This window comes from Paenirhizobium naphthalenivorans, assembly GCF_007992095.1.
GTDB classification, from domain to species: Bacteria; Pseudomonadota; Alphaproteobacteria; order Rhizobiales; family Rhizobiaceae; genus Allorhizobium; species Allorhizobium naphthalenivorans.
Genome location: NZ_BJZP01000014.1, coordinates 56,058 through 112,902, shown reverse-complemented (window position 1 = coordinate 112,902; position 56,845 = coordinate 56,058). Strand labels below are relative to the sequence as shown.

Here is a 56,845-nt window from a genome sequence, read left to right as displayed (position 1 = left end):
ATTCCGTCGGCATGGTGCAGGTGCAATTCGAGGTGGGCGAGTCGAAGGAAGAATCCCTCGTCAAGCTCTATGATCGTGTCCTCGCCAGCCGGTCCAGCCTGCCCACCGATGCAGGCACGCCAGTCGTCCGTTCGATCGACGCCGACGACGTTCCGATCCTTGCCGTCACGCTGGCCTCGGCGAACTACGACGACTATGCATTGAAACGGGTCGCGGAACGGATGGCCGAGCGCCTGCGCAGCGCCGAGAACGTTTCGGTCGTCGGCATCAAGGGCGGGCGTGACAGGGAAATCGCCATTGAGCTCGATCCGGATCGCCTTCAGGCCTTCGGCGTGACGCTGAGCCAGGCCTATGCTGCCTTCGAGGCGAGCAACCTGTCGGTTCCGCTTCAACCGACCGTCCGCGACGGCAAGGTCGAGGCCATCAAGCTCTCTGCATCCTTCACTTCGGCCGAGGATGTCCGCAACCAGATCCTCGCTGTACACGAGGGCCGGCCGGTCTATGTCCGCGACGTGGCGACCGTCACGGACGGCCCGGAGACGGAGATTACGCAGTTCAGCCGTTTTTCCTTTGGGCCGGGCGACCCGCGTTTCGCCAGCCCGGATTCGTCCGACATGCCGGCGGTGACCGTCGCCATTGCGAAGAAGAAGGGGGCCAATGCCGTCGTCGTCGCGAATGCGGTCATCGACCGCGTCGAGGAGATGCAGGCCTCCTTCGTGCCGAAGGACGTTCAGGTCGTCGTCACCCGCGACGACGGGGAGAAGGCCAACGATGCCGTGAACCTTTTGATCGAGCATCTCGCCATCGCGCTGGTGACCGTGGCGATCGTGCTGGTCTTCTTCCTCGGCTGGCGTGAGGCGCTGATCGTCACGGTCACCGTGCCGCTGATCTTTTCGATCACGCTGGCGGCCGATCTGCTCGGCGGCGTCACCATCAACCGCGTGACGCTGTTCGCGCTTATTCTGTCGCTGGGCCTGCTCGTGGACGCCGCGATTGTCGTCATCGAGAACATTCACCGCCACTACGGGTCGAAGCGGTCGCGGATGGCCAAGGAAAAGATGACGGTCCTCGCCACCAACGAGATCGGCAACGCCACCAACCTTGCGACCTTCGCCGTCATGCTGGTGTTCAGCGCGCTTTTCCTCGTCTCCGGCATGGCGGGCGACTATTTCTACCCAATCGCCTACAATGTGCCGATCGCCATGCTGGCATCCATCATTGTCGCCTATATCGTCACGCCCTGGGCGGCCAATTGCTGGCTGAGCCGCCATGCCGTGCAGGAGGCCGACGAGCATGAGCAGGAAGTCTCGCACAGCGAGCCCGGCCGGCTGGAAAAGCTCTATCTCCGCCTGATCGCGCCGCTGCAGGAGCATCGTGCCGCCCGCATCGGCTTTGCCGTGCTGATCGCCCTCCTGATGACGGGATCGGTGATGCAGGGCGCCTGGCAGTTCGTGCGCCCGTCGGGCGTGGGCGGCCCGGTTTCGTGGGCGGGCGTCAATATCGGCTTCCTGCCCAAGGACAACAAGAACACCTTCAACATCGTCGTCGCGATGCCCGAGACGACGCCTGTCGAGGAGACCGACAAGTTCGTGCGCGAGATCGGTGCGCTGCTCTCTCAGGACAGGAACGTCGTCAACTACCAGAGCTGGATAGGGCAGGCGGGGGTCGCCGACTTCAACGGCCTGTTCAAGGGAACCACCGAACGCGAAGGCAATCCGGTCGCCGAGATCCGCGTCAACCTGACTGACAAGCACGACCGCAAGGAAAGCTCCATCGACATCGTTCGCGAGCTGCGTCCCAAGGTCGATGAAATCCGCAAGCGCTATCCCGGCGCGGAAGCGGCGCTTGTCGAGGATCCGCCTGGCCCGCCGCTGCGCGCCACAGTACTGGCCGAACTCTACGGTCCAGAACCGGACGGCTTGCGGCAACTGTCCGCGAAAGTCCGCAAGGCCTTCGAGGTGACCTACGACATGGTCGATCTTTCCGATACGGAACCGGAAGATATCCCCGAACACCGGATCGTGCCGGACAAGGAGAAGGCAGCCCTTTCGAAGGTCTCGACCGCACAGATCTCCCAGGCCCTCGCCATCATCTATGGCGGAAACGAACTGAGCCGCGCGCACCTCGCTGACGAGAGGAATCCCGTCCCCGTCAGGGTCTACGTGCCGCGCCGCTACGCGGTGGACCCGGAGCGCCTTGACCGCGTCTTCGTCGACAATACCGACGGCAAGCCTGTCCCTCTGGCGGAATTGGTCAGAGTCGTACCGGCGAACGCAGACAGGCCGATCCAGCACCGCGACAACGAAAGGGTGAGTTTTGTCGGCGGTGAATTGTCGGACTCCGTACCTCTTTATGCGGTCCTCGACCTGCAGAGGCGTCTGGATGCCATTATTGCTCCCGATGGCAAGCCGCTCAGGACCGGCAATCTCGGGTTCCACGAAGATGCCCCCGATACGATCGGCGGCTACCAGTTGCTCTGGGGCGGCGAGATGCGCATGACCCTCGATATTTATCGCGACATGGGTATCGCGCTTGGCGGCGCGCTGCTGCTCGTCTACCTCCTGCTGGTCGCCTACTATCGCTCCTTCATGATCCCGGTGATCGCCATGTCCTCAGTGCCGCTCGGCGTGATTGGCATCTTTCCGGGGCACTGGATTGTTGGCGCGGACTTCTCCGCCACCTCGATGGTCGGCATCATCGCGCTTTCCGGTGTCGTGATCCGCAATTCGTTGCTGATCATCGACTTCATCCAGGACAACCGCAAACACGGCATGCCGCTCGACGTCGCCGTGCGTCAGGCAGGGGCCGTCCGCCTGCGGCCGATCCTGCTCACCACGTTCGCCATCATCCTCGGCTCGGCGATCATGATCACCGATCCGGTCTTTGGCGGTCTTGCGATCTCGCTGATCTTCGGCACTGTCGTCTCCACGGCGTTCACCGTATTCGTCGTGCCGATCCTTTACGAACTCGATGCCAAGCGACGCATTCAACGCGCCGGATAAGAGAGAGACAGGCCCGTTGTGAAAGCTGTATGCCGATAGCTGTCCAGAAGCCATAATCGTGAACAAAGCCTGCTGCCGATCGTTTCATATGCATGCCGGAGAAGGCCTGTCGGCTCGAAGCTGGGATTTTGGCTAAGTTGAAGAACGTCGACGTGGGACCCGTTTCCGGATCACCCGACTGGGGAATTTCCCGGGGGTGACACTCACGGCGGACCGGATGCGCCGGAGGCATTCATGAGCGATATCGGCGGCTTGTTGACGATATCGCTGTGAGGGCGAAACTCGTTGACCGGCCCCCGGTTTCTGCCGAGGCGATGTTGGCGGGCGAGAAATGGCAAAAGGTTAGCTGGCGCCGGGGCACTAATGAGACCTGTGCGCGGATAATCATAGACGTATGGAATCATTGATGATTCAATGCCTTTGTCGATTGATGGAGGTTGCGATGAGCCGTCGTCGTATTGGTCAGGAAGCGTTTGAGTTCGCGCCGGATCGCAAGAACGCTTCGACATTGGATGCGCTTTCGAAGGTGATCGATTGGGCGCTGGCAGATCGGCGTCTTGCGATGATTTCAAGTGCTGCCAAGGGCGAACCCGCTTGGCCGCCACTCGCCCTGTTCAAGGCGATGCTGCTCGCGGTCTGGTACGACCTTTCAGATGTGAAGCTGTCCGAAGCGCTTGATGACAGAAGTTCATTTCGGCGGTTCTGCGGGTTCTCCAGATCGGAGCCGACGCCGGAACGTACGACCTTTGTGCGGTTTCGAAAGGCGCTGGTCGCCCAAGGCCTAGACAAAGTCCTATTTGATGAGATCACAGCACAACTGAAAGCCAAGGCGATCAAGGTGAAGACCGGGACGTTGGTCGATGCGACCATTATTGCCTCAGCCAGTGAAGACGACGCCGACGGTCATTGGGTCAAACATCGCGGAAGAACGGCGGTTCACGGTTACAAGGCGCATGTTGGCGCCGATGCTGATACGGCGCGCGTGGAAGAAATCGCAGTGACACCGGCCAATATCAATGATGGACGCGCCGGCCCTGATGCGCTTCCCGACAATCCCGGTGACGTCTATGCCGATAGCGCCTATCGCGGCGATCACTTCGGCCAGGCGGTGCGAGCCAAAGGTGGAACCCCGCGCATCGTTGCCACCGGAATGTGGGTCCGTGATGAAGCCGAGATACGCGCCCGCCTCGAAGCCTATAACCAGCCGATCCACCGCATCCGTGGGCGGATCGAAAAGATATTCGGAACGTGGAAACGATCCTATGGATTGCGCCGGATGCGCTGGAGAGGCATAGCAAAAGCTGCCTTGCAAATCCGAATGACGGCCATCGCCTACAACATGAAGCGATGCCTCAACATCGTGGCGGTCGCCCACTGAAGTGCTCAAGCGCATGCGACTAACAGGTGAGAATGGCAGGCGGCCTGAAAATCACCTATCGAGCACCGAACAAACGTCCTGATGGATCGGAAAATTCAACCAATTCAACGAGAAAAATAGCCCGCGCACAGGTCTCATAAAGGCCGGCTGACATGTATCTTCGCAGCCCGCCGTGTCCGGGTTGCGGATGGCCATAAGCACCGGATGCTCGACAATCGTGTGCAATTCATGTCTGGCGACGAAGTCTGGCTCGTCGGCGAGCGGCGGTCGACCGGAGAGCAAAAATATTATGTGTCGAACCTGCCGACCGATACCACCCTCAAAACGCTCGCCGCCACGATCAAAGCGAGATGGGTCTGCGAGCAGGCACACCAGCAACTCAAGGAGGAGCTTGGGCTCGACCACTTCGAAGGCAGGTCCTGGACGGGGTTACATCGACATGCCTTGATGACGATGATCGCCTATGCCTTTCTCCAATCCCGCCGCCTCAAGGCCGCGGGACGGAAAAAAAAGACTCACAGGTCCGCCGCCACAACCGAGCATGCCGGCCCTCAGGAAAGCGATACTCGACATCTTCGCACGGCCACCGCCGCTACGATGCCCCCACTGTGAGATGCTCATCACAGAACCTCCCAAGCCAAACGTGCCAAAGTAGTGCTAGTTTCCTCCATACCTCAAGAGAGGAGTTGCCATATAGGCTAGCCGCCCACTCACTCACCCAGCTACAATGCCAAGATTCCACTCTTTGGAAGAGACACGTACTCGACCAAGAGATCCTTTGCGTCGATCTGGTCGCCGGTCTTGACCAGCACTTCGGCGATCGTGCCGTCGCGGTCGGCATGGAGCGCCGTTTCCATCTTCATCGCCTCGATCGAAACCAGCACGTCACCCGCCTTGACGGCCTGCCCGGCGGCGATCGCCACGGTCGAAATGACGCCCGGCATCGGCGCGCCGACATGGGCGGCGTTCGAGGGATCGGCCTTGCGGCGTGCGGCGCTGCCGGCGGCGCCGTGGGCGCGATCCGGCACCTTGATGCGGCGCGGCTGGCCGTTCAGCTCGAAGAACACGGTCACCATGCCCTTGTCGTCGGTCGCTCCCATCGCCTGGTTGACGATCACCAGCGTCTTGCCCTTTTCCAGATCGACGAACAGCTCTTCGCCGGCCGGCAGGCCGTAGAAGTAGTAGGGCGTCGGAAGCACCGAGACCGGACCATAGGTCTCGGCGGCCAGCGCGTAGTCGGTGAACACCTTCGGATACATGAGGTAGGAGGCGAGTTCGAAATCGCTGACCTCGCGGCCAATCTTCTCTTCGATCGCCTTGCGCTCGGCATCGAGGTCGGTGTCCTCGAGCAGAGAGCCGGGGCGGACCGTATAGGCCGGCTCGCCCTTCAGCGCCTTCTTCTGCAGCCCCTCGGGCCAGCCGATCGGCGGCTGTCCGAGATCGCCGCGCAGCATGGAGACGACCGATTCCGGGAAGGACACGTCCTTGGCCGGATCGACCACGTCCTCGACCGTCAGATCCTGGCTGACCATCATCAGCGCCATGTCGCCGACCACCTTGGACGAAGGCGTGACCTTGACGATGTCGCCGAACATCTGGTTGGCGTCGGCATAAGCCTGGGCCACCTCGTGCCAGCGGGTCTCAAGCCCGAGCGAACGTGCCTGTTCCTTGAGGTTGGTGAACTGGCCGCCCGGCATTTCATGCAGGTAGCCTTCCGAAGCCGGACCCTTGAGGTCGCTCTCGAAGGCGGCGTACTGGTTGCGCACGGCTTCCCAGTAGAAGGAGAGCCGGCGGATCCAGTGCGGATCGAGGCCCGGATCGCGCTCGGAGCCGCGCAGCGCCTCGACGATCGATCCGAGACAGGGTTGCGAGGTATTGCCCGACAGGCTGTCCATCGCCGCATCGACCGCATCGACGCCAGCCTCGACGGCGGCCAGCACGGTTGCCGCCGAGATGCCGGACGTGTCGTGGGTGTGGAAGTGGATCGGCAGGCTGGTTGCCTCGCGCAGCGCCTTGAACAGGATCTTGGCCGCGGCAGGTTTCAAAAGGCCGGCCATGTCCTTGACGGCAATGATGTGGGCGCCGGCCTTTTCAAGCTCGGCGGCCAGCGACGTGTAGTATTTCAGATCATACTTCGGCCGGGCAGCATTGAGGATGTCGCCGGTATAGCAGATCGCCGCCTCGCAGAGCTTGTTTTCCTCCGCCACCGCGTCCATCGAGACGCGCATGTTCTCCACCCAGTTGAGGCAGTCGAACACGCGGAACAGGTCGATGCCGCCGGCCGCGGCCTGGCGAACGAAATACTTCACGACATTGTCGGAATAGTTCTTGTAACCGACTCCGTTTGCGCCGCGCAGCAGCATCTGCAAAAGCAGGTTCGGCGCACCCTCGCGGATCAGCGCGAGACGCTCCCACGGATCTTCGGTGAGGAAGCGCATGGAGACGTCGAAAGTGGCGCCGCCCCAGCATTCGAGCGACAGCAGGTTGGGCAGCGCCCGGGCATAGGCGCCGGCAGCACGCGCGATGTCATGGGTGCGCATGCGGGTCGCCAGCAGCGACTGGTGGCCGTCGCGCATCGTCGTGTCGGTCACCAGAACCCGCGTCTCTGCGCGCATCCATTCGGCGAACTTCACCGGCCCGAGGCGGTCGAGGAGCTGCTTGGTGCCGTCGACGATCGGTGCGTCGATGTAAGGGACGACGGGCTCAGCGGCATCTTCCGGCGGACGCGGGCGGCCCTTGGCTTCCGGATGACCATTGACGGTGACGTCGGCGAGATAGGTCAGAAGCTTGGTCGCGCGGTCCTGGCGCTTGACCTGGGCAAACAGTTCCGGCGTCGAATCGATGAAGCGCGTCGTGTAGCTGTTGTCGCGGAACTGCGGGTGGCCGATGATCGCTTCGAGGAAGGTGAGGTTGGTGGCCACACCGCGGATGCGGAACTCGCGCAGCGCCCGGTCCATGCGCTGGATCGCCTCCTGCGGCGTCGGGGCCCAGCCAGTGACCTTCTCGAGCAGCGGATCGTAGTAGCGGGTGATGACCGCACCGGAATAGGCCGTGCCGCCATCGAGACGGATGCCGAAGCCGGTCGCGCCGCGATAGGCGGTAATGCGGCCATAGTCGGGGATGAAGTTCTGTTCCGGGTCTTCGGTGGTGATGCGGCACTGGAGGGCATGGCCGTTGAGGCGGATATCTTCCTGCTTCGGAACGCCCGATTCCGGCGTGCCGATGGCATGGCCGTCGAGGATGTGAATCTGCGCCTTGACGATGTCGATGCCGGTCACGACCTCGGTCACCGTATGTTCGACCTGGATGCGCGGATTGACCTCGATGAAGTAGAACTTGCCGGTATCGGCATCCATCAGGTACTCGACCGTGCCGGCGCCGACATAGTTTGTCGCCTTGGCGATCTTCAGCGAGTAGGAGGCGAGTTCCTGCCGCTGGGCGTCAGTCAGGTAGGGGGCCGGCGCACGTTCGACGACCTTCTGGTTGCGGCGCTGGATCGAGCAGTCACGCTCGAACAGGTGCACGACATTGCCATGCGTGTCGCCGAGGATCTGGCTTTCGACGTGGCGGGCGCGCTCGACCAGTTTTTCCAGATAGACTTCGTCCTTGCCGAAGGCGGCCATGGCTTCGCGCTTGGCCTCGGTCACTTCGCGGGCGAGGTCCTTGGGGTCGCGGATGGCGCGCATGCCGCGTCCACCGCCGCCCCAGGAGGCCTTCAGCATCACCGGATAACCGATCTCCTCGGCCATGCGCGCCACTTCCGCCATGTCGTCCGGCAGCGGGGTGGTGGCGGGCACCACCGGAACGCCGACCGAAATGGCCAGATTTCGTGCCGCGACCTTGTTGCCGAGCTGACGCATGGTGTCGGCCCGCGGGCCGATGAAGGTAATGCCGGCAGCGTCACAGGCATCGACGAATTCGGGGCTTTCGGAAAGCAGGCCGTAGCCCGGATGGATCGCATCAGCACCCGAGAGTTTTGCGACCCTGATGATTTCGTCGATCGATAGATAGCTTTCGATCGGTCCAAGTTCGCGCGCCAGATGCGGCCCGCGACCGACCTGATAGCTCTCGTCGGCCTTGAAACGGTGCAGGGAGAGCTTGTCTTCCTCTGCCCAGACTGCAACCGTTTTCAATCCCAGCTCGTTAGCCGCGCGAAAGACGCGGATGGCTATTTCGGATCGGTTCGCAACGAGAATCTTGGATATTGGCATTTCGATCGCCCCACTTCAAAGAGTAAATCAATAGTCGTCGCGAATTAAGCTACTTCTGATGATAGCAGTCTCGTTGGAATACGCACACCAACCAGTACATATTGTATCCACGCCATCAACAGAGCTTCGTCTAACACGAAACTACAGCTTACATATTTAGCAGGAAGGAGAGGTCTGGACGGCGTCCATGCACCATTAGCGGCCTTCTGGCTCTTCGGACACGGAACCTAGTGGGGTAAGGCCATACCCTGCCTCGCAACACCGAGGCAGGGTCGAGGGAAGTCAGGCCAGCCCTTCTTCCTTGAGTGCTTGCTGAACAGCAGGGCGGCTGCCGATCCGCTGCAGATATTCGCCAAGCTTTGGCCACGGCGACATGTCCATCTTGAGGAAATTGCACCAGCCAAGCAACGTGAAGAAATAGGCATCTGCAACCGTGAAGCTATTGCCGACCAGATAGCCGGAGCTACCTATGCGATTCTCAGCCGCAGTCAAACGACTGGCGATGAGTTTCTCAAAAAGGGGCCGCGCTTCGGCCGGCAGGTCAGGACGGAACAGCGGCCCCATGGACTTGTGAACCTCGGTTGCGAGAAAGTTCAGCGTCTCGAGCATTTTCCATCGCCCCGAGCTGGATACATCGCCAAGCTTCCCATCAGCCTTGTCTGCGATATATTGCAAAACCACGGCGGCTTCAGAAATCATAGTGTCGCCATCAACAATGGTCGGCACCAGCCCGAGAGGGTTGATTTTGGTGTAGTCCCCACCATCGACCGTGTTACCGGCAGGGTTCATCTCAACCATCCGGCAGTTTATCGGCAGGCCAGCTTCGAGACTAGCAATATGGGCGGCCAGCGAACAGGCAGCTGGGATATAGTATAGTTCCATCATTGAAGCGCTCCAATTAGAGAGGACGTCGTATACTTAGCTCCGAAAACGTACACTAGAAGCGCCATATCAACCCGGTACCGACCAACAGTGGATTGAGCGTTGCCTTTGCGTCAGCTGCCGGACCACCTGCGCCTAGCGTTCCGCCAACGTCGGTTTCAAGCCAGATTTTCTTGACATCGACGTAAAGCCCCAATCGATCGTTAATCATGGTCTCGAAGCCGGCTTGCAGCACCACACCCCAAGCATTGTCGGCGCTGAAATTCGCGACATCGCGCCCCTTCTCGTCCAGAACGATCGTATAGTTGATGCCTGCGCCAATATACGGTTCGAACTTCGGCATTCCGGTCGGAATTCGATATTGGAGCGCCAGTATGGCCGGAGCATAGGTCAAATCCCCAAGATAGGCACCGGAAAGGGCGCCTGAACCACGTATCTCGGCGGTCGGAGGAATACCGAATGTGAAGGTGGTGGAAAACTGTTCATTCAAGCGATAGCCGATGTCGAAGCTCATTGAATAATTGTCGTCAACTGACACATCAGCTCCTGGAACCGGCGCGCCCGATACCGATAGGTCCACACCAGGGCTGAAGAAAATTCCAACCGGGCCTCCGCGAACGTACCATCCGTTATGGTCGGCTTCCTGCGCAAGGGCGGGGATGCCGACCGCAATTGAAAGACAAAGTCCCGTGATCATTCCGATTTGGCGCATTTGTTTCCTCCCAGTTGTGCCAAGTCTTTTTTAATTGTGGTCGTCGGACTGCGTTTCGCCCTACAAAAGCTTCCGAAGGTCGGGGGCAGTCGTCAAGGCATCATCGGTCACCATATAGCCTTTCGACATGAGGCGGCGAACGATCGCCATGTCGCGTGGCACACCAAAGCATATGGCCCCGACGAGTCGTCCGTCGGCCACCGAGAACCGCGTGAACGCTTTGCCCTCCCCCTTCCGCAGCAGGACGGTGCCGCCCTCTGGCTGGACATCGCCGATCATCTGGATGTTGAGGTCGTATTGGTCGGACCAGAACCACGTGTTGACGGCATAAGGCACATCCTTGCCCAGCATGTTTCGCGCAGCCGCAGCGGCCTGATCCTGCGCATTTGCCCAGGATTCCATGCGGACCGGACGGCCGTCGCCGAGGCGCAGCGCTGCCACGTCGCCAGCAGCGAAAATTCTCGGGTCAGAAGTGCGCAGGAATTCGTCCACAACGACGCCATTAGCGGTTTCAAGCCCGGCGTCGCGGGCAAGCGCGTCATTGGCGATCGCGCCGACCCCGACGACGACCATGTCCACGGACAGCGTTTCGCCATTCGAGAGGGTAACGGTCTCGATCCGGTCCCGCCCGCCGACGCTTTCGATCGAGGTATTCAGATGAACAACCGTGCCGTGGTCCCTGTGTACTTCTGCCAGCACGGCGCCGACGTCCTTGGGCAAGCTGCGGCCGCAGAGACGGTCGGCGAGTTCGACGACCGTTGCTTGCATCCCCATCTTGCGCGCGGTCGCGGCAACTTCCAGGCCGATCCAACCAGCGCCAATCGACAGAACACGCTTTCCGGGGCCCATGGCTGCCCGCAAGGACGCCGCATCATCGAGGCTTCGCAGGTAGAAAACATTGCTCTTGCCTGCGAACGCTCCATCGAGCGTGCGGGCGCGGCTGCCAGTGGCGATCAGTAGACGGTCATAGGGCAGCCTCTCGCCGGATGAGAGCTTCACCATCCGCGTATCGCGCTCGATGGCCTCGGCGCGCTGACCGAGCCGGACATCTATGTTCTGGCTACGCGCAGCCTCATCGCTCAGCAAGCAGGTGCTGTTCGCGTCGGCCACCCCCTGAAGCACGGCCTTTGACAAGGGAGGTCTCTCGTACGGGTAATACCGCTCTTCCGACAGGATCGTGATCCCGCCCTTGAATCCTTGTTCCCGCAATGTCCTGGCTGCTGATGCGGCAGCCTGGCCGCCGCCGATGATTATCACCTGCTCCATGTCGAGCCTCCCCCCTCGCACAATTGTCGGTCGACGCGGATGTGTTCCGCGTCGACGGCCTTCTTCCCCAGTTCAGGAACCGACCTTGAAGCTTTCGGGGAACGGCACCCCCCACGAGCTGAAGATGCCCGGCTGGTCCGCCCGCCAGATGAAGGGAGGAGCCTTCCGATCCACGCAGCGTGGCATCTCGCCAGACAACTCGTAACGGTTGCCGTCAGGCGTGAAGAAATAGGAATAGAGGTTCGAGCCGACGCCATGGCGCCCTGGTCCTGCCTCGGTCATGACCCCGCCGCGGGCGACCTGGTCGAGCATGAGCTTCATGAACTCCATGTTCGGGATCATCCACGCAAGGTGGTCGAGCGTTTCGTGCGGCGCGCCGGCAAACATCGCCACATCATGATGGAAGTCACCGACATGGAGCCAGGAAGCCAACCGCCCTTGACCGCCGGGGAATTCCACGATGTCGGAGGCATGGAAATCGACGTGCTTGGTGAGGAACTCGATCGTCGTCGTCGCATCAGGCCCGACGCGCAGAGTGATGTGATCGAGGTCGACCGGCGCTAGCGCGCCCAGCCGGTTGCAAACACGCGAGGCGGGGCTGTAATAGTGTTTCCGTGCCTTGGAATCCAACAGTGCGATCTGCATCTTTTGCTTCTGCGGCGGCAGGTCGAATTCGATGATTTTTTCCACCCCCGGATCGGGTGCGGTCATCTCGCGCACCTGCACTCCGGCATCGGACACGCGCTTCTTGTAGTGCTTGAGGTCTTCTTCGTCATCCGCCGCAATGGCAAAGCTGATGACGCCAGTCCCGCCTTCGGTAACGGCAACGTCGAAAGTCCCGTCGGTGCCGCACGTCAGATACACGACGCCGTCTTGCCGGGCGATTTCCTCCAGCCCGAGAACTTCGGTGTGAAAGCGCACCGATTCGTCGAGGTTCTTGACGCGCAGCCGCGCGTGGGAAAGTTTTTGAAGAGCCATGTTGTTCCTCCCTCCGGACAGATCCGGTTAAGTTTGAAGCCCCGTCTGGAGCGCTTTTTCCATGAAGGTAAGGCGATCGTTGCCCCACCACATTTCATCCCCCACGATCATCGTGGGCATGCCGAAAACACCCGCTTCGTGCGCGGCCTGCGTTCCGGCCTCGTAGCGGTCTGCCGCTTCCGAGGATGCCACCCAGGCCGCCAAGGCCTCGGCGCTCCATCCGAACTGCCGAGCAAGCTCGGCCAGAAGCGCCGCGTCGGCCGGGTCGGCGCCCTCGCCCCACACGCGCGCCCAAGCAGCCTTTATGAAGGCCTCTGCTGCGTCGTGGTCTGCCGCAAAGAGGAACGCCTTGTTCAGGGTCTCGGACGCCAGCGATTTAGGAAAGACCAGAGGCACATCATAAAGGGTGGCCCAGCGATCAAGGTCCTTGCGCAGGTAGCGGATCTTCAGCGGAATGCTGACATTGGCCGGCCCGGTGTTGCCGGCCAAGAGTTTCAGCCGGGGAAGGTTCGCCACGTGCGGACGAAACTCCAGCCCGTATTTCCGGCAGAGTCCCGGCACTTTCTGGAAGGCCAGATAAGCAAAGGGGCTCATGAAGTCGAAATAGAAATCCAGCGCGCGAGCGGTCATTTCGCTCCCTCGGCCGCAAGTTCGGCGGCTAGTTTCGCCCATTGTCGACCAGATTCACGCGCACCCTCAAGATAGGCTTCGGGGACCAGGGAATAGGGCGCGCGGCAGGGCCCGGCCGTCATCCAGCCGGCCGCATCCATCCGCGCCTTTTCGATGCCGATGTTGTAAACTGAGAAGTCCTTGAACGAGCCGTTCGGGAACAGCGTGCGATAGGTCATGCCGATCCGGTCGGTCAGCGCCTTCGCGCTAGTCCAGTCGCCGGTTTTCCGGGCCTTGGCCACTAGGTCGCGCAGCTGAATCGCAGGGGCCGGACCGCAGACCGCACCACTGGTCCAGAATGCCGTGCACGCCTCGGGGTCGAGTCGTGCGGCGGCATAGTAATCAACGTCAAGCGGCATCAGCCTTATCCTGCGCTTGGTCAGGTTCAGGTCGGCATAAAGCGCGGCCGTATTGATGTACTTGGCCGAGACGACCTGCGGGATCTCGGAGATCTGCGCCCAGAAAGCACGGGGAAACTCGAACTTGAATGCCTCCGGGTTGGCATAGGCGCAGATCGCCACATCCGGGCAGGCCGCCGCCACATCGCGGAAGAACTGCACCGCGGTCGACACATCGGGCTGGACCCACATGGGCAGGCCCAGCATGACGCCATCGACACCGATCTCGCGTGCTGCGCGGGTCATGCGGATCGTGTCCCGCGTGTTAAGGGCGGTCGTGCCACCGAAGACCGGAATACGGCCGCGCACCGTCTCGACCAGAGTGCGCATGAATGCTTCTTTCTCTTCCCAAGTCGTGGTTGCGGCCTCGCCCAGCGTGCCAAGCGACAGGATGCCGTCGACGCCCGCCGCGACCAATGCCTCCGCAGCGCGCGCGGCTTCGTCTAGGTCGACGGTGTCGACGGCGTTCGGATCGGATGCACCTGGCTTCGACGGTGTGGGCATGATCGCCCAACAACCGGTAACGTCATCCACAGTAAGCAATTCGCGTTTCATCAAGGGTCTTCCTTTGCAAGGGCGCATAGGTTGCACCGACTGCGGTCGCAGTCAGCGGCAGGCTTGCTTCTCAGAGCGGTATCGCGTTGCCGCGGTCTTCCCGCCAGAGTCCAAGCTTTTCCTGGCAAACGCGATCGGAGTATGAGAACAGCACCGCGTCGCCATCGGCCTCATGCGTAACGGTCTTCCAGCTTGGCACCACAAAGACGTCCTTCGGCCCCCATTCATAGGTCTTGCCGGCAATGATGCTGCGCCCCGTGCCTTCGGTTACGACGAACACGGTGGCATCGGTCGAACGGTACCGATGAGTCTTGAACCCCTTCGGCAGAAGCTGAAGACAGGGCGAGATCGTCGGCATCGCCCAGCCGCCATCCACCGGATTGATGTAGCGCATCTTGATGCCGTGGCAGGGATCGATCTCTCCCTGCTTTTCCAGATGAGCCAGCGCCTCGCGCGAACGCTCATACGGATAATTGAAGATCGGCGAGGCAAGCCGCGTCCGTTCATAATCGACCGGCAGCATGTTTGCGCCAAAACGCCAGCTGCTGTCCTCCGTCTGGCGGGTGATCGGCTGCCGATCGTCGTGATGCTCTTCGGCAAAGGAAGCGTCGAAGACCGAGACTATCGGGATATCCAGCCCGTCGAGCCAGATCATCGGCTCACCCGACTCGTTACCGTGGTCGTGCCATGCGCCCGGGGGGGTGATCACGAAATCGCCGAACTGCATGATCGTGCGCTCACCATCGACCGAGGTCTGGGCGCCCGCGCCATCCATCACGAAGCGCAGCGCCGACTGGCTGTGGCGGTGGGCCGGGGCGACCTCGCCCGGCATGACGACCTGGAGGCCGGCATATAGCGAAGTCGTGATTCGGGATTGCCCGCGCAGGCCGGGATTTTCCAGCACGAGAACGCGCCGCTCCGCCTCCTCGGCTGTGATAAGCCCGCCAGCTTCGAGCAAATAGGACTTCGCCTCATCGAAATGCCACAGATGCGACATGCAGGCGCTGCGAGGTTCTGGCGTAATGATGTCAGAAAGCACCGTCCAGAGCGCGGTATATGAAGAGTTGTTGATCTTGTCGTAGAACCTCTTCCGTTCCGGCGATTCAGCCGGCTTCTCGATCAGCGACATTGGTGTCCTCCACTATGTGCCCTGCAATCAGGCGGGCGTGCATTCCGATTTGTTAGAATTGGAACTCGGGAGTGGTCACGGTGAGACCATCCAGTTCCGGCGTTAATTTGATCTGACAGGCCAAGCGGCTGCTCTCATGACGGTTGGCCGCGAATTCCAGCATATTGGATTCCGATTCGCCGATGGGCGGAAGACGAGACAGCCAGTCGGCATCTACATAGACCTGGCAAGTGGCGCAGGCGCATGCCCCGCCACAATCGGCGTCGATCCCCGGAATACCAGACAGAGACGCAGCCTCCATCAGGGACCGCCCCTCAACCGACGAAACCTCGCGTCGCTCGCCGGACGCATCGACAAAAACAAGATTGATAACCATCAGGACTCCTCTCCCACCGAACTCGCTTCGACTGAAGTCGTCGTAAGACTTGCACACCTGGCGCTCAGGCTCCTCCGCCGCCCAGGTCACTTCTGCTTTTTAAGTTGCTGCCAATACCACCGGTCAATCCACTTATCAAGCATGCATACTATCTTCTAGCATCTCTTCTCGTGGCGCGTCAAGCTGATTGCGGACTGTTCGGTCAGCCATACGTGAGGCTTGCGCGTGGCAGGATTACAAGCTGTCGGTCATTGCGCTGACCAAAGTTTGAAAGCATACTTACGTACATCGTATCGATATTCGCTGGTGTCTGCCGGTGCCGGTCGGCCAAGCCAAAAGAGGACTTTGAAGGATGAAAGACCAGGCTATGCTATACCCACAGGGAACCCTGGAGGTCAGGAAACGCCAAAAGATACTGATTGATCATCCTGCGCATCTGATTCGGCGCACCTACCAGATCTTTCTGTATTGTTTCGATGAAGCCATGGCTGGTCTGAACCTGTCGCCCGTGATGTGGATAATGATCGCCACGTTGCGGAATTTTCCCGGCCTGTCTGTGACTGAACTTGCCCGTCATGCCGTAGTGGACAAGGCCAGCTGCGGCAGGACAGCTACTGCGCTGGAAAAGCGTGGACTGCTGCTCATCACGCAAAGTGAAACCGATGGCAGACAGAAAGTGCTTGAACTGACCCCTACCGGGGAGGCCTTGGTAACCAAAGGTGAAGGACGAATCGAACGGTTACGGTCACTGATTTTGCAACAGCTCGATCCGCAAGAAAAACAGCAGTTTGTGATGCAGTTGGCCAATTATGTTCAAAAGTCCGGCAAACAAACGCGTCCATCTATCCCTGAAACGCTTGGTCCTGAAAGCGATTGAATTGCTGTCAGGAGGTCGGCGGCCGCACCGCAGGTCTATGGTCGGCCGCCCAAAAAGTCAGTTGATCTGAACCTCCATGGAACCGATCTTATCTATCCAAGCGTGAAGCCTGTTTCCTGGCAGGACTTGCCCGACACCCTCGGGCGTGCCGGTGAAGATGACATCGCCGACCTCGAGCGTGTAGAAACGGCTGGCCATCTCAATCAGCTCCGGCACGCTCAGCACCAGATCTCGCGTATTGGCCTTCTGCCGGGTGACGCCATCGACCTGGAGTTCGAAGTCCAGCTGGGACGGATCGGGGATCTCGTCAGCAGTAACCAGCCATGGGCCCAACACCGAATAGCTGTCAACCGACTTGCGCATGCTGCGCTCCTCGGCCCCCCGAACCGTCATATCCAGGCCGATCGCGTAGCCCGCGACATGTTCAAGCGCGTCCTTTGCCGCCACGCGATCAGCCCGGCGGCCAATGATCACCGCAAGTTCGATCTCGTGGTCAGAGCGACGATCGGGGAAGCGCAGCGTTACAGGGTCCGAAGGCCCGATCAGGCTGCTCGTGGCCTTGAGGAAAAGTCCCGTCTCGTGAATGACGCGGATCTGGGCGGCATTGTTCTGGTGAAGTTCCTTCTGTTCGCGCGCTTCCTCTAGGTGCTTGACGTAATTGACCGGCGCCGCCACCAGCTTGCCGGGGTTCGCCACCGGAGACTCGAGGGAGACTTCAGTGATCTTCCTGCGCTCACCGTTGCGCGACGCAGCCGCAAATGCGGGCATCAGCCGGTCGAGAAGCGCAATCATCGGGTCGTGCCGCGGCAGCGGGTAGCGCACTTGCGGCAGCAGATCCAGCGCGTCGGTCACATCAATGACCTCGTCTCCTTCGACAAGCCCGACGCGGCTCTTGTTAAAACGGCAAATCTTCATCCTGGTTTTCCCGATCCGTGATCCCAACATCACTTGCGATGGCTTCTCATGCTCCGGCCGCCACATCGGCATGGCCGGACCCCTCATCCTTTTCCCGTCCGCTTGCCCGCCGGCTTAGGCGAGCTTTACAGGAAACAGTTCCAAACCCCGGAACCGCGTGTTGTGCTGGAAGCGCACCTTGCCGTTCCGCGTCAGCGTCGGCAGTTCCCGGAGCACAGTGGGAATTGCGATCGAGGCTTCGAGCCGCGCCAGCGGCCGCCCCAGACAGACGTGGATTCCGGCACCGAAGCCGACATGGTTGTTCGGCCGGCGGGAGAGGTTCAGCTTGTCGGGGTCGCCGAAGATCCGTTCGTCTCGGTTGGCCGAAGCCTGGCACAGGACGACCTCGGTTCCGGCGGGGAGGGTCCCGTTGCCGCTTTCAAGAACCACCTCCTGCGTCGTGCGCCGACCCTGAAGCTGCAAGGGCGTGATGAAACGGATCAGCTCCTCGAGCGCGGGCGCGATCGGTACCTCGCCGCCCCGCAGTTGCGACAGGCTTTCCGTATCGTCCATCAGAAAGTGGATCGACTGCGAGATGAGGTTCGTCGTGGTCTCATGGCCGCCGTTCAGCGTCACGATACACATGTGCAGGATCTCGTCGTCGCTGACCTCGACACCCTCACGCTGGGCTGCGGCCATCGCGCAGAGGATGCTCTCGGTCGGGTCGATCGTCGGCCGCGACTTGATCTCGTCCAAGAACGGGCGCAGGTAGTTCTTGAATTCGGTGACGGCGTCGTGCCCTTCCGCAATAGCTGTTTCTGATACCTTTGGATTCAGTGGAAACAGGACCTTGCGACCAATGGCTTGGATATGATCCGCATCCGCGACGGGAACGCCGATGATCTTGCAGATCAGCGCCACCGGAATTCGGAAGGCAAAGTCGCGGACGAAGTCGAACTCGCCCATCTTCTTGACCTTCTCGATCTCGCGATCCACCACTTCCTGGGTGAATCTGGAAAGCATCTGGATTGAGTTCTGCGAGAAGAACGGGTTGACGATGTTGCGCAGACGGTCATGATCTGGATTGTCACGGAAAAGCATGGTCGAGGTGTGGTGTTCCAGCAAAGGTCCTTCACCAAAACGCTTGCAGAATTGTTCCCTTTTATTGACGAGGCCACTCACATCCCGCCAGATCTGACGCACGTCGTCATAGCGTGTGAGAAGAACGCTGCCGTCTTCCTGTGTGTGTACCGGATCACCGTCTCGGAGAAGCCGGAAGAATGGGCTCGGGTTGTCGAAATAGTCCTCAGGAGGGTTGAAGAGGTTGAAGGCGCGAGCCTTGTCGGACAGGGCCTCGTCAACTGCGGTGTTCACGGTCATCTATTCCTCCTGATGTTGCGCTTCGACAACGGTAGAGATTGTGGGCTCGTCATCATCTTCGCCACGGTTTCCTTCGGGCTGATGATGTCCTGGCATACGTGGCGCGTTCAAGCAGTGCCGGCGTCTTTGATGGTCTGGCCCATGGTTTAAACCGCGGGCCAGACCCGATCATTCCCTCTGGCCGCCGGTTACAGCGGATACTGCTGGGTTGGCTGTTCGATCGTCAGCCACTTCAGCTCCGTGAATTCCTCGATCACAGCCTGGCTGTCGAAACGACCCCACCCACTTGCCTTGGTCCCACCATAAGGAGCCTGCGCCTCGTTGGCGACGGTGGCGCCGTTAATGTGGACAGAACCGGTCTGGATGCGCATCGCCACATCGAGCGCACGGGTCATGTCGGTACCGAACACGGCGGACGAGAGACCATATTCCGTGTCGTTGGCAACGTGCACCGCCTCGTCTGCGTCCTTCACCCGGATCACTTGCAGGATGGGGCCGAAGGCTTCTTCCGAATAGATGCGCATCTTTGAGGTGACACCGTCAAGCACGGTCGCCGACATCAGCGTGTGGTCGGCGTGACCGCCGGACCTGAGCTCCGCCCCCTTGGCGACTGCGTCGTCAAGAAGTGCGTTTAGCCGGTCTGCGGCACCCTGGCTCACGACCGGGCCAAGTGCGCAGGCGGCCTGGGTGCGCGGGTCGCCGGCCTGAAGCTGGGCAGCGCGTGCCGCAAGCTTCTCTACGAAGGCGTCGGCGATCGGCTCCTCGACGATGACCCGCTCGGTCGACATGCAGATCTGTCCCTGGTAGAGAAAGGCTCCGAAAATCGTCGCGTTCACTGCGCCGTCGATGTCGGCATCGCGCAGCACGACCATCGGCGACTTGTCGCCAAGCTCCAGGATGCACCGCTTGAGATGGCGGCCGCATTTCTCGCCTATGATCCGGCCGACGTTGGTCGAGCCGGTGAAGTTGACGCGGCGCACCGCCGGGTGGGCGATCATGGTCTCGATGACTTCGGGGGCGTCCTTCGGATCGTTGGTCACGAAGTTCAGCGTTCCGGCCGGGAACTCTGCGGCATAGACTGCCTCTGCCACCAGGGCGTGCGTCTTGGGCGAGGTTTCCGAGGCACGGAAAACGACCGTGTTGCCGCACATTAGCGGATAGGCGATGGCGCGCGCCGCCAGCACGATCGGCCCGTTCCACGGCACGATCGAGAGGATTACGCCAACCGGCTGGCGCACGGTCATCGACAGCGTACCCGGCTTGTCCGAGGGAATGGTGCGCCCCTGAATCTGCGTGGTCATTGCTGCGGCTTCGCGGAACACGTTCGCCGCAAGCATCACGTTGAAGCGCGCCCAGAGCTCGCCGGCGCCAACCTCGCCCTTCATGGCGACGACAAAGTCTTCGGTGCGCTTCTCGATCTCGTCGGCGGCGCGCATCAGCAGCACGCGACGCTGGCCCGGACCGGTCTGGGACCAAGTCACGAATGCGCGCTGCGCCGAATCGATCGCCGCAAGCGCATCCTCCGACTTCGCCGCGGCCCCCTGGGTGACGACCTCGCCGGTCACCGGCGAGCGGCGGGCGAAGGTTTCGTTGTCAGTCGCGCCGCGCGCCTCGTTGTCGATATAGAGCAAAGTATCCATTGCGTTTCCTCCTGTTGGTTTGTCGATGCCCGCACCCGGTAGCCATGCCGGGCGCAACAGCCATCAACCGGCTCGGTCCGGTCTAGGACAGTCGGTCATATCAGCCCCGAAGCAGGTTCGATCCGGTAACAGAGTTCGAAACTGCCCCGGCCGATTCAGGCGTTACCGAAGGCTTCGACCAGTTCGGCGCCCATGTTTGCGGACGCGAAGCCACGCATGCCGATACCGCCATCGAAGTTCAGCACGCCGCCGGTTCCCGGCTGGTTGTCCTTGCGGTTTGCGAAGAACACATATGCACCGGCATATTCCCGAGCGTGGAACGCTCGCTCGAGCGGCAGCATCTGCTTCATCAGGTCGTTCAGCGGCAGCTCCGAGAACTTCTGTCCCGCCTGGCCAAGGGCACCGATGCCGGCAAGGTTGCTGCCGCCGATACCGCCAGGGGCGACGCCGTTAACCCGCACATGAGGCGCGAACTCGTGCGCCATCTGCTTGATCATACCGACCACGGCATGTTTCGTCGCGGTGTAGAGAACGCCGCCGCCACCAGGATAGAACGATGCATTCGAGGCGGTGAAGATCATCTGCCCCTTGGATTTGTACAGCTCGGGCAACGCCGCCTTGGCAGCAAGGACGTAACCTTTGACGTTGATCGCGAACATCTCGTCAAAGGCGCTGACGAGTGCATCGTCCGCTGTGGACACCAGCGATTTCGACCAGTCCCAGACGCCGGCATTGCCGACCAGGGTATCAAGTTTGCCAAAAGCCTTCACACATTCAACCACTGCCCGCTTGTTGTCGGCCATCTCGCGCACGTCGCCGGCGATGCCAATGACCTTGCCGCCAAGCGCCCGCGTAACTTCTTCGATGCGTTCGTGCGAACGATCGAAGATTGCGACGTGTGCACCCTCTTCCACGTATCGCTCGACAATGGCCCGACCAAGACCTGACCCGCCGCCCGTCACGAGCGCGACTTGATCCTTGAGTTGCATTGCTTTTCCTCCCTTTGCTTTCGTAATTCTGTATCAGCAGTCGATGTAGATAAAGTCGTTCTCGATTTTTGCTGGGAAGACCTTGAGGGCGTCACAGGCAGGAAGCGCCTTAACTTGACCAGTTCTTACACAGAACTTTGCGAAGTGAAGGCTGCACTCGACGATCCCGTCCTCCAGAAAGCCATCTGCTAGCGACCAGGTGTCGTGCGTGCAGGTATCCTGAACAGCGTGCACCTTGCCGCCCAGCTTGCAGATCAGGATCGGCTCTGCCGCCCCGGCAAATTGTTTCATTTCTCCCTCCGGCAGGTCTGCCGAAGGGAAAGCTTTTGTCCACGCCATTTTTCCCCCTATCAGAAGAAGAAGCTGAGGTTGTTCGACAGGATCGTGCTCTGATCCACCAGAACCTTACGGCTCGCAATCTCGAAACCGGCCTCGCTGTCGACGCGACGCAGCACATCGTGGCGCTCGCAAGCGAACACGTCCAGCTGACGCTCCTGCCGCGTGCGGTAGATCATCATCGCGGAAACGACATTCAGCTCGTTGTCGCTCTCGGGTACGATCATCACGTTGCCGACCAGATACCGCAGACGCGAGGCCGGGTTCTCGGACCAGCCCACATCCGACATGATCTTCTTGATCCGGCCCTTCATCGTGTGCCAGTTGTCGTCAAAATGGGCGAAGCCGTTCTCGTCGGTGTATTCCTGAGCGACTTCGCGCATGATCCTGGTCGAGCGTATCGGCATCCAATAGCGCAGATCCGAAGCGAGAAGGCCGAACCATTCCTCGTAACGGCGATCCGTCAGCAGCTTAGTCTCCCAGTACAGGAATTGTTCGACCTCGTGCTGAAGCTCAAGGGAAACGGTCTTCGGCTTGCGCTCAAAGGCGGTTTTGAAGGTAGTATCGAGCATGGTTTCCTCCCAATGCATTATGGTGCCTGCCGGGCATTCCGGCTGACTATCTGACTAGTCAGCGAACTGTCGCCGCCAGTGGAGCGTTATTCCGCCGCAACCGGAAGCGGCTTGATCTCGCGGATGGAGGGCCAGTCCGGGGCTGTCATGATCTGCGTCCAGTAGCGATACATTCCGCGTGCCGATTCCTCACCATAGGTGTACGCGAAGCTGATCCCAGGAAAGCCCTCGGGATTCTCGGTCGTAATCGTGTGAGAGGCCATCTCGATGTTGAACTTCTGCTGCTGGGCGACGTGCCCCTTCAGCACCTGCTGGATGTCGCACCAGTTCTCGCCATCGTCCTGCTCGAACACGCCACCTGCCGAGAAGGTGCGCGAAACGTTGCGGCTCCATTCTTCCTTGATCTCGGCCGGGGCGGTCTTGTCCACCACGGTGAAGGTCCAGACCTCGATCTCGTTGGGGCCGCGTGGCTGCCACATGCGGACCGTGTTGATTCCTGCCAGGAACGACAGATTCGGGAAAATGTTGCAGTGACACAAGTGTACATCGGTCCGCGACTTGCCCAGGCGGCGCGTCGCTTCCTCATAGGCCGGTCCGGCAGTCAGGTATTCGGTCACTTTCGGCCCGAGGATCGTCATGTAGAACATCGGGTTGCGCAAGAACAGGCCGCAGCCGTGGCCGTTCGACATGTGGACGTTCAGCCCCGTGGTCGGCGGTGCGACCTGCGACAGATCCACGTCGTCCGGCACGCCCGCCATGATGCCGGACAGATGTGAGGTCGTGCCGGCGTGGTAGGCATCCGACGCAAACTGCTCGGCAGCGAACTTCCAGTTGCAGGGGATGACCCACTTCTGGATGCCGGGCACCGCCTCTGTGCCGCCCTCGCAGCGGTCGAGCATGATGTCCATGTAGAATTTGGCCTCGCCCAGATACTCGTCAAGCGATGGAGCTTCAGCATCCCAGTTCGCGAAGATCAGACCCTTGTAGGTGTCGACCCGCGCCTGCTTCGGGCCCCACTCCTTCTTGTTCAGGCAGCCACCGAAGGCTTCCTGCTCCATCGGGACACTGACAAGTTCGCCGCCCTGGTTGTAGGCCCAGCCATGGTAGGTGCAGGTGAACGCCTTCGCATTGCCAGAGTCGGCGCGGCAGATGCGCATACCGCGATGCCGACACTGGTTCAGGAACACGCGAATGCTTCCATCCTTCTGCCGCGACACGACGACAGGATCCTCGCCGATGTAGGCCGTGATGAAGTCACCCGGCTTGGCAATCTGCGACTCATGGCCCATGCAGACCCAGGTGCGGGCGAAGATGCGCTCCAGTTCAAGCTTGTAGAGCGATTCGTCCGTGTAGATCTTCGGATTGTAGACTCCGGCTTTCTCGTCAATCATCCCGAGAATTTCGGCGTCGGAGTATGAGCGCAAAGCGCCCTGCACACTGGCATTCATTTGAACTTCCTCCCGTTGGAACAAAAATTGGCCTGGGACCAAACAGCCCCTCCGCGATCCCCAAGCTCCACAGCTTGTTATCGCATTCTGAAAATCTCGGCAATAAAAAAAAGCATGCTTTCAATTTTCTGAAATCTGGATAACATTCTTTTGCCGGACTGGCAGGGAGGTAAGATCCAGACCAGCGCATCGACAACAAAGGGAGGATGAAAATGAGCAAGCTGTTTTCGGCACGACTTTCGACGGTCGCAATTTTTGCGTGTCTGGTGTCAGGCAATGCTTCTGCGCAGGTTGAGGCGATTGCGACCCCGCCCGCCGGTTCTGTATGGAACACCATGGCGTCGGTCATCGCCGCCGAGGCCCGCAAGGCCGACGGTGGCAGGCTGGTTGTTCAGCCCTATGGCGGCAACAGCCAGATGATGCAGGCCGTCAACGACGCGCTGGCCGAGTATTCGCTGAATGATATCAACGATGTGATCACCGCAGTCGACGGGTCCGGCGAATATTCGGCGCCGATGCCGAACCTGCGGGTCGTGGCCCGGATCAATCCCTTCCCGGTCGGGCTTTTCGTGCGAGCCGACTCGAAAATGATTCGCGTGTCCGACCTCAAGGGTATGCGTGTGCCCTCCGGTTGGGAGGCGTTTCCGCTCAACCGCCCACTGGTGAGCGCGCTGCTCGAGGCCGACGGGATCAGCTATGACGAAGTGGTCGGCGTGCCGATGCCCGAACTCATCCGCGGAGCCGACGCGCTTGTTTCGGGGCAGACGGATGCTGCCTTTTTCGCGGTGGGCGGGCCGAAGGTGGCCGAAGTCGGCGCCTCAGTCGGCGGGGTCCGCTTCCTGGAAGTTGCCTCGGGCGAGGCGGCCTTAGCAGCGGTGCGCAAGCATCGGCCGACCTACTATTTCACGGAAGTCACGCCCGCGCCGGTTCGGGTCGGCGTCGAGAAGCCAATCATGATGCTCACCTGGGACAATGTGCTGGTGGTCGGCGCGCATGTTCCCGACGAACGAGTCAAGGCGCTTCTGGCCGCGCTGTTCGACAGCCGCGACGCGATTATGGCGGCCTATCCGCCCCTCGCCGCGCTGAACCTCGAAACCGCATATGTGGACTACCCCGGTGTGGAATACCATGCGGGTGCCGAGGAATTCTTCGCCGAGCGTGGCGTGGCCAAGACGCCGGCAAACTAACGGGATAGTTGCGGCGGGCGAGACAGACAAAGGCCAGCGCCCTGCCGCGCTCCCGCATCGCGACAACTCGTCCAATGGGAACTCCGAGATGACACAGACAAACCGCTTCCGGCCAATGGCTGCCCGTCCTGTTGTCGTACAGGGGCTGGCAGTCGCTCTGACACTCATCGCCATTGCCTTCGCGCTGGACATGCCCAGCCGTCTCGGCCTTTACATCTACACCGAGCAGGTGCTTGCGGCGGCTCTCGGCGTCGGTCTCGGGCTGGTCTTCCTGATCGAGCGCCGCGGCAGCGACGGCGCCGAGCGGGCGGTTCAGGGACAACTGTTGGACTGGGTGCTGGCCGCGCTTGGATTGGGGACATCTCTGTACGTTTCCTTTCGATACGTCGATCTGATCGGTCGGGCTATGTCGGCTTCGTTCGACGTAGTGGCAATCGCCGCAGTCCTGTTCCTTCTGGTGATCGAGGGTCTGCGCCGGGTCGTCGGCTGGGCGCTGGTGCTGGTGGTGCTTGGCATTGCCGGATACGGGCTGATCGGCCATATGGTGCCCGGTTCCCTGCAAACCCGGCATGTGGCGCCCGAGCAGCTTCTGACTTATGTCGCCTTCGACGCCAATGGCATGCTGGGCCTCACGCTCAACGTGGCCGTAAGTGTCGTGGTCGCATTCGTGCTGTTCGGGCAGATCCTCATGCGAGCGGGCGGCGCCGAGTTCTTCAATGACATTTCCCTCGCGGCACTGGGTCGTCGCCGGGGCGCGGCGGCCAAGATCTCCATTCTCGCATCCGCCCTGTTCGGCACGATATCCGGGGTGGTGGTCTCCAACATCGTGGCGACCGGGGTCGTCACTATTCGGCTGATGACCCGGACGGGCTATCGGCCAACGATGGCCGCGGCGGTGGAAGCCGTGGCATCTACCGGAGGCCAGATCGCTCCTCCGGTCATGGGCGCAGTCGCCTTCCTGATGGCCGATTTCCTTCAGGTTCCGTATGCAGAGATCGCGCTTGCCGCCGTCATCCCCGCCGCGCTCTACTATCTGGCGCTCTATTTCCAGGTCGATCTCGAGGCAGCCGCGTCCGGCATTGCCCCCCTGCTCGATGACGAGATTCCATCCGCGGGTCGAACGCTGCGCCGCGGAGGCATCTTCATCCTGCCGTTCGTTGTCATGGTGGTCGCATTGTTCTGGCTGGGCCAGCGACCGGAAACCGCGGCGCTCTGGGCAACCGGCGCGGCCATGATCTGCGGCGCGGCCTACGGCTATGGCGGTCAACGAATCGCTCTGCGCGCGATCTGGCAATCGCTGGTGGAGACCGGCTTCGCGATGACCGACATCCTGATGATTTCGGCGGCCGCCGGGTTCATCATCGGCGTTCTCAACGTCACCGGCCTGGGCTTTGCCGGCACCTTCGCGCTGGCAGAGATAGGCCAGGGCAACCTCCTGCTTCTTCTGGTTCTGACAGCGGTCGCCAGCCTGGTTCTCGGAATGGGCATGCCGACGGTCGCGGTCTACCTTCTGCTGGCGGTTCTGCTTGCCCCGCCGCTTGTCGAGGCCGGAGTCTCGCCGGTCGCAGCCCATTTCTTCATCTTCTACCTCGGCATGATGTCGATGGTTACGCCCCCGATCGCCATCGGTGCCTTCTTCGCGGCCGCCCTTGCGAAGGCACCGCCGATGCAGACTTCGCTCGTGGCGATGCGGCTGGGCTGGACGGCATATATCGTGCCGTTCCTTTTCGTGGTGTCACCACCGCTTATGATGCAAGGCAGCGCATTGGAGATCGTCACGGCCGCAGGTGCGGCGATGAGCGGGGTCTACGCGATATCTGCCGCGCTCGCCGGCTGGTTTGGCGGACCTATCGAAGGCGTCCGGCGCATGCTTCTAGTGCTGAGCGGCGCGCTGCTGCTGATGCCGCTGCCACTGGGCGGGCTTCCGGTTGCCGCCGCCTACGGGATCGGGCTGGGGATGCTGGCGGTGCTATGGCTCCTGCGCAGGATGTCCGCCACATCGCCACAGTCGGCTCGCCCCGAGCATGAATCTTGAGATGCAACCCTGTGAAAAGGTGAGACCACCGATGAACTACTGCTTCCCACCGCTGCCCATTCCCAGCTTGCCGGTCGCCGGAACCAACGCACGTTTTCCCGTGCGGCGCATCTTCTGCGTCGGACGCAACTATGCAGAACACGCGCGCGAGATGGGCAAAGACCCGGATCGCGATCCGCCCTTCTTCTTCACCAAGCCGGCGGATGCCATCGTCGAGGACGGGCAGACCGTCGCCTATCCGCCCGAAACGAAGAACTTCCACTATGAAGCGGAACTGGTGGTTGCCATCGGCAATGCTGGCTCTGACATTCCCGAGGATCGGGCGCTGGATCATATCTTCGGATATGCTGTCGGGAACGACCTGACGCGGCGCGACCTGCAACTTGCCGCGCGCGAGACGGGTCGGCCCTGGGACTGGGGCAAGGCCTTTGACCGTTCTGCCGTGATCGGCCCGATCTACCCGGTTGCGGAAGTCGGCCATCCCGACCACGGCGCGATCAGACTGACGATCAACGGCACCGTGAGGCAGCACGCGGATCTTGCGGACCTGATTTGGTCGGTGCCCGAGATCGTGTCGATCCTGTCGCACTCGATGGAAATCCGCCCAGGCGACCTGGTGATGACCGGCACGCCCGCAGGCGTGGGAGCAATGCAGGTCGGCGATGTCTGCGTGGTCTCGATCGACGGTCTCGGCCAGATTGTCACGACGATCGGGCCACGGGCATGAGGAGCAACTGAGATGACCATGCGCCTGCACAACTTCTTCCGGTCCTCCACCTCGACGCGCCTGCGGGCCGCGCTGAACCTAAAAGGGCTTGCGACCGAGTATGTTGCCTATGCGCTCCGCAAGGGCGAAACGCGGGCACCCCGCTATCTGGCAATGAATCCCGCCGGTCTCGTGCCGGTGCTGGAACTCGAGGATGGAACGGCGCTCGTGCAATCCCTGGCGATCATCGAATGGCTTGACGAAACCCATGCCGGGCCATCGCTCCTTCCGAAAGATGCCGCTGGACGGGCCAGGGTGCGGGCGCTTTCTTACATGATCGCATGCGAAATCCATCCGCTCAACAACCTGCGGGTGCTCAACCGACTAGCCGAACAGTTCGGCGCCGACGAAGCCGCGCAGAAGCTTTGGTTCGTCCACTGGGTCGAGACCACGTTCGATCCGCTCGAAATCATGCTGGCGCAGGACTGCCACACCGGCACATATTGCCATGGCGACAGGCCCGGTCTTGCCGACTGCTGCCTCTACGCCCAGGTCTGGAACAACCGGCGCTTTGCGATTGATACCAACCGCTGGCCCACGATCAAGCGGATCTTCGACGCTCTCGATGCCCTGCCTGCCTTCCGCGATGCCGCGCCGATGAACCAACCCGATGCAGTGTGACCTCATGACCATAGCACCCGAAGTGACTTCGACCTCTCCTGCTGCCGGCCTGCTGCAGCGCGCCGGGGATCTTTCGCATCTGGAAACATTGCACCAGCGACTTCTTTGGCTCTCCTGCTGGACGATCCACCATGCCAATCACCTGCGCAAAAAGGACGAGCGAGACGTTAAGGTTGGGGGGCACCAGGCGTCGTCGGCATCGATGGCCGCGATCCTGACCGCGCTCTATTTCCATGCCCTGCGTCCCGGGGACCGGGTGGCGGTGAAGCCGCATGCCGGACCGGTCTTCCACGCGATCCAGTATCTTATGGGCAACCAGACCCGCGACAGGCTGGAGAACTTCCGTGGATATGGCGGGGTGCAAAGCTATCCCTCGCGGACCAAGGATATGGACGACGTGGATTTCTCGACCGGCTCGGTCGGGCTCGGGGCCGCCATGCCGATCTTTGCCAGCCTGGTGCAGGACTATCTTCAGGGCCATGGCCGGGCCGCTCCGCTGGGCCGCATGGTGGCGTTGATCGGTGATGCGGAACTGGACGAGGGCAATATCTACGAGGCGCTGCAGGAAGGCTGGAAGCATGATCTGCGCAACGTCTGGTGGGTGATCGACTACAACCGTCAGAGCCTTGATGGCGTGGTGCGCGAGGGGCTTTTCGCGCGGATCGAGGCGAGTTTCGCAGCCTTCGGCTGGCGGGTGGTGCGGCTGAAATACGGGGCCCTGCAACGGGAAGCCTTCGCCGAACCCGGCGGCGAGAAGCTTCGCGGCTGGATCGACGCCTGCCCGAACGCGCTTTATTCGGCGCTGACCTTCCAGGGCGGGGCCGCATGGCGCCGGCGGCTGATGGAGGATCTCGACGACCAGGGTCCGGCCTCGGCGCTGATCGAGTCGCGCAGTGACGCGGAGCTCGCCGCGCTGATGGAAAACCTCGGCGGCCATTGCCTTGCCAGCCTGTGCGAGGCCTTCGACGCCACGACGGGCGAACAGCCGACGGTGTTCTTAGCCTATACAGTCAAGGGCTGGGGCACGCCGCTTGCAGGCCACAAAGACAATCACGCCGGGTTGATGACAGTCGGGCAGATGGCCCAGTTTCAGCAGACGATGGCGATACCCGAAGGCGCCGAATGGGAACCCTTCGCCGCCGTCGCCGACGAGGCCGGACTTCGCAACTTCCTGTCGCGCGTGCCGTTCTTCAGCGAGGGGCGACGCCGCTTTACCGCGCCGCAACTTCCGGTTCCGGCGACGATTGCTCCCACGGACCGGATCCTCTCGACCCAGGCTGGCTTCGGCAAGATCTTGGACGAGATCGCGCGCCTCGGCGGACCGCTGGCGGACAGGATCGTCACCACATCTCCCGATGTCACGGTATCGACCAATCTCGGCGGCTGGGTCAATCGGCGCGGACTTTTCGCGCGGACCACCAAGGCCGACACGTTCCGCGACGAACGCATTCCCTCGACACAAAAATGGGCCTTCACGCCCGGGGGACAGCACATCGAACTTGGCATCGCCGAAATGAATCTGATGCTCTTGCTCGGCGCAGCGGGCCTGTCGCACAGCCTGTTCGGCGAACGGCTGATCCCGATCGGCACGGTCTATGACCCGTTCGTTGCGCGCGGCCTCGATGCGCTGAACTACGCCTGTTATCAGGATTCGCGCTTCATGTTAGTAGGCACACCTTCGGGCATAACGCTTGCCCCCGAAGGCGGCGCACACCAGTCCATCGGCTCTCCGCTGATCGGCATGTCGCAGGACGGTCTCGCCGCATTCGAGCCCGCCTTCCTGGACGAACTTGCCATCATCATGGGCTGGTCCTTCGACTATCTCCAGCGCGACGGCGAACAGGATCCCGATCCGCGCACCGGGCTTGCCGATGCCGCTGGCGGGTCGGTCTATCTTCGGCTCTCCACCCGGCCAGTCGAGCAGCCCTTGCGCCGCCCGAATCCGGGGTTCGCGCAGGGAGTGATCGACGGGGCCTACTGGCTGCGCGAGCCAGGCCCGAATGCCGAGGTGGTGATCGCCTACCAGGGTGTGGTCGCGCCCGAGGCAATCCGGGCGGCAGGGCGCATCGCCGGAGCGCGGCGCGACGTGGGCGTGCTGGCGGTTACTTCGGCCGACCGGCTTCACGCCGGCTGGACGGCAGCACGTCATGCCCCTGACGGCGTGTCGCAGGCCGATCGACTGCTTGCCGGTCTGCCGCCGCACTGCCTGATCGTCACGGTGATCGATGGACATCCGATGACCCTGGGATGGCTTGGCGCCGTACGCGGGCACCGGACCGCACCCCTCGGGGTCGAGCGTTTCGGCCAGACAGGCAGGATCGCCGATCTCTACCGGCACTTCGGCATCGACGCGGACGGCATCGTCGCGGCGGTGGGCCGCCACAGCGCCGGGCGTCCGCTCGGCTGATCGAAGGCCGGCACGCGCTGGAGCCACCATGAAAGACAAGGACCTTTTTCCAGCGGCACTTATGCCGCCGGAAAATCGCGAGGAAGACAGATGTCCACCAGACACGAAGCCACACCGCCGCTTTCCGGCATCCGCATTGTCGAGATCGGCCATTTCATCGCCGCTCCGTTTGCCAGCCGTATTCTTGGCGATCTCGGGGCCGAGATCATCAAGATCGAGCCACCCGGGGGCGATCCTGTCCGCGGCTGGGGGGCACAATCCAGCGGCGCCTCGCTGTGGTGGAGCGTTCATGGCCGCAACAAGCGATCGGTGGTGGTCGACCTTAAGCAACCCGAGGGGATCGAGGCCGTGGCAAGGATCATTGCCCGGTCAGACGCGCTGATCGAGAACCAGCGCCCAGGCGGTCTGGCGCGGCTCGGTTTCGATCGTAGGCGGTTGCAAGAACTGCGGCCCGGTCTAGTCGTTGCCCATGTCTCCGGCTACGGGCAGACAGGTCCGGCCCGCGACCGCGCGGCTTTCGGCGTCATCGGCGAAGCGATCGGCGGGCTGCGCCACCTGACAGACCATCCTCCTGGCACCACCGACCTGCCGCCGCCGCGCGTCGGTATAAGCATCGGCGATTCGATCGCCGGTCTCTATGCGGTGATCGGGGTTCTTGCCGGACTCGTCCGCCGCAGCGCTCTGGCATCGCAGGGCCAGCCCGATGACGACATTTGCACCATCGACGTCGCGCTGACCGAGGCCGTTCTGTCGCTCATGGAAGGGGTGGTTACGGAATACGGCGCCCTCGGTCTAGTCCGCCAGCCCGTCGGCGCCCGCATCGCTTCGGCGGCACCGACCAATGCCTATCCGTCGAAGGATGGTCGCTGGGTCATCATTGCCGCAAATTCCGATCTGCTGTTCCAGCGGTTGATGGCACTGATCGGGCGCGGCGATCTGGCTGCAGACCCGGCACTGAAAAACAATGCCGGTCGCCTCGAGCATGTCGAATTGATCGACGCGGCGATCTCCGCCTGGTCCTGCACCTTCGACGCCAAGCGCCTGGCAGAAGTTCTGGCCGGGGCTGACATCCCCTCGACCCTGATCTACTCCGCCGCCGACATCGCCGGGGATTCGCAGTTCCGTGCACGCGGCATGGTCCGCGAAGTCAGCGATCCGCGCCATGGCACACTGCTTCACCCCGGCATCGTGCCGCATTTTCCCGACTCTCCCGGCACGATCCGCAGCACCGGCCCGGAGGTCGGACAGGATACCGAAGCGGTTCTCGCCGACATCGCCGGCTACACCGCGGCCGAGATCGAGCAGCTTCAGAAGAAGGGAGTGATTGCATGACTTCTGTCCAGATCGTCGAGGTCGGTCCGCGCGACGGGTTCCAGAACATTGGTCCCTTCATACCGACCGAAACCAAGATCGCCATGATCCGCGGCCTTGCGGCCGCAGGGGTGCGGCGAATGGAGATCACCTCGTTCGTCAGCCCGCGCGCCATTCCGCAGCTCGCCGATGCGGCCGAGGTGCTGGCCAATGTTCTGGCGCAGGGCGCCGTTCTGCCGCAGGTCCTGGTCCCCAATGCCCGCTACGGCCACAAGGCGATCGAGGCCGGGGCGCGTTTCCTGTCCTATGTCATCTCGGTTTCGGAAAGCCACAGCCGGTCGAACGTGCGCGTCGGACCGAACGAGGCCTTGGCCGACTACGCCCGGCTTGTGGCCGAGGCGCCGGCGGGGATCCGCATGCGGCTCAACCTTGCCACCGCTTTCCATTGCCCGTTCGAGGGCATGACCCCCGCTACGGCGGTGCTCGACCTTCTGGGCCGCGCGCTCGAGGTGCGCCCAGATGCCGAGGTTTGCCTCTGCGACACCACCGGCCGCGGCACGCCGGATCAGGTTGCGGCGCTGTTCGATTCTGTAATGACAGCCTTTCCCGAGGTCTCGACCTGGGCGATGCATGCACATGACACCTACGGCCACGGCTGGATGAATGTGCGGGCGGCCTACGAACGCGGCGTGCGCATCTTCGACTCGGCGATCGGAGGACTCGGCGGCTGTCCCTATGCGCCGGGCGCCAGCGGCAACGTTGCCACCGAGGATATCGTGCGTCTGTTCCAGAACTGTGGCGTGGAAACCGGCATGGACCTCGCAGCCCTACTGCCGCTTGGGGCTGCCGCTGCCGCGCTGCCGGGCGCGAATTGTAGCCACATTCCCGCTAACACAGAGACAAACACCGCACAAACCGGGCGCAAATAGAAGGATTGATGTAGCAACGTCTAGCCCAGGTGGCTCCACCCGACAACAGGGTGGAACCACCACGGCAATCAGCCTGAACTGTTTCTACTCGGTGAATGCCTGCTAAAGATCTCGACCCTCACCGTGAAATGGGATGGGCGCTGTCGGGAACTCCAAACATGAAGCTCATGCGCTATCGCTTGAGGCTGTCTGGAAGCACTTCTGTCGTATGTTTTTTCGTTGATCGGTGGTGGATCGCCCAGTTACATAGAAAGCGTCAGGCGTAGTTCACCGCCTACGGTTCAGCTGAAGGTGCCAAACTGCGGCACTACGGCGCTCTATCCGCAGAGGAATAATTTGACCTCTGCCCCCTGACGATCGATGATGGAGTTCTGAATGCAATACTGGCTGGACAAGTTGACCGATCTCGCCGCAATCCCTGGAGATGAAGGCATCCTTAAACTCGCCCTCGCAACCTTTACCGAGCAGATTGGGTTCGCAGGGTATGCCTATCTCAACCTCCAGCCGGGGCGCTCCGTCGCAATCTCCAATTATCGCCAAGAGTTTCAGTCCGACTATTTCGCGCGCGACTATATTGCGATCGATCCTGTCGTTCGACGCGCGAAATCCCTGAAGCGGACCTTCACCTGGAGCGGCGAACACCAGACGTCAAGACCCTCCAAGGCCGAACGCTCCTTCTACGCGCATGCGGCCGACTTCGGGATTCGGTCCGGCATTACAATCCCCATCAAAGCCGCATACGGCTCCCTCGCGATATTCACGCTTGCCTCGGAGAAGCCGGTAATCGACTTGGACCGCGAGATCGACCCTGTCGAGGCCGCGTCCGCGGTCGCGCAACTTCATGCCCGCATCAATCTTGCTGATCCGACCCCAAGTGTCGAAGAGCCGATCGGTCTCGATCCCAAGGGCGCCGCCTATCTGAGCTGGATCGCCGTCGGGAAGACGATGGAGGAAGCGGCGGACCTTGAGGGTGTCAAATACAACAGCGTGCGCGTCAAGATCGCCGAAACGAAGAAGCGCTTCGACGTTCACACACTGACCCATCTGACCGCCGTCGCCATTCGCAGAAGACTGATCTGAGGATCAGTTCACCAAAACTTTCGGAATATAGCCAAGGATAGTGACCAGCGTGTTCACCACATACATCTGCGCGTGCATCTCCATGCAGGCCTGGATGTAGCTGAGATGCTGAGCGCCGCCGGTCGCCTTCCCGGATTTGTAATCGTCGGGAAGGTTCTGGAAAAGCTGGTCTGCCTCGTCGACCAAATGTCGGTGGATTCGGATGGCGTCCACGGTCAGGCTCTCAAGGTCAGGCTTGGGGAGACCCTGCGTCAGCCCGACTACAGCGCGGATCTCCATTTTTTCTTCTGACGATGTGGACTCCGATACCATTCGATTTCGTCTCCGGCTTGTCCGCGGTGCGCCCCCGCAAACGTTAATCCCTGATCCCAAGCCGGGGGTTGGAAACTGTACCTGGACAGTCCTGCGACCTTTAGTACCGGAGCACCTGGACATACGTCACAGGCCCCCGGCCAATCGGTCAGAGGATTCTGGTGCTGCAACGGCCAGCACCAACCGCCAGATAGAGGTTTCCACACCTCGGGGCAGCGCGTACTGCCCTATCCGCCCTTATAGAGGGCGGAAGCTGAATTCGCCAGTGCAAACATGCACATGATCAAGCAAGTCGTGCGGTGAATGTCGCGAGCATCAACGTCATTCAGCACCAATTCCGGAGAGATTGACACGGATGCCGGCCTTGTTTGGATCGCCATCGCGGGCCTCATCCCTGACGGGATCGCTCACGGCTTCCTCGGCAGAATCTGCCGACGGCTGGGTAGCATTGCTCGTGGGCTCCTCCTTGTCAGGCTCAGCCACCTCGACCCCGCCAGGGTCGGGCGCCCGGAACACCGCTGTCCCCTCGAAGTATCCGCTCTGCCAGGCGATGATGGCGTCGTCGAACACCTGCGGCAGGGCTTCCTTGTCGGTGGGGTTGCCGTACCACTTCATGACGATGCGATAGACCTTGGCGAACAGGGCCGTGCCCATTTTCAGATTGGCGCAGGCGTCGACGATGTCCGGCTTGAGCTCGCCCGCCTCCATAATGCCAAGACCGGCCGGATACTGCGTGATCCCGACCCGTAGGCTGTTGCGGCCGATGTTCTGGCGGATCAGCTCCATGGCCTCGTCTGGCGTCGTCGGTTTCGGCACAAGAACGACGCGGTTTCCGGATCGGACGGTCACGGCAAGCGGATCCTGCGATCCTGCCCGCTCGATGAACTGTTCCACGATCGCCGGCTTCAGGCCGGGATCTGCGCATTGCTGGATGAGGGCGGCGTCGACCATCCCGGTTTTCCTTTCTCACGTGTTGAAGGCCATGACGACAGGCAGATCGAAGAGCTTGGCCCAGGCGACGGTGCTCGCCTGCTGGATGGCGACGATGGACGTGCCCCTGGTCCACCAGCCATTGCCTGTCGCGACGATGACGCCGGGGCCGTGCAGCATCGACTGCAATACCGGCCAGAGGATGAGTTGCTCGTAGCAGATCAGCGGCGCGATCCTGATACCGCCGATCTCGACGGCCGGGTTCTCGAAAAAGTGGGCGCGAGCGCCGCCGCCCTGCCCTGTCCAGGCAAGCCAGGGCTGCCACATGGAGACCGGAACGGGCATCCGCTCGCGATAGAGGATCCTTGCCGCGTCGCCCGAAACCGCCACCATTACATTGTCATATCCCTCAGCGTCGACGACCGCGGCGCCGGCCATGACGGTGATGTCGAGATCCAGGATCGCCTCCTGCCAGAGGCGCGCGACCGTCGGCGTCCAGAGGCCGAGCGCACTTTCGGGAAGGACGACCACGCGGGCTCCCTCTCCTGCCGCAAGCCGAACCGTTGCGATCAGGGCACGGTGATGCTCGAGCGATCCGTCGCGTCCGAGCCTCTGGCCCTGTTCGAGATCGACGGCTTTCCATCCGTCCGGTCGTTTCGGTTCCGTCCACGTTGCGGCGGACCAGAGCCAGAACCCTCCGAGCGCGATGGCCGCAGCCGGCCACGCTCGCGTCGTCATGACGAGAAGGCCGGCTGCCGTCGCGATAAGCCCCCACCATCCCCATCCCGGAAACAAGACGCCGGCTGATGTCAGCGGATGCGCCCAACCCGTGATGCCGAAGGGCGGCAAACCAGTGAGCACCGCCGCCGCCAGATAGCGCACCGTCCTCCCCCGATGCCACGTCCCGATCCGCCCCCTAACCGGTGATGTCCAGGCCGCCACATGCACCGCGACGAAAGAGAAGGAGGCGCCCGCCCAAAGCAGGAGCCCGGGCCAGAGGTCCGCGGAATAGAAATTCGCGACGCCCTGCGGCAGGCCGCGTGAGGCGGCGAGGAAATAGCCTGTCGACACCAGCGCAGCGACAAGGCGCGAAGACGCCATCGCCCAGAGCGCCGGAAAGAGCATTGCCACCGGTAGGGCCAGCACATGGCCGCTCCAGCCGATCCAGCCGCAGGCCACCGCGGCAACGACGAGTAAAGAGGATGGCCGGCGTTGACCGGTGCGATCATGGATCGAAGATGATGACCGGGCGGGCAAGGCCGAGCAGGCCCGCAGCGGGGATTGGGCCGAAATATCGGGAGTCATAGGAGCTCGCAAAAGAAGAGTGGAGAAACAGACGTCCGGGCGGTACGACCCCGCCGGGATAGGACGCGATCGCCCTGCCCTCGCCGTCTGTCTTCAGGACGGCGGATAGGTCGAGCGAGCGGCCGTCGATGAAGACGTTTTCGCCGATCTCGATATGCTGGCCGGGAAGTGCCGCGACCATCTTGATCAGCGGCGCAAAGCCGCCGGCACAGAGCCCGCGCCGGAGATAACCGCGCCGGCGCGCTTGTTCGAACAGCGGGTTCGCCGGCGGGCAGACGAAGACAAGGTCGCCGGCCTCAACCGGACGGTCGAGCCTCTCGATCCGCCAGAGCCCGAGCGGCTCGCTCGGCGTCAGGTTCAGCCTGTATCCACCGATCAGCCCGGCGACCACAACGCCGCCCATGAACATCGAAGCCGCACCGAGCAGTGTGATCGCACCACGACCGGTCACTGCTTCATCACCGGGGTCTGACGCTGGGTTTGACGCATTTCCTCCGCCTGTTTCAATGTTTCCACCGTTCGTTCGTGGGCGGCGAGCTGCTGCGCCGTGCGCATGATCGGCCAGGCTTGCTTGAGCTCTTCGCGCTCTTGTCGCTGGAGACGGTCGGCGAGCTTCTCGAAGAGCGACCCGGACGGCTCCCGGGCTGCATTGGTGAGCAGCGTGCGCTCGCCGAACCTCTCCGTGACGGCCTTGTTGAACCCGTCGATTTCGAGTTTGGTCTCGCGGTTGCTGAGCGCGTAGGCGAGTGCGGCAGGCAAATCGTAGCGGTCGATCGCGTCGCGCACGCGCTCCAGCACAGCGCGCGCCGCCGGCGACAGCGCCGGAATGTCGATCGACACGCGTTGACGCAACGCGTGCTCGTCCGCCGCCATGCGCTGTGTCGCGGTTTCGCGCATCTGGAGATAACGTTCGAGGTCGCGTGTCAGCGCCGGCACGTTGACCTCGGCCACCCGGCGCGCCTCACGATCCGTCTTGCTGGCGAGCATGCCGGTCTTGCCCTTGAGTGGCCCGATCGACGCCGGCTCGGTGGCAAGCTTCCGCAGCGTTTGATTGGCAGCCTGGCTGTCGGCGAGAATTGCGTCGAAGTTCATTGCCCGGAAGGCCGCTTCCGGATCGGCGAAGATATAGCGGAAGCGGATGGAAACGTCTTCCCATTGCTTCCTCAGCGACGGGTCGGTATCGAGCTTCTCTGCGACTGTGTCTGCAACGGAATTCTCGAACTGGGTCATTCCGGCAACCATGGGCTTCGCCTCCTTCTTCGCTTGTGTTGTCGAGGATTGCCGCAAGCCGAGACGTTCGCCGAGCGCCCGAAGACGGTCGGTGAGATCGGCGAGCCTGTTCTTCTGGCGCAGCGTCCAGTCGAGCTGGTCGCGCAGCAGTGTTCGCGCGACTTGGGCGATGTGCAGGCCGCGGTTCTCGGCGAAACGAAGCGCCTGCCGGTAGAGCGTACCGCGCTCGTAATCGAGCGTCGTCTCCTTGGCGTTCTTGCGCGACAGGACCTTCGTCAACCCGCCGTTCAAATCAAACGACCGGCGCCCGAAATAAACCTGCAGATCCTCGCGATGACGGGTCATCGCGACGTAAGTGAGGTGCCGGTCGAGCGACAGCGAAGCCAGCACCTTCACCCGGTCGACGGTCGCGCCTTGCGACTTGTGGACCGTCGTGGCGTAGCCGTGATCGAGGTTACTGTAGGTGCGGCTGTCGACCGTCACCTGCCGCCGCTGATCGCCCTCGCCGACGACAGCGACGACGCGGTTCGGCGCGGCCTCGACGACATGGCCGATCATGCCGTTCTTCACGCCGAGCGATCCCTCGTTCTTCAAAAAGACGATCTGGTCGCCGGCATCGAAACGGCGCATGCCGCCGGCGGTCCGGAACGCATGCCCTTCCCCGACAATGCCGCGCTCCACCAGTTTTGCGCGGGCCAGCTCATTCAGCATATGCACGTCGCGGCGCAGATGCGCCAGGATCAGCATGGACTTCTTTGGATCGTAATCGTGGTTCCACGAAGCGATCAGGCTCTCGACGGCTTGCGCCTTCAATCGTTCGCCGATGACATGGCCGCGGGTGCGATAGGCGAGAAGCGCCTGGTCGACATTGCCGCGGGCAAGATCGAGCGAGGCGCGCCGCATCCAGTCCTCGCGCTGGCGATAGATCGTCTCAAGTTCGGCATAGCCGATGCGGTCGATGATGGCGCGGAAGGCGGCACCCGCCTCGATCGGCTGAAGCTGCTCGGGGTCGCCGATGAGGACGATCTTCGCGCCGGCCCTGGCGACAGCATCGACGAAGCCGGCCATCTGCTTCGAGGCGACCATGCCCGCCTCGTCCATCACGAACACCGTCTTTGCGTCCAGCATGTCGCGCTGCTGTTTCCAACGCAGTTCCCAGGAGGCAAGCGTGCGGCTCTGAATGCCAGCTTCCTTCTCCAGTCCCTCGGCCGCTTTGCCAGCGAGTGCCGCCCCAACCACTCGGTATCCGGCAAGCTCCCACGCCTCCCGAGCAGCCTTCATCATCGTGGTCTTGCCGGCGCCAGCGCGGCCGACAACGGCGGCGATCCGCGCCGAACCCGAGACATGTTCGATCGCGGTCTTCTGCTCGTCCGAGAGACGCGTGTGGCGTGAGAAGACGGCCGCCAGCACCGTCTCGGAAACGCCATTCGTCCTCCGTCCCGAGAGCCAGGTTGCCTGACGTACCATCCCGGCCTCGAGCCGGATCAGTTCGCGCGTGGTATAGCGAGCCTGCACACGCTCGCCGGTCGCAAAGTCGATGGTGTCGCGCTGGAGCCGCAGCAATTCCGGGCTCTGCATGATGCGCGCCAGCAGCTGCTGGAAGACTCGGTAATCGTCGACATAGCGGTGCAGCACCTTGGCGATATCGCGTTCATCGAACACACTCTTCTCGCGCGTGATGAGGTCGAGGACGATCTCCGGGCGCCGCATAATACGATGCGCGTTTTCCCTCCGGCGCGCCTCGTTCAATTCCAGCCGTTCTAGCTCCGGACGGACGCCTTGGCTTTCCGCCTTTCGCTCGATCGCCTTGGCGCCGACGCCGAGGTGGATGGTCGGTTCAAAGTCGATGCCCTGCTTTTCGTAGGAGCGGCCATCGATGCGAAGATCGACGCCGTTCAGCGCCAGATGATGGTTCTGCCGTTCGAACCATCCGTCGCGCAGGATATTGAAATCGTCGGTCGAACCGGCCCAGAGTTCATAGACGATCTTGCCGGCCTTAGTGCGCAGCGGCTGCCCGTCTTCGCCGATAACCGGAACCTTCTTCGCCCCGAAGCCATCCTCGGTCAGCGGACGCAATGTCGTCATCAGGTGGATATGCGGATTGCCGGGATTGTCATGGATGACCCAGTCCGCGACCATGCCCTTGGCGAGGATATGCTTTTCGACGAAGTCCCGCACCAGCGTGATGTTCTGCTCGGGCGTCAGCTCCAGCGGAAGAGCGATGGTCAGGTCGCGGGCGAGCTGGGCATCGGAGCGTTTCTCGAACGCCTCGACGGTGTTCCAGAAGGCTTCCGCGGCGCCGGCAACCGAGCGGTCGGCGATCAGGGCGCGTGCCCATTTCGGAGCATTGGCCGGGAGCACAAACTCCTCGTGCAGCAGCCCTTGCTTCCTTGTGTAGTCGATGGTGCGGGCTTCGCGCTCGTATTCCATCTTCGCGCAGTGCCGATAGGCCGCAGACAACACCGCGCTGCGGCCGTCGCCGCGGCTGACGATGCTGGCTGAGAAGTGGGCGATAGCCACGGCGCAAAAAACTCCCGGTTCGAACCTCGTTCGTCGGGAGCGGCCAGGCCAGGTTGGGCCTCTCACGCAACGCGTCGCGTCAGCGACGTATAATTGCGCCCTTGGAACCGCTCCTTCGGAACGGCGGGATGATCCTCTAAAGTGTCGGCTTTGCCGACGTGCAAATCTGCATGTTTCCCAGAAGGCGCATCCGGAGGAGTCTTGGCCTTGCGAAAGCAGTGCCAGGACAGACAAGGAGTGCCACCGGAATGAAGAGACCGTCGTCGAAAATCAGGGAAGAAATCGCCAAGCTGCAGGATCAGCTGAAGCAGGCGGAGACGCGCGAGGCCGAGCGCATCGGCCGGATCGCGCTGAAAGCCGGTCTCGGCGAAATCGAGATCGATGAGACCGCATTGCAAGTGGCGTTCGAGAACATCGCCAAACACTTTCGCGGAGGCAAAGGAGCTGCGACCGGAAAGAAGGACGCCGCCGCTGGCGGGAGCGCCAGCGCTTCGTCCACGACGGTCGAGACTGGCGCGGGCCAGGGCAGCGCTGGCGAGGCTTGAGCGGATGGCCCGGACGATGAAGACCGATGCGCGAAAAAAGGACACGCGCGAGAAAATTGAGCTCGGCGGGCTGATCGTCAAGGCCGGCCTGCGCTACGAGAAACGGGCGCTGCTGCTTGGGCTGCTGATCGACGCGAGCCGACGCATCAAAGGCGACGATGCGGAGCGATCGCGCCTCACCGCAATCGGGGCGGAGGCCTTTGGCAATGACGGCGAATAAGCTCCTTCTCGCCGTCATTCCGGCCGCGACGATGATCATGGCCGCGATCTTGATGCCCGGCATCGAACAATGGCTGGCGGCATTCGGAAAGACGGCGCAGGCAAAGCTGATGCTCGGGCGTATTGGGCTTGCTCTGCCCTACGTGACAGCGGCGGCGATCGGCGTGATGTTCCTGTTCGCCGCGGACGGATCGGCGAACATCAAGGGTGCCGGATGGGGCGCTGTCGCCGGATGTGGGGCTGTCGTCATCATCGCCATCATGCGCGAGGCGATCCGTCTTACCGAAATTGCCGGCAGTGTGCCGGTAGGACAATCGGTCCTCGCCTATGCCGATCCGGCGACGATGCTCGGCGCGGCCTCGGCGCTCTTCGCCGGTGTCTTCTGCCTGCGAGTAGCGATCAGAGGAAACGCCGCCTTTGCGAACCCAGCGCCGCGGCGCATCACCGGAAAGCGGGCGGTGCATGGCGAGGCCGACTGGATGAAGATGGCTGATGCGACAAAACTGTTTGACGATGCCGGCGGCATCGTGATCGGCGAACGCTATCGTGTCGACAAAGACAGTGTCGCGGCCATGCCGTTTCGCGCCGAAGAGACGCCAAGCTGGGGCGCCGGCGGCAAGTCTCCGCTGCTGTGCTTCGACGGTTCGTTCGGTTCGTCGCATGGCATCGTCTTCGCCGGCTCGGGCGGCTTCAAGACGACGTCGGTGACGGTCCCAACCGCGCTCAAATGGGGCGGCAGTCTCGTGGTGCTCGATCCGTCGAGCGAGGTGGCGCCGATGGTCATCGATCATCGGCGCAAAGCCGGCCGTAAGGTGATCGTGCTCGATCCTGCGACGCCGGCGATCGGCTTCAACGCACTCGACTGGATCGGCCGCTTCGGCGGCACCAAGGAGGAGGACATCGTCGCGGTCGCGACTTGGATCATGACCGACAATGCGCGCGCAGCATCGGCCCGCGATGACTTCTTCCGCGCATCCGCCATGCAGCTCCTGACCGCGCTGATCGCCGACGTCTGCCTCTCCGGCCATACGGACGAGAAAGACCATACCCTGCGCCGCGTCCGGGCCAATCTTTCCGAACCGGAGCCGAAGCTGCGCGAACGGCTCACGCGCATCCATGAGCAGTCGGAATCCGACTTCGTGAAGGAGAACGTTGCCGTCTTCGTCAACATGACGCCGGAGACGTTTTCCGGTGTCTACGCCAATGCGGTGAAGGAAACCCACTGGCTGTCTTACCTGAACTATGCGGCCCTCGTGTCGGGCGATAGCTTCTCGACCGACAATCTCGCGGAAGGCGGCACGGACGTGTTCATCGCGCTCGATCTCAAGGTGCTGGAGGCGCATCCGGGACTGGCGCGCGTGGTTATCGGCGCGCTGATGAACGCCATCTATAACCGCAATGGTGAGGTCAAAGGGCGGACACTGTTCCTGCTCGACGAGGTCGCCCGCCTCGGCTATCTGCGCATCCTCGAAACCGCGCGCGACGCCGGCCGCAAGTACGGCATCACGCTCACCATGATCTTTCAGTCGATCGGCCAGATGCGCGAGGCCTATGGCGGACGTGACGCGACCAGCAAATGGTTCGAATCCGCGTCGTGGATCTCGTTTTCGGCGATCAACGATCCGGACACGGCCGACTACATCTCCAAGCGCTGCGGCGAGACCACCGTCGAGGTCGACCAGACCAACCGCTCCACCGGCATGAAGGGATCGTCACGGTCTCGATCCAAGCAGCTCAGCCGCCGACCGCTGATCATGCCGCACGAGGTACTGCGCATGCGCAGTGATGAACAGATCGTCTTCACATCAGGCAATCCGCCGCTCAGATGCGGACGCGCCATCTGGTTCCGGCGCGAGGACATGAAGGCCTGCGTCGGGCAGAACAGGTTTCATCGCGAAAGCGAGAAGAATGGATGAGTGCCATGCTCGAACGGGAGCGGCTTGGCGCCCGCGACCGGTCGCACCGCGAGAGGATCGCAACCCGCATGGGACGAAACCGCGTGGCGGGTTCGGTGCGCTTCAGCGCATAGAGCCGTGGGGCAAAGCCTCCTCGCCCGCTCCCTCTTCCTTCGGAACTGAACCATCAGCGATATGAATCAGTCGCGCTGGATCGATTCATGGAAGTCGTTGGACGCGGGTTCGCTAAGACGCGAGAATCCGGGCATGCAAAACGAGAAAACAGGCCCGGTTCATCTTCACCGCATTGACGCAGGCCAGAACATGCGGCGCTTCTATATGCTCGCGATCCAACCGACCCTGTTCGGCGGCGCCTGCGTCATCCGCAACTGGGGCCGGATCGGATCTTCCGGCCAGACCATGATGGAAACCTTCGACAGCCAGGAAGATGCGAACACGGTGCTACGGCGCCTCGAGGGCACGAAAAGAAAGCGGGGCTATCGCGACACCCGCCGCGGCGAATAGCAGGTCCGGAATGTTCGGAACTTGATGTTTCCTGTGGTTTTCGCGGCTCTGGCAAAACTTCCAGCATTTGCGCCCTATCGTTGCCGCACCTTCATCGTCATACCTGAAGGACATCCATGAACAGGGGAAATTGTCCTACATGACCACCACCAACGAGATCGCCGACAAGATCGCATCCGAGCAGAACCTGACCAAGGTCCAGGCCAAGGCAATCGTCGAAAGCGTCTTCAACCAGATCGCCGAGGCAGCAAAGAGCGGCGCGGAAACGTCGATTCCCTCCTTCGGCAAGTTCAAGGTCAAGGAGACCCCGGAGCGCGAGGGCCGCAATCCCGCGACAGGTGCGACGATCAAGATCGCCGCTTCGAAGAAGCTGACGTTCACGCCGGGCAAGGCGGTCAAGGACGCACTGAACGGCTGAGGCGAATGGGCTGCTGAGATCGGCAGCCCTATGGAAGTCTCCTAGAAAGGAGGCTCCCCGCTGATGCGGCCGTCCTGTTCGGCTTCAACGACGGCAAGCTCGGCCAGCACAAGCTCCAGCTCCGCCGCAATCTGGCGGCGCTCGCTCGCGTCCAGAACGGCCCTGAGCTCAGCTTTCAGTTCCTCGATTTGCATTTCGAGAGAAATCGTCATCGTCGTCTCCTTGATGTTTGTGAAAGACGACGCCGCGCGTCATGGCGGAGCGGAGGAGTCTAGGATCGCGAAACGCGACCGCCGGAGGCGGCGAGCGGGGGAGCCGAAATGCGCGAGCATTTTGGGGGTACTGCTCGTCCTCGACGCCTTTGGTCCGCCATGGCATCCTCGGGCGATCTGAGCAGATCCCACCTCACCGTATCGCACCCGAAAAGCCGGACACGGGCTCGATGCCCACGACCGGCTTCCTCATGCGGACGAAGAAGAGCCCCGCCTGATGGCGGAGCTCCTCGGCGTGGCGATCAGGCCTCCCGCTTCGGGCGGTTCCAGATGAGGGCGTATTCTCCTTCCTTCTCGCTCGGCCACAGTGCCGCGGTGATCGGGGCATTGAAGCTCGGGTCGTCCAGCTTGACCGAGATGAAAGGTTCACCGTCAGCGGAGATCTTGTTCCAACCTGCGCCGACCTCGACGCCGTTGCCGGCGGTGATGCGGAAGTCCGGGGCGTCGCGCGAGACGCGCTCGATGGGGTTCAGGCGGGCCCGCATGCTGACGGTGAGGGTGCGGACGTTGCCGATGATCGAGTTGTTGCCGTTGGTGTTGAATTCGCCGATGACTGCCATTGTCGTGTTCCTTTCCGGTTTGTTCGGGCCGCGCCTGTCGCGGCCTCGATGGCCGTGTGAGGACCGGGGGCGATCGACGCCGCACCCGCAGGGCCGGAACGTGAGTGGGGGGCGGCCGGGCGCTGCTATTTTGTCTCGCGATGCAAAGGCGGGCTTGCCCGCTGGCGGAAAATAGTTGCGGCTGGCCGTTGCGGACAGGCGATCGAGACGCAGTCGCCCTGCGGTCACACGTCATCCATCGAGGTCTGCGTGGGTGCGCCCTGGCTCAGGCGGAAGGAACCCGGCATGACCTGGCGGTCATCGTCGGCTTCGCCACAGGTCGGCGGCGACATCATCACCGGCAACGTCCCCCTCCACGACGCGCGACCTGGAACCGCCGTTACGATCGGCGCCTTCGTCGGCGCCTGCCGCCGCATCTCCTGCGCTCGACGGCCGAGGTTCTGCCCGTATGGATGATCTCCGACGACGGCACAGCCCGCCCCACGCGCTCATGCCGCTGGATCCAGCGCTCTCGTGCCCATCGTCGTGCGCTGGCCAGGCGTCGACAGCGGGCTCTACCCGCCCCGTCAGGAACCGCCGCCGCCGCAAGGCCCCCTCCCATCCCGGAAGCCCGCCGTCAGGCGGGGCTTGTCCTGCGCGTCTCGCCGGGAGCGCGCCGCAGGGAAGGGAAAGAATCAGGCCTGCTGCCGAAAGCAGCCGGACGCCTCGGAGATGACACGGATGTAAACGGCGCGATCGCAGCCGAGGGGCTTGCGGTGCTGCCCGCGAGGAATGCCGGACAAGCGATCGTAACCGGAATCGGCTGAGACGGCCGCAGGCTGGCTCAGTGCCGCAGGCATAGAGCGCCGCCGGCCGGACCGGACGGTGGCCCGATCCTTCTCGGTTGCTCTTCAATCCGCGAAATTGCTGCTATTCCGCCCGGTCGACGCGCGCTCGGCATGGCAAGAAACGGCTTGAAGGCGGCGGCAACCTTGGCGAGGAACCCCTTGCTGAAAGCGCCCAAGATCTCGACGTTGGGATCGTAATAGAACGATGCTTCCGCAATATCGTGATTGAACTCGGAGACGGTGATCCACGCATCTTTCCACTCCCGAATCCCGGCGCGGCGGCACTCGAGCTGCGGAATTTCGAGTGCAGTTTGATCGGAACGAGGCGGCGTGCCGGAGATCGCCAGTATAACCAGATGTGTCTGCGCACCCTTTGGAATGGCCAGCACCATGCACACCGGGCGGGACTTACGCCCTTCGGTTTCGCCCTTGTCCCGCTGCCATCCCCAGAGATATGGATATCGGAGGACGGAGCCGCTCGGTGGAATATCAACCATCGGCTTCGCGGCCTTCCTCGATCAGCCGGTCCAGTTCGGGCATGATCAGGTCCACCAATTCCTGCGGCGCTTCGTTGGCGCCATAGACCCGGCGCGGGTCGCCCCTGCTTTTCATGGCCTCGAATTCGTCGTAGGTCATGAGAACATAGCGCGCTCTTCGGTGCTGGGTGATCGCCACCGGCTGACGGTCGGCCGCCATGGTGACGGTTTTGATGTCGCGCAGCAGCTCGACGGTCGAAAATTTCTGCATGGCGGGTCTCCATGAAATAAGTCGGAATATACGACTTATTTGACTATTCTGCAATGTAGCCGCGATGCGATCGATCTCATCAGCCCGACAGGGCCGTTGATTTCGGTGATGCGGACGCCGGCGGCGACATAGCCGCCGCTGCGGAACAGGCCGACGAGATACTGCATCACGTCGAGGTAGAGGCGGCCGCCGACCAGAGCGACGTCGAGGAAGACTCGCTTCTCCGCACCGCCGCAAAGGCTGTAGATGTGCATGCCGGGATGTTCTCCAGACGGCATGACGCGGCGCTGTGTCGTCGGTCGTGGCCAGCGCGTGCCGAGATCGCCGGCCTTCATGGCGGCGGCCATCGGCTCGGTCATGCGCGCGTCGTACATCTCGATCGGCGTGTTTGCCGCGCGGAAGCCGAGATGGGCGGAGAGGAAGGCGACCTTCGCCTTCTCGCCGTGAGGATCGGCGGCGCGAAGCGTCCGCCACAGCGGACCGTCGTAGCGTTCGATCGCCGGTATGTGCTCCGGGCGGCCTCGCTTGGTGGCCGAGCACGCAAGGATCAACAACCGGAAAGAAGGGAGCGGGGCCATTAGGCTGCCTCCCTTTCGGATTGCGCCTGCGGCTGGAACTGGTGAAGGAAGGCGACGGCGCGCTGCGCGTGCGCGGCCGCCTGGAAGACGGCCCGCCTGTCGCCCTGAAGCACGGTCAACCAGGACTGAATGTAGCTGGCATGATCGGGGCGCGGTTCGAGCTCCGGCACGATGCCGAGATCGGCGCAAATCAGCGATGACCCGATTTCCGCGACCAGCTCCTCCCTCGCGCGTTCGCTCCGATCCTTCGCGTAGCGGCTAAGATCGCGGCCGACACGGCGGGAATCTGCCGTCCAGTGGATGTGCTCGTGCGCGAGAACGGCGACGTAAGATTGAGCATCGCGGAACGTCTCGAATGGAGGCATCTGGATATGGCCGGAAGACGGTGAAAAGAACGCCTGCGAACCACCATGCCGGATTTCGGAGCCGGTATTGGCGAAGAACCTGTCGGCATGTTCGATGCGCTCGATCGGATCTTCGACCGGCTTCGGCGCGTAGTAGTAATGGTCCGGCAGGCCGTCGATCTGCTCGACGTTGAACACGCCGTAGGCCTTGAGGAAGGGAATATCCCGGTCGATCTCGCTCCCGTTCGCGGCGGTCTCCGTCTTGGTGAAACGGCTGGCGTAAATGACGGTCGCGCTGGTTTCGCCCTTGCGGACATGCGCGCCAAGTTCGTTGGCCTGGCGGAGCGTCATCCAGATCGGGGCCGCATAGCCGTGCGCCATCGCTTCCGACCAGAGCAACAGCACATTCATGCCGGTGTAGGGCTCGCCATTATGGCGCAGCGGGCGCGTGATGCGTCCCTTCATAGGGCCTGCCCGCCAGGGCTGGACCCAAGGGCGGACGCCCTTCTCCAGATCCTCGACGATCTTTTCCGTAATCCGCGCGTAGACATCGACGCGCGACCCACTTTCTTTCCTGCTCATTTTCCTGAACCTCCGTTGCGGAGGTCGCGCCGGTCGCGACCCCTTACGGCGGTCCGAAAGGCCGGGGCTATCAGGGGCGCCGCGCACCCGAGCATGGCGAGGGCCGAAACGAAGTGGAGGACAGCGAAGCCGTTGCACGAGCGCCCCGGCCCCGGCAGGACCACAGCCGGAAGGGTCGCGGCGGGCGCTCTCCCTTCTTTCCACCCCTTTCATTCCCTCGTCGCGATCTAGCGTATCACGCCCGGCAGGCAATGTTCCTGACTAGCTGACCAGATGCTTCAAAATGGCCAGACAGACAGGACTGACGAAAAAGCAAGACGGACCGGAAGCCGGGCGGCGGTGAGCCGCTGGAAGCTGTAAGGCGCGAAAGCGCGCTTCAGCGAGGTGTGCGGCATGCCCGTGTGGAAGGGCCGCAGAGCGTGACGGAGCGTGGCCAGGACGTGGTCATCGTCATGAGCGTCGAGGAATTCGAGCGCCTCGTCCCGCGGAGGCCGGAAGCGCCCTACGTCCAGTTCATGGAGGGACTGTACCTCAATGGGCTCGACCTCGAGCGGAGGCTGATTGCGGTCAAGACGCAATCGGCAGGTAGCCGGGAAGAGGGCGGGACCGAAGCCCCGCCCCGGCGGCTCAGCCGAAAGCCGACATCTGGAGCTCGGCGGCCTTGCGGTCGATGCTCTGGCCGGGATTTTCGATATGGCGCTCGAACGGCTTCCACTTTTCGCCGACGACCTGTTCGTAACCGGCCACGGCGCCCTCGGCGGCCATGCGCAGGGCGTGAGACTGGAGCGCCATGTCGGCGGCGAATTCGCGCTTGCGCTGCGCCGCGCTGTCGAAACCGACCGGGCCATCGAGATCCTCGTCACGGATTTCGTTGGCGGCCTTGGCGGTCATGTCGCGAGCTTCGGTCACCGCCCGGCTGTAGAACTGGCCGGCGCCGTGGGCGGATCCGACATAGGCGCCGACGACCCGCTGGAGGTGGATCTGCATCGCCCGTTCGCCAAGGCCCTCGTTGAGGCTGTCCGCCGTTTCGACGATCAGCCGCTCGTGGAGGTCGCGGATGCCGTCGCTGTCGAGGAGGGCAAGGCCGAAGCTTTCGGAGATGAGGGTGGCCTGGCTGGCGTCGGGGCAGCAGAGCCTGACCATTTCGAGGTTGACGCCCTTGCGCAGTTGCACGACGCGGGGGGTCTGACGCGGAGATTGAGCGGTCTTGGCCATGTTGAAGTCCTTTCTTCGGTTCGCCCTTGGGAGACTCGCCGGCGCTTGCCGGCGTCCCCTCGGGTGCGGCCGAAAGGAACCGGCGCGCGCCGGAGGTTTCAGGGTCCGGCCCTTGCCAGGCGAGCGGGAGGGGGTTGCGGACGAGCAGGGCTTTCAGCCCTTGCGAAGGACGCGGCCCCGGCCTGCGAGATCGGCGAGGACCGGCCGCAACGCGGCGCGGCACGCGGCCTTGAAACCTCCGGCAGACGGTTCAGACCGCAGCCCACACCGAGGGGATGCCGGTGAGCGCTGCGTCGCTCCATCGATGCGGCAGGAGGACGAAAACATGGCTGGGCCGCTCTCCCGGAAGAAGAGACCGCTCCTGCGCAACGGACGGAGCAGCAGCTCGAAGACCGCCCCGTTCCGCCCGTTTTCAGGTCAGCGTCGGGATGAGCGAGTCCATCCGTTTGCGGCGATCGCAACGAACCGACGGGCGTGCCGAGAATCCCGGCCGAGGTCGTCAGGATGCGAGCGAGGGCCGGATGTATCCCAACCCTATCGCGTCACCGGCGCCTATACCGGTTCCGCAGATGCTCCAGATCAGCTGATGGACGCCCTGGGCGCGCTGCATGTTCGCGATCGACATGCAGCTCCATCGCCCGGTGTCCGGATGGCCGGCGGCACCATGCACCTGGCGCCGCCCGGCAGGTCGGGCATCTGACGCGCGTGACTGGGTGATCCGACCATGACTGGCCGCATCGGTAGCAGCGGAAGATCATGGCGGCTGTCCCGGTTATCTTTTGCGGGACGTCAGGCCGCGCGGGCGGTCGGGCTGCCGTCCCGCTCGCGCAGCAATGCGATCGCCCGGTCCTGCCGGGCGAGTTTGCGGGACAATGCATCTATCTCGGGCTGCCGCTCGGCGGTGATGGCCGCGAGATTGGCGCGATACTGTTCGAGAAACGCGCTCGCATCGGGCGGCCTGCCGCCCCGATACACCCTGCGCTTCGGTTTCAGGCTGGGGATCAGCGCCGTCATGCGTCGCGTGATCCGCCGCTCGATAAGATCGAGCTGGTGCTGTGTCTGTCTGCGTGCCTCTTCCATGCGGAAGAGCAGCACCTGACGATCAACTGACGGGATTATGCGGCGTTCCCCCGCTGCCAGCCGATGAAATCCGACGGGCCATCGTAATCGCTATGCCGTGCGGGATCGATCACAAAGCCGAACCGGCCCATGTCGTATTCGGACTTGGGGACGAGGAAACGCCGTTCTTGCGATTGGCGATCACGCTTGCCACCCATCGTCGCGACACACTCGACAAAGCCCTCCCGGTGGCTGGAATTGATGGTTGAGATCACCACCCAATCCGCCTCATGCTCGCGCTCGAACAGGTGCCGGTCCTTGGTGCGGGATTCGCCGGGCGTAAGGACCGTTCCGTGAATAGCCTCCCATGCCTGGGGCCAGTTGTCCTTGATGGTTTGCTCCGCGCAACGCCGCTCGAAAGCCGTGAAGAGCGCGGGGAAAGTAAGAGCGACAATCGCCCATGCCTCATCCTCCTCATACCATCCACCACTGCTTCGAAGATCGGCGCGCACCTCAGCGTTCCGATCGGGGGAAAGACGAAATCCGCCGTGGCTGGCCGTCGAGAAGAAAATGACACCTTCGGCATAGAGGTGCGCACTCTGTGCCGTACCCCAGGGGCTGCTTGAATTGCCGCCAATCTCTCGACGGCCGAGCGCCTGCTTCTCGCGCTGATGCTCGGCGTTTTCCGCGACTTTGGCGCGGAAGTCCGCTTCATCGGCGAGTTCACCGGAAAAGCTGTAGAAATCCGATCGCTTCCACTGGTCGAGGGGCCGGTTGATCTTCCAGGCCGTCGCGTGTGAGAATGTGCCGCCGCGTGAGGTCATCATCGCGAACGCCGTGTCCGCCACGAGGGCAACGGGAAGGCCATCGGAACTTATACCGAATTGCACCCCCGGAAATCCGAGGGCTTCAGCCGCCTCGGTCGTGCTAGGGACGGTGCTCATGCCGCAACCCTCCCTTCCACGACGTCGGCCGCGATCTCGTCCGCCGTGACTTCTTCGAACCTGGCGTAGGGATAGCCATGCCGGGACAGCCATTCCTCCGCGGCCTGCCGGTCGGCGGCGAGATGCACCAGTTCGGCATGCTCGCCCATCTGGTTGAAAATGCGGACTGAGCCGATGGCTGGTCGCTCGATGATCGTGAACCGCAGGCTGGATCCCAGCGAGAAGGTCCGATGGACGCAAATGGCGATGACGCCGCCCGCGCCATGATCCGCCTCATGAAGCGTGAAATTCGCGGGAAGGATGACGCTGCCGACGGAACGTTCGTCCTCCTTGCGGATCAGGCGCCCGCTGCCATTGTTGGTCTTCCAGGCGGACAGCTTTTTGCGATGACGTTCGGGCGGGCGCGGCGCGCCGTCCGACCAGGCGATGATTGAGCCGATGGGGGCTCGAGAAATGAGATGCGCGGACATGGGTGTCCTCCGTGATTGCACTGGTGAAACCGAAACCGCCGCCGGGGTGACCGGCGGCGGCGGGATTGATTGGAAGATGACAGGTGCGCGCGGCTACTCGGCCGCCTCCAGGAATTCGTCCGCCTCGTCGTCGGCGAGTTCCTCGGTGGGAGCGTCGCCCGCGTCCTGCTCGTCCTCTTCGTCGTCATTCGCGGCGACGGCATTGGACGACAGCCATGCCGAGAGGCTCGCCGCATCCGGCGCGAACAGCGCGGAAGGATGGACGAAGTGACCTTCCTTGAAATGCTCGACGAGGGCAGCGCGCGTATCCTTCACCCGCTGGCGCGGCAGGACCGACGTGTCCTTGCACGAGCCCTCCAGCGCCGGCCGCGACAGGCACGACAGGAAATCCTCCGTGCCCATGTTCGGCAGGAACCCGTTCGCCCCGATCGTGTCGCCGGCGACGCGAGCGACGATGCCGCTCTTGGTGGCGTTCTCGCGGCACGAAAGCACGTCGATCAGCATCGAGCGGGCCGCAACCCGCAGCGTGTCCATGTCAAAGAAGAGCTTGCCCTCGGCGTCGAACAGCACAACGGCGTGTTTCGCCAGCTTGCTATGGCCATAGTAGCTGCCGCCGTTCCCTGTCGTGACCGACACGTTCTGGCCAGCGAACGCGAGGATGAGGAGCGCCATCAACATGTCGTCCTCGATCGGAGCCCGGCCGAGCGCCTCGTGGAGCGCGTCGGTGCGATAGTCGCCGATCATCTCGATGCCGTTGCGGGTGACATCGGGACGCGGCTTGGAAACCGAACCGACATCGTTGCCAGCATCATCCGAGCCAGCGGCCCCCTTCCCCTTCGGCTTTTTCACCTCGGGCATGCGGTAGTGCACCGACTGCACCTTGCCCTCGCGATCGAGATACATTGCCGTGCAGTCGCCCTTCTGGGGCTTGCCGTGGACGCGCTCGGCCTTCTTGGGCAGCTCGGGTTGGCCGTAACCGTTCTGCTCGACAATGATCCCCTTCTTCGGAAGGTTGTTGCTCATCCACTCCTGCTGGGCGCCGAGAAACGCCTCGACATCGGTGGTGTAGCGGCCGTCCTGGTCGGCCGGCGCAAACAGGTCCTCGACCCACTGGATGCCATAGGCCTCACGCAGATCGTCGCCGAAGCTCGCATCGCGCGCATACATGCGCTTCTTCTGCAGCGCCTGCGCAACGCTCCACCACGACACCTGGGGATCGCCCTTGGAGGGCTTGTGCTTCTTCCAGACCTCCTTCTGCTCCTCAAGCGCGGCCGCCGCGATGGTGCGGAGCTGCTGCTCGTTGGGCATGTCGCCCTTCGCCATCTGGTCAAGCATCGCCGGCAGCACGTTGGCCAGCAGACGCAGCTTCTTGATCTGCCGCACAGGCAGCGCGAGCGCGACGCCGATCGCCTCCTCGGTCCAGCCGAGCGCGACGAGCCGCTCGATCGCACGCCACTGGTCGACCGGGTTGAGGTTCTCCCGGACGAGGTTCTCAATGAATGAGCGCATGGCGCCATTGTCGTTCGCGGCTTCGACGACAAGAACGTCGATTTCCTCGAGGCCGGCAGCGATCGCCTGCTTCACGCGGCGATGGCCGGAATCGATGATGTAGCCATTACCGCCGCCGGTTTCCGGCGCGATGACCGGAGGCTGCACGACACCGACCGCCTTGATGGTCGCAAGCAGCAGCGCGTCCGCCTGCGGCGTGGATTTCGTCTGACGGGCGCGGTCCGGGTTGTCCTTCAGCGCGCGCGGATCGACCTTCATGAGATGCATGGTGTTGCTCCTTAGGAGTTGCGGACGCGGCCTCTCGCCGGTCCTTTTCCGTCTTCTTCCCGAAGACCCCCTCCGGCCCGCGGAGCGGGCGGGCCGGTGCAATTGCGGCCGAGCATCCCTGCCCGTCCGGACAAGCGGGGCTGACAGCCCTGCGAAGGACGACGGGCCGGAATGGCGAGCGGCGCGGTTGAGCGCCAGCGTCAGCGGCCCGCCCGATCTGCGAGCGGACCTTTCCCCCCTTCTTTTCATTTCTTTTTTCCTGCCCCGATAGGAGGGCGGGCACCGTGCCGGCGATCTGACCATCGACGTGAAAAGAGCCAGCCACGCGCACCGACGCGACTGGCCCGACGGCCGGATCAGGCCGCTATCTGGAGATCATCGTCGGGGCGCTCGCTATCGGTAGCGAGTGCTCGCTCGACCTCGGCAAGCTGCCGGTGCTTTTCGGCAAGTTCGTCCGCGAAGGCGAATTCGCCCTCCCCGCGCGATTGATATGAGGCGAGCCGGCGATGCCCGTCGGCAAGACGTTGACGGCAGCGCTCCCGCTCACCCTCAAAGTCGTCAAGGGCGTGCTCGAGGCGGGCAACAGCCCCGAGCGGCGTCACGGTGACGGGAAGATCGATCTCGTAATCGGCGCCGGTGCGCACCAGCATGGTGGTGTAGCGATAGCCATCCTTGCCGAAGCGCTGGCCCGCATATTCGAGATCGAAACCGCCGATCGAGGCGATGACGATTTCGCCCTCCTGCTGGAGCTGCACCATTGTCAGGATTTCCTTCATAAGCGCGCGGCCAGCTTCCTTACGCTGAGCGAAGGAGGCGTCGATGACACGCATGGCGAAGGCATCGCCGGCGGTAGGAACGAGGCGGTCGATATCCTGCCCGATCTCCGCGATGCGGCGTGTTGAGATTTCGATGTCGCGCTCGGCATCGCGGAGCTGCCGGCGCACCGCGAACAGATCGTCCCGATGCGCGGCACGAAGCCGCTCGAGCCTTGCGATATCGGCCTCGAGCCCGGCCTTCTGCATCAGGCGTTGATCACCCGATGCGATCGCCTTGGCCATCGCGAACTGGTTCGCCTGTCCCTCGCCGAGATCTTCCAGCTTGCGGATCGAGGTATCGCCCGACAACGCCGCGGCGATGAACCGGGCCTTGCGCTCGTTGTTCTGCCACATCGTCGCGTCGAGACTGCCCTCGGTCGCGTAGGCGTATATATCGACCTCGTCGTGCTGGTTGCCTTGCCGCACGATACGGCCCTCGCGCTGCTCGATATGCGACGGCAGCCATGGCACATCGAGGTGATGCAGAGCCTTCAGGCGAAGCTGGGCGTTGACCCCGGTGCCCATCGTCTCGGAGGAGCCGATCAGGAACCGGACCCTGCCGGCGCGGACGTCGCCGAACAGACGCTGCTTGGCCTCGGACTTCTTGAAGTCCTGCATGAAGGCGATTTCTTCGGGCGGCACGCCGAGCCGGACCAACTCGTCGCGAATCCAACGATAGGCCGAGAAGCCGCGTGTCTTCTCCACATTGATCGTGCCGAGATCGGAAAAGATCATCTGGGCGGCGCCGGGAAGCTCGAACGCCTTGCCGTCCGGCTGGACATAGTTGCGCTCCGCCGTCTCCCGCCAGATGCGGAAGGCGTTGGAGATCAGCATATTGAGCTTGTTGTCGGGCTCGTTGTCGTTGTCCGCGTCGACCAGGCGCAGATCGATGGCGGCATGGCGTCCGTCGGTGATGACGGAGAGCAGGATATCGTCACCGGGCTCCGGCGGCCGGTCGCGCTCCTCGATCGCCTTGATGCGAGCATCGAGCACAAGCTGGTAGCGCTTGAAGGCCGCGGTTGGCTTCGCCGTGACGATCTGCCGTCGGCCGGTCGAGATCGCCGGCACCTTGACGAACTGGCGCAGGTCCTCCGCCAGCACGACATCTGCGAAGGCGCGGAACATGGCGATCAATTCCGGAACGTTCACAAAACTGGCGAACCGGCTGACGGGCTTGTATTTGCCGGACGGCTGAAGCTCGAGTTCGGTCGTCGTGTCGCCGAAGGTGCTTGCCCAGGCATCAAATTCATGCAGGCCGCGCTGCATCAGGGCGGCAAAATCCATCAGTCTTTGGACCGAGAACATCTCGCCCAAGGTATTGGTGATCGGCGTGCCGGATGCCAGCACGAGCGCGCGGCCCGGATTCTTCGTCTCGATGAAACGGGACTTCACATAAAGGTCCCAGGCCCTCTGCGATCCGTTCGGATCGATGCCTTTCAACGTGCTCATGTTGGTGGCGAAGGAGAGCTTGCGGAACTCCTGCGCCTCGTCGACGATGATCTGGTCGACGCCGATCTCGGCAATGGTGAGCAGGTCGTCCTTGCGCGTCGACAGCGCTTCAAGCCGTTCCTGCAAACCCTCCTTCAGGCGCTCGAGGCGTTTGCGCGAAACGCGGTCGTCGCTCTCGACCTTGGTGAGCAGGGTCTCGAACAGCTGCAGCTCATCCTGGATCAGGCTCTGTTCGAAAGTCGACGGCACGCCGATGAACTTGAACGCGCTATGCGTGATGATGATCGCATCCCACGTTGCCGTCGCGGCCCGGCTAAGAAAACGCGCACGCTTGTCCTTGGTGAAGTTCGTCTCGTCGGCAACGAGAATGCGGGCGGAGGGATAGAGCGCCAGGAATTCGCGTGCGGCTTGCGCGAGGCAATGGCCAGGAACGACCAGCATCGCCTTGGCGATCAGCCCGAGTCGTCGTTGCTCCATGATGGCGGCCGCCATCGTCATCGTCTTGCCGGCGCCGACGGCGTGGGCGAGATAGGTCGAACCCGCCGAAATGATGCGCCAGATGCCGCGTTTCTGGTGGGCATATAAGGAAAAGGCGCCAGAAGCGCCCGGAAGTCGCAGATGATTCCCGTTGAATCGTCGGGGAGCGATATTGTTGAAGCGGTCGTTATAGACGCGCGCCAGGCGATCGGTGCGATCGGGATCGGACCAGACCCAGTTCTGGAAGGTCGACTTGATCTTGTGCAGCTTCTCCTTGGCCGCCTCGGTATCGACGACATTGAGCACGCGGCGCTCGCTGTCGCCATCCTTCACCGTGTCGAAGATCTGCGGCACGCGACTGTTCAACGCATCGGAGAGCAATTCACCGGCGTGGCGGCGATCCGTGCCCCATTCCGACGTTCCGGCCGCCGACCAGCCGAGTTGGCGCGCATCGACCGTCCACGATGCCAGTTCGGGCATGTGGTGGACCTTGATGTCCGCCTCCATCGTCTCCTTGACGAAGGCGACGACATCGGCGGCCGGGATCCACGGTGCGCCGAGCCGCGCGGTGATTTCGGAGGGGCCGAGATCGGCGGGCTGGACCGCGACGAGCGCGCGGACATTGCGCTCGAAGACGGGATCGAGAACGGCCGCCGCTTCCGCTGCCTTCAGTTTGTCGCGCACGGGACCGGAGAGATAGGCGTCGGCCGTCTGCCACGCGCCATCGGCGGGGTCCTGGAAGATCGCGTCGCCGAGCTCGGCGATCACACCGGCGACATCCTGGTGGAGGAATTCGGCGATGT

At 62.6% G+C, this 56,845-nt stretch carries 51 protein-coding genes and 1 pseudogene (2 of these 52 only partly in view); 17 read left to right on the top strand and 35 right to left on the bottom strand.

Translation table 11 applies throughout. The annotated features are described in order from the left end of the window. From RNA01_RS14710 to RNA01_RS14700, 3 genes and pseudogenes are all read left to right on the top strand, one after another. Positions 1–3,002: the 3' portion of an efflux RND transporter permease subunit gene (locus RNA01_RS14710; RefSeq protein WP_147180968.1), read on the top strand. The gene continues 280 nt to the left of window position 1, outside the view; the window shows 3,002 of its 3,282 coding nt (coding positions 281–3,282); its start codon lies off the left edge, out of view; its stop codon occupies positions 3,000–3,002. Positions 3,003–3,396: 394 nt separating this feature from the next. After that, complete coding sequence (locus tag RNA01_RS14705; RefSeq protein WP_235916647.1) at positions 3,397–4,380, top strand: IS5 family transposase; 984 nt, start codon at positions 3,397–3,399, stop codon at positions 4,378–4,380. A 138-nt stretch (positions 4,381–4,518) separates the two neighbouring features. Next, positions 4,519–4,992 (top strand): annotated as a pseudogene (locus RNA01_RS14700) (transposase); the annotation flags it as partial. A 110-nt stretch (positions 4,993–5,102) separates the two neighbouring features. On the opposite strand, the gene pyc reads toward RNA01_RS14700, so the two are convergent. From pyc to RNA01_RS14655, 9 genes are all read right to left on the bottom strand, one after another. Further along, the gene (pyc, locus tag RNA01_RS14695; protein ID WP_147180967.1) at positions 5,103–8,591 is read right to left on the bottom strand and encodes a pyruvate carboxylase; all 3,489 of its coding nucleotides are present in this window, start codon (positions 8,589–8,591) and stop codon (positions 5,103–5,105) included. 282 nt (positions 8,592–8,873) lie between these two features. Further along, entirely contained in the window at positions 8,874–9,476 is a 603-nt protein-coding gene (locus tag RNA01_RS14690; RefSeq protein WP_210245760.1) for a glutathione binding-like protein, read from the bottom strand. 52 nt (positions 9,477–9,528) lie between these two features. Then, a complete protein-coding gene (locus tag RNA01_RS14685) occupies positions 9,529–10,185 on the bottom strand; it encodes an OmpW/AlkL family protein (RefSeq protein ID WP_210245759.1) in 657 nt (218 codons plus the stop codon). A 60-nt stretch (positions 10,186–10,245) separates the two neighbouring features. Then, on the bottom strand, positions 10,246–11,451 hold the full coding sequence (locus RNA01_RS14680; RefSeq protein ID WP_147180966.1) for an NAD(P)/FAD-dependent oxidoreductase: 1,206 nt from the start codon (positions 11,449–11,451) through the stop codon (positions 10,246–10,248). 72 nt (positions 11,452–11,523) lie between these two features. Beyond that, positions 11,524–12,429, bottom strand: coding sequence for a VOC family protein (locus RNA01_RS14675; protein WP_147180965.1), 906 nt, complete (start codon positions 12,427–12,429; stop codon positions 11,524–11,526). Positions 12,430–12,456: 27 nt separating this feature from the next. Continuing rightward, positions 12,457–13,059, bottom strand: a complete 603-nt coding sequence (locus tag RNA01_RS14670) for a 2-hydroxychromene-2-carboxylate isomerase (protein WP_147180964.1) — start codon at positions 13,057–13,059, stop codon at positions 12,457–12,459. Next, complete coding sequence (locus tag RNA01_RS14665) at positions 13,056–14,051, bottom strand: dihydrodipicolinate synthase family protein (RefSeq protein WP_147180963.1); 996 nt, start codon at positions 14,049–14,051, stop codon at positions 13,056–13,058. Before RNA01_RS14665 ends, RNA01_RS14670 begins: the two co-directional genes overlap by 4 nt. A 70-nt stretch (positions 14,052–14,121) precedes the next feature. Then, complete coding sequence (gene gtdA, locus RNA01_RS14660; protein WP_210245761.1) at positions 14,122–15,171, bottom strand: gentisate 1,2-dioxygenase; 1,050 nt, start codon at positions 15,169–15,171, stop codon at positions 14,122–14,124. A 61-nt stretch (positions 15,172–15,232) separates the two neighbouring features. Next, entirely contained in the window at positions 15,233–15,556 is a 324-nt protein-coding gene (locus RNA01_RS14655; RefSeq protein ID WP_147180961.1) for a 2Fe-2S iron-sulfur cluster-binding protein, read from the bottom strand. A 352-nt stretch (positions 15,557–15,908) separates the two neighbouring features. On the opposite strand from RNA01_RS14655, the gene RNA01_RS14650 reads away from it, so the two are divergent. Further along, on the top strand, positions 15,909–16,433 hold the full coding sequence (locus RNA01_RS14650) for a MarR family winged helix-turn-helix transcriptional regulator (protein ID WP_147180960.1): 525 nt from the start codon (positions 15,909–15,911) through the stop codon (positions 16,431–16,433). 57 nt (positions 16,434–16,490) lie between these two features. Here the strand turns inward: RNA01_RS14650 and RNA01_RS14645 are convergent, their stop codons facing one another. The 7 genes from RNA01_RS14645 to RNA01_RS14615 form a co-directional block, all read right to left on the bottom strand. Next, entirely contained in the window at positions 16,491–17,420 is a 930-nt protein-coding gene (locus tag RNA01_RS14645; RefSeq protein WP_235916645.1) for a fumarylacetoacetate hydrolase family protein, read from the bottom strand. A 42-nt stretch (positions 17,421–17,462) separates the two neighbouring features. After that, entirely contained in the window at positions 17,463–18,707 is a 1,245-nt protein-coding gene (locus RNA01_RS14640) for a cytochrome P450 (protein ID WP_147180959.1), read from the bottom strand. Between the two features lie 188 nt (positions 18,708–18,895). Next, positions 18,896–20,347, bottom strand: coding sequence for an aldehyde dehydrogenase (locus tag RNA01_RS14635; RefSeq protein WP_147180958.1), 1,452 nt, complete (start codon positions 20,345–20,347; stop codon positions 18,896–18,898). Between the two features lie 155 nt (positions 20,348–20,502). Next, positions 20,503–21,336: a 3-(cis-5,6-dihydroxycyclohexa-1,3-dien-1-yl)propanoate dehydrogenase gene (gene hcaB / locus RNA01_RS14630; protein WP_147180957.1), complete on the bottom strand. Its 834-nt coding sequence runs from the start codon at positions 21,334–21,336 to the stop codon at positions 20,503–20,505. 33 nt (positions 21,337–21,369) lie between these two features. After that, positions 21,370–21,675 carry a non-heme iron oxygenase ferredoxin subunit gene (locus tag RNA01_RS14625; protein WP_147180956.1) on the bottom strand — a complete coding sequence of 102 codons (306 nt, stop codon included), beginning with the start codon at positions 21,673–21,675 and terminating at the stop codon, positions 21,370–21,372. A gap of 11 nt (positions 21,676–21,686) precedes the next feature. Next, positions 21,687–22,244, bottom strand: coding sequence for an aromatic-ring-hydroxylating dioxygenase subunit beta (locus RNA01_RS14620; RefSeq protein WP_147180955.1), 558 nt, complete (start codon positions 22,242–22,244; stop codon positions 21,687–21,689). Between the two features lie 86 nt (positions 22,245–22,330). Beyond that, positions 22,331–23,692, bottom strand: a complete 1,362-nt coding sequence (locus tag RNA01_RS14615) for an aromatic ring-hydroxylating dioxygenase subunit alpha (RefSeq protein WP_147180954.1) — start codon at positions 23,690–23,692, stop codon at positions 22,331–22,333. A gap of 212 nt (positions 23,693–23,904) precedes the next feature. Between RNA01_RS14615 and RNA01_RS14610 the strand changes: the two genes are divergently transcribed. The 8 genes from RNA01_RS14610 (at position 23,905) to traR (ending at position 34,028) form a co-directional block, all read left to right on the top strand. Then, positions 23,905–24,879, top strand: a complete 975-nt coding sequence (locus tag RNA01_RS14610) for a TAXI family TRAP transporter solute-binding subunit (protein WP_147180953.1) — start codon at positions 23,905–23,907, stop codon at positions 24,877–24,879. An 88-nt stretch (positions 24,880–24,967) separates the two neighbouring features. After that, entirely contained in the window at positions 24,968–26,914 is a 1,947-nt protein-coding gene (locus tag RNA01_RS14605; protein ID WP_147180952.1) for a TRAP transporter permease, read from the top strand. Between the two features lie 31 nt (positions 26,915–26,945). Next, positions 26,946–27,641, top strand: coding sequence for a fumarylacetoacetate hydrolase family protein (locus tag RNA01_RS14600; RefSeq protein ID WP_147180951.1), 696 nt, complete (start codon positions 26,946–26,948; stop codon positions 27,639–27,641). 12 nt (positions 27,642–27,653) lie between these two features. Then, positions 27,654–28,301, top strand: coding sequence for a maleylacetoacetate isomerase (gene maiA, locus RNA01_RS14595; RefSeq protein WP_147180950.1), 648 nt, complete (start codon positions 27,654–27,656; stop codon positions 28,299–28,301). Positions 28,302–28,305: 4 nt separating this feature from the next. Next, on the top strand, positions 28,306–30,708 hold the full coding sequence (locus RNA01_RS14590; RefSeq protein ID WP_147180949.1) for a thiamine pyrophosphate-binding protein: 2,403 nt from the start codon (positions 28,306–28,308) through the stop codon (positions 30,706–30,708). 90 nt (positions 30,709–30,798) lie between these two features. After that, positions 30,799–32,040 (top strand): CaiB/BaiF CoA transferase family protein, encoded by a 1,242-nt coding sequence (locus RNA01_RS14585; RefSeq protein WP_147180948.1) that lies wholly within the window; start codon positions 30,799–30,801, stop codon positions 32,038–32,040. Continuing rightward, positions 32,037–32,948, top strand: a complete 912-nt coding sequence (locus RNA01_RS14580) for a hydroxymethylglutaryl-CoA lyase (protein ID WP_147180947.1) — start codon at positions 32,037–32,039, stop codon at positions 32,946–32,948. Before RNA01_RS14585 ends, RNA01_RS14580 begins: the two co-directional genes overlap by 4 nt. Before the next feature lie 375 nt (positions 32,949–33,323). After that, complete coding sequence (gene traR / locus RNA01_RS14575) at positions 33,324–34,028, top strand: autoinducer-binding transcriptional regulator TraR (RefSeq protein WP_147180946.1); 705 nt, start codon at positions 33,324–33,326, stop codon at positions 34,026–34,028. 3 nt (positions 34,029–34,031) lie between these two features. Here the strand turns inward: traR and RNA01_RS14570 are convergent, their stop codons facing one another. From RNA01_RS14570 to traA, 5 genes are all read right to left on the bottom strand, one after another. Next, a complete protein-coding gene (locus RNA01_RS14570) occupies positions 34,032–34,340 on the bottom strand; it encodes a transcriptional repressor TraM (protein ID WP_147180945.1) in 309 nt (102 codons plus the stop codon). A gap of 321 nt (positions 34,341–34,661) precedes the next feature. After that, positions 34,662–35,291, bottom strand: coding sequence for a TraH family protein (locus tag RNA01_RS14565; RefSeq protein ID WP_147180944.1), 630 nt, complete (start codon positions 35,289–35,291; stop codon positions 34,662–34,664). A gap of 15 nt (positions 35,292–35,306) precedes the next feature. Further along, a complete protein-coding gene (locus RNA01_RS14560) occupies positions 35,307–36,575 on the bottom strand; it encodes a conjugal transfer protein TraB (protein WP_147180943.1) in 1,269 nt (422 codons plus the stop codon). Next, positions 36,496–37,026: a conjugative transfer signal peptidase TraF gene (traF, locus tag RNA01_RS14555; RefSeq protein ID WP_147180942.1), complete on the bottom strand. Its 531-nt coding sequence runs from the start codon at positions 37,024–37,026 to the stop codon at positions 36,496–36,498. The genes RNA01_RS14560 and traF overlap by 80 nt, the downstream gene beginning before the upstream one ends. Beyond that, positions 37,023–40,325 carry a Ti-type conjugative transfer relaxase TraA gene (gene traA, locus RNA01_RS14550; RefSeq protein WP_147180941.1) on the bottom strand — a complete coding sequence of 1,101 codons (3,303 nt, stop codon included), beginning with the start codon at positions 40,323–40,325 and terminating at the stop codon, positions 37,023–37,025. Before traA ends, traF begins: the two co-directional genes overlap by 4 nt. Before the next feature lie 248 nt (positions 40,326–40,573). Here traA and traC point away from each other — a divergent pair, with 248 nt between their 5' ends. The 5 genes from traC (at position 40,574) to RNA01_RS14525 (ending at position 43,927) form a co-directional block, all read left to right on the top strand. Then, the gene (gene traC, locus RNA01_RS14545; RefSeq protein WP_147180940.1) at positions 40,574–40,870 is read left to right on the top strand and encodes a conjugal transfer protein TraC; all 297 of its coding nucleotides are present in this window, start codon (positions 40,574–40,576) and stop codon (positions 40,868–40,870) included. Positions 40,871–40,874: 4 nt separating this feature from the next. Beyond that, positions 40,875–41,090, top strand: a complete 216-nt coding sequence (traD, locus tag RNA01_RS14540; RefSeq protein ID WP_147180939.1) for a type IV conjugative transfer system coupling protein TraD — start codon at positions 40,875–40,877, stop codon at positions 41,088–41,090. Continuing rightward, a complete protein-coding gene (gene traG / locus RNA01_RS14535) occupies positions 41,077–43,005 on the top strand; it encodes a Ti-type conjugative transfer system protein TraG (protein ID WP_147180938.1) in 1,929 nt (642 codons plus the stop codon). The genes traD and traG overlap by 14 nt, the downstream gene beginning before the upstream one ends. 246 nt (positions 43,006–43,251) lie before the next feature. Further along, positions 43,252–43,509, top strand: a complete 258-nt coding sequence (locus tag RNA01_RS14530) for a WGR domain-containing protein (protein ID WP_147180937.1) — start codon at positions 43,252–43,254, stop codon at positions 43,507–43,509. 139 nt (positions 43,510–43,648) lie between these two features. Next, positions 43,649–43,927 (top strand): HU family DNA-binding protein, encoded by a 279-nt coding sequence (locus RNA01_RS14525; RefSeq protein WP_147180936.1) that lies wholly within the window; start codon positions 43,649–43,651, stop codon positions 43,925–43,927. A gap of 41 nt (positions 43,928–43,968) precedes the next feature. On the opposite strand, the gene RNA01_RS23705 is transcribed toward RNA01_RS14525, so the two are convergent. The 14 genes from RNA01_RS23705 to RNA01_RS14465 all read right to left on the bottom strand — a co-directional run. Beyond that, entirely contained in the window at positions 43,969–44,139 is a 171-nt protein-coding gene (locus RNA01_RS23705) for a hypothetical protein (protein WP_170253459.1), read from the bottom strand. Between the two features lie 302 nt (positions 44,140–44,441). Beyond that, a complete protein-coding gene (locus RNA01_RS14520; RefSeq protein WP_147180935.1) occupies positions 44,442–44,759 on the bottom strand; it encodes a DUF736 domain-containing protein in 318 nt (105 codons plus the stop codon). An 823-nt stretch (positions 44,760–45,582) separates the two neighbouring features. Beyond that, positions 45,583–46,083: a hypothetical protein gene (locus RNA01_RS14515; protein WP_284727945.1), complete on the bottom strand. Its 501-nt coding sequence runs from the start codon at positions 46,081–46,083 to the stop codon at positions 45,583–45,585. Beyond that, a complete protein-coding gene (locus RNA01_RS14510; protein WP_147180934.1) occupies positions 46,076–46,333 on the bottom strand; it encodes a type II toxin-antitoxin system Phd/YefM family antitoxin in 258 nt (85 codons plus the stop codon). Before RNA01_RS14510 ends, RNA01_RS14515 begins: the two co-directional genes overlap by 8 nt. Before the next feature lie 35 nt (positions 46,334–46,368). Next, the gene (locus RNA01_RS14505; RefSeq protein WP_147180933.1) at positions 46,369–46,911 is read right to left on the bottom strand and encodes a hypothetical protein; all 543 of its coding nucleotides are present in this window, start codon (positions 46,909–46,911) and stop codon (positions 46,369–46,371) included. Then, positions 46,911–47,837, bottom strand: a complete 927-nt coding sequence (locus RNA01_RS14500; RefSeq protein WP_147180932.1) for an ArdC family protein — start codon at positions 47,835–47,837, stop codon at positions 46,911–46,913. Before RNA01_RS14500 ends, RNA01_RS14505 begins: the two co-directional genes overlap by 1 nt. Before the next feature lie 278 nt (positions 47,838–48,115). After that, complete coding sequence (locus RNA01_RS24445; protein WP_170253457.1) at positions 48,116–48,415, bottom strand: hypothetical protein; 300 nt, start codon at positions 48,413–48,415, stop codon at positions 48,116–48,118. A gap of 49 nt (positions 48,416–48,464) precedes the next feature. Continuing rightward, entirely contained in the window at positions 48,465–49,052 is a 588-nt protein-coding gene (locus RNA01_RS14490) for a hypothetical protein (protein WP_147180931.1), read from the bottom strand. Between the two features lie 542 nt (positions 49,053–49,594). Continuing rightward, positions 49,595–49,810 (bottom strand): zinc finger domain-containing protein, encoded by a 216-nt coding sequence (locus RNA01_RS24555; RefSeq protein WP_488803419.1) that lies wholly within the window; start codon positions 49,808–49,810, stop codon positions 49,595–49,597. 31 nt (positions 49,811–49,841) lie between these two features. Next, positions 49,842–50,132 carry a hypothetical protein gene (locus RNA01_RS14485; RefSeq protein ID WP_174824559.1) on the bottom strand — a complete coding sequence of 97 codons (291 nt, stop codon included), beginning with the start codon at positions 50,130–50,132 and terminating at the stop codon, positions 49,842–49,844. A 35-nt stretch (positions 50,133–50,167) separates the two neighbouring features. Then, positions 50,168–51,055, bottom strand: coding sequence for a DUF7007 domain-containing protein (locus tag RNA01_RS14480; protein WP_147180929.1), 888 nt, complete (start codon positions 51,053–51,055; stop codon positions 50,168–50,170). After that, positions 51,052–51,525, bottom strand: coding sequence for a UCP036055 family protein (locus RNA01_RS14475; RefSeq protein WP_147180928.1), 474 nt, complete (start codon positions 51,523–51,525; stop codon positions 51,052–51,054). The genes RNA01_RS14480 and RNA01_RS14475 overlap by 4 nt, the downstream gene beginning before the upstream one ends. A 93-nt stretch (positions 51,526–51,618) precedes the next feature. Further along, positions 51,619–53,301: a ParB N-terminal domain-containing protein gene (locus RNA01_RS14470; RefSeq protein ID WP_147180927.1), complete on the bottom strand. Its 1,683-nt coding sequence runs from the start codon at positions 53,299–53,301 to the stop codon at positions 51,619–51,621. A 356-nt stretch (positions 53,302–53,657) separates the two neighbouring features. Continuing rightward, on the bottom strand, positions 53,658–56,845 hold the 3' portion of the coding sequence (locus tag RNA01_RS14465; protein WP_147180926.1) for a helicase-like domain-containing protein. It continues 1,909 nt past the right edge of the window; only the last 3,188 of its 5,097 coding nucleotides appear in the window; its start codon lies beyond the right edge, outside the window — the gene reads right to left on this strand; the stop codon is at positions 53,658–53,660.

What these genes read in the sequence shown, in the direction of transcription:
- RNA01_RS14705 (WP_235916647.1), top strand. Translation starts at nt 3,397, where the DNA reads ATGGAATCATTGATGATTCAATGCCTTTGTCGATTGATGGAGGTTGCG.
- pyc (WP_147180967.1), bottom strand. Translation starts at nt 8,591, where the DNA reads ATGCCAATATCCAAGATTCTCGTTGCGAACCGATCCGAAATAGCCATC.
- RNA01_RS14690 (WP_210245760.1), bottom strand. Translation starts at nt 9,476, where the DNA reads ATGATGGAACTATACTATATCCCAGCTGCCTGTTCGCTGGCCGCCCAT.
- RNA01_RS14685 (WP_210245759.1), bottom strand. Translation starts at nt 10,185, where the DNA reads ATGCGCCAAATCGGAATGATCACGGGACTTTGTCTTTCAATTGCGGTC.
- RNA01_RS14680 (WP_147180966.1), bottom strand. Translation starts at nt 11,451, where the DNA reads ATGGAGCAGGTGATAATCATCGGCGGCGGCCAGGCTGCCGCATCAGCA.
- RNA01_RS14675 (WP_147180965.1), bottom strand. Translation starts at nt 12,429, where the DNA reads ATGGCTCTTCAAAAACTTTCCCACGCGCGGCTGCGCGTCAAGAACCTC.
- RNA01_RS14670 (WP_147180964.1), bottom strand. Translation starts at nt 13,059, where the DNA reads ATGACCGCTCGCGCGCTGGATTTCTATTTCGACTTCATGAGCCCCTTT.
- RNA01_RS14665 (WP_147180963.1), bottom strand. Translation starts at nt 14,051, where the DNA reads ATGAAACGCGAATTGCTTACTGTGGATGACGTTACCGGTTGTTGGGCG.
- RNA01_RS14655 (WP_147180961.1), bottom strand. Translation starts at nt 15,556, where the DNA reads ATGGTTATCAATCTTGTTTTTGTCGATGCGTCCGGCGAGCGACGCGAG.
- RNA01_RS14650 (WP_147180960.1), top strand. Translation starts at nt 15,909, where the DNA reads ATGAAAGACCAGGCTATGCTATACCCACAGGGAACCCTGGAGGTCAGG.
- RNA01_RS14645 (WP_235916645.1), bottom strand. Translation starts at nt 17,420, where the DNA reads ATGCCGATGTGGCGGCCGGAGCATGAGAAGCCATCGCAAGTGATGTTG.
- RNA01_RS14640 (WP_147180959.1), bottom strand. Translation starts at nt 18,707, where the DNA reads ATGACCGTGAACACCGCAGTTGACGAGGCCCTGTCCGACAAGGCTCGC.
- RNA01_RS14635 (WP_147180958.1), bottom strand. Translation starts at nt 20,347, where the DNA reads ATGGATACTTTGCTCTATATCGACAACGAGGCGCGCGGCGCGACTGAC.
- hcaB (WP_147180957.1), bottom strand. Translation starts at nt 21,336, where the DNA reads ATGCAACTCAAGGATCAAGTCGCGCTCGTGACGGGCGGCGGGTCAGGT.
- RNA01_RS14625 (WP_147180956.1), bottom strand. Translation starts at nt 21,675, where the DNA reads ATGGCGTGGACAAAAGCTTTCCCTTCGGCAGACCTGCCGGAGGGAGAA.
- RNA01_RS14620 (WP_147180955.1), bottom strand. Translation starts at nt 22,244, where the DNA reads ATGCTCGATACTACCTTCAAAACCGCCTTTGAGCGCAAGCCGAAGACC.
- RNA01_RS14615 (WP_147180954.1), bottom strand. Translation starts at nt 23,692, where the DNA reads ATGAATGCCAGTGTGCAGGGCGCTTTGCGCTCATACTCCGACGCCGAA.
- RNA01_RS14610 (WP_147180953.1), top strand. Translation starts at nt 23,905, where the DNA reads ATGAGCAAGCTGTTTTCGGCACGACTTTCGACGGTCGCAATTTTTGCG.
- RNA01_RS14605 (WP_147180952.1), top strand. Translation starts at nt 24,968, where the DNA reads ATGACACAGACAAACCGCTTCCGGCCAATGGCTGCCCGTCCTGTTGTC.
- RNA01_RS14600 (WP_147180951.1), top strand. Translation starts at nt 26,946, where the DNA reads ATGAACTACTGCTTCCCACCGCTGCCCATTCCCAGCTTGCCGGTCGCC.
- maiA (WP_147180950.1), top strand. Translation starts at nt 27,654, where the DNA reads ATGACCATGCGCCTGCACAACTTCTTCCGGTCCTCCACCTCGACGCGC.
- RNA01_RS14590 (WP_147180949.1), top strand. Translation starts at nt 28,306, where the DNA reads ATGACCATAGCACCCGAAGTGACTTCGACCTCTCCTGCTGCCGGCCTG.
- RNA01_RS14585 (WP_147180948.1), top strand. Translation starts at nt 30,799, where the DNA reads ATGTCCACCAGACACGAAGCCACACCGCCGCTTTCCGGCATCCGCATT.
- RNA01_RS14580 (WP_147180947.1), top strand. Translation starts at nt 32,037, where the DNA reads ATGACTTCTGTCCAGATCGTCGAGGTCGGTCCGCGCGACGGGTTCCAG.
- traR (WP_147180946.1), top strand. Translation starts at nt 33,324, where the DNA reads ATGCAATACTGGCTGGACAAGTTGACCGATCTCGCCGCAATCCCTGGA.
- RNA01_RS14570 (WP_147180945.1), bottom strand. Translation starts at nt 34,340, where the DNA reads ATGGTATCGGAGTCCACATCGTCAGAAGAAAAAATGGAGATCCGCGCT.
- RNA01_RS14565 (WP_147180944.1), bottom strand. Translation starts at nt 35,291, where the DNA reads ATGGTCGACGCCGCCCTCATCCAGCAATGCGCAGATCCCGGCCTGAAG.
- RNA01_RS14560 (WP_147180943.1), bottom strand. Translation starts at nt 36,575, where the DNA reads ATGACTCCCGATATTTCGGCCCAATCCCCGCTGCGGGCCTGCTCGGCC.
- traC (WP_147180940.1), top strand. Translation starts at nt 40,574, where the DNA reads ATGAAGAGACCGTCGTCGAAAATCAGGGAAGAAATCGCCAAGCTGCAG.
- traD (WP_147180939.1), top strand. Translation starts at nt 40,875, where the DNA reads ATGGCCCGGACGATGAAGACCGATGCGCGAAAAAAGGACACGCGCGAG.
- traG (WP_147180938.1), top strand. Translation starts at nt 41,077, where the DNA reads ATGACGGCGAATAAGCTCCTTCTCGCCGTCATTCCGGCCGCGACGATG.
- RNA01_RS14530 (WP_147180937.1), top strand. Translation starts at nt 43,252, where the DNA reads ATGCAAAACGAGAAAACAGGCCCGGTTCATCTTCACCGCATTGACGCA.
- RNA01_RS14525 (WP_147180936.1), top strand. Translation starts at nt 43,649, where the DNA reads ATGACCACCACCAACGAGATCGCCGACAAGATCGCATCCGAGCAGAAC.
- RNA01_RS23705 (WP_170253459.1), bottom strand. Translation starts at nt 44,139, where the DNA reads ATGACGATTTCTCTCGAAATGCAAATCGAGGAACTGAAAGCTGAGCTC.
- RNA01_RS14520 (WP_147180935.1), bottom strand. Translation starts at nt 44,759, where the DNA reads ATGGCAGTCATCGGCGAATTCAACACCAACGGCAACAACTCGATCATC.
- RNA01_RS14515 (WP_284727945.1), bottom strand. Translation starts at nt 46,083, where the DNA reads ATGGTTGATATTCCACCGAGCGGCTCCGTCCTCCGATATCCATATCTC.
- RNA01_RS14510 (WP_147180934.1), bottom strand. Translation starts at nt 46,333, where the DNA reads ATGCAGAAATTTTCGACCGTCGAGCTGCTGCGCGACATCAAAACCGTC.
- RNA01_RS14505 (WP_147180933.1), bottom strand. Translation starts at nt 46,911, where the DNA reads ATGGCCCCGCTCCCTTCTTTCCGGTTGTTGATCCTTGCGTGCTCGGCC.
- RNA01_RS14500 (WP_147180932.1), bottom strand. Translation starts at nt 47,837, where the DNA reads ATGAGCAGGAAAGAAAGTGGGTCGCGCGTCGATGTCTACGCGCGGATT.
- RNA01_RS14490 (WP_147180931.1), bottom strand. Translation starts at nt 49,052, where the DNA reads ATGGCCAAGACCGCTCAATCTCCGCGTCAGACCCCCCGCGTCGTGCAA.
- RNA01_RS24555 (WP_488803419.1), bottom strand. Translation starts at nt 49,810, where the DNA reads ATGATCTTCCGCTGCTACCGATGCGGCCAGTCATGGTCGGATCACCCA.
- RNA01_RS14485 (WP_174824559.1), bottom strand. Translation starts at nt 50,132, where the DNA reads ATGGAAGAGGCACGCAGACAGACACAGCACCAGCTCGATCTTATCGAG.
- RNA01_RS14480 (WP_147180929.1), bottom strand. Translation starts at nt 51,055, where the DNA reads ATGAGCACCGTCCCTAGCACGACCGAGGCGGCTGAAGCCCTCGGATTT.
- RNA01_RS14475 (WP_147180928.1), bottom strand. Translation starts at nt 51,525, where the DNA reads ATGTCCGCGCATCTCATTTCTCGAGCCCCCATCGGCTCAATCATCGCC.
- RNA01_RS14470 (WP_147180927.1), bottom strand. Translation starts at nt 53,301, where the DNA reads ATGCATCTCATGAAGGTCGATCCGCGCGCGCTGAAGGACAACCCGGAC.